General features: G+C 62.9%; 62 protein-coding genes (1 of these 62 running past the window's edge). 44 read left to right on the forward strand and 18 right to left on the reverse strand.

All coding sequences use genetic code 11. The features are described 5' to 3' along the window. Positions 1-60 precede the first annotated feature (60 nt). From metG to QMY55_RS18770, 5 genes are all read left to right on the forward strand, one after another. Positions 61-2205: a methionine--tRNA ligase gene (gene metG / locus QMY55_RS18750; protein ID WP_283485653.1), complete on the forward strand. Its 2145-nt coding sequence runs from the start codon at positions 61-63 to the stop codon at positions 2203-2205. Between the two features lie 86 nt (positions 2206-2291). Beyond that, positions 2292-2639: a hypothetical protein gene (locus tag QMY55_RS18755; RefSeq protein WP_407650538.1), complete on the forward strand. Its 348-nt coding sequence runs from the start codon at positions 2292-2294 to the stop codon at positions 2637-2639. Between the two features lie 369 nt (positions 2640-3008). Beyond that, a complete protein-coding gene (locus tag QMY55_RS18760) occupies positions 3009-3359 on the forward strand; it encodes a c-type cytochrome (RefSeq protein WP_283485654.1) in 351 nt (116 codons plus the stop codon). Further along, entirely contained in the window at positions 3360-4637 is a 1278-nt protein-coding gene (locus QMY55_RS18765) for an NAD(P)/FAD-dependent oxidoreductase (RefSeq protein ID WP_283485655.1), read from the forward strand. A gap of 183 nt (positions 4638-4820) precedes the next feature. After that, a complete protein-coding gene (locus QMY55_RS18770) occupies positions 4821-5846 on the forward strand; it encodes a YeeE/YedE family protein (RefSeq protein ID WP_283485656.1) in 1026 nt (341 codons plus the stop codon). A gap of 7 nt (positions 5847-5853) precedes the next feature. Here the strand turns inward: QMY55_RS18770 and QMY55_RS18775 are convergent, their stop codons facing one another. Together QMY55_RS18775 and QMY55_RS18780 are read right to left on the reverse strand one after the other, a co-directional pair. Further along, entirely contained in the window at positions 5854-7092 is a 1239-nt protein-coding gene (locus QMY55_RS18775) for a GGDEF domain-containing protein (protein WP_283485657.1), read from the reverse strand. 22 nt (positions 7093-7114) lie between these two features. Then, complete coding sequence (locus tag QMY55_RS18780) at positions 7115-7279, reverse strand: hypothetical protein (RefSeq protein WP_283485658.1); 165 nt, start codon at positions 7277-7279, stop codon at positions 7115-7117. 228 nt (positions 7280-7507) lie between these two features. On the opposite strand from QMY55_RS18780, the gene QMY55_RS18785 reads away from it, so the two are divergent. From QMY55_RS18785 to soxZ, 3 genes are all read left to right on the forward strand, one after another. Then, positions 7508-8839, forward strand: coding sequence for an FAD-dependent oxidoreductase (locus tag QMY55_RS18785; RefSeq protein ID WP_283485659.1), 1332 nt, complete (start codon positions 7508-7510; stop codon positions 8837-8839). 3 nt (positions 8840-8842) lie between these two features. Further along, positions 8843-9349, forward strand: a complete 507-nt coding sequence (locus QMY55_RS18790; protein ID WP_283485660.1) for a thiosulfate oxidation carrier protein SoxY — start codon at positions 8843-8845, stop codon at positions 9347-9349. A gap of 161 nt (positions 9350-9510) precedes the next feature. Beyond that, positions 9511-9840 carry a thiosulfate oxidation carrier complex protein SoxZ gene (gene soxZ / locus QMY55_RS18795; RefSeq protein ID WP_063664994.1) on the forward strand — a complete coding sequence of 110 codons (330 nt, stop codon included), beginning with the start codon at positions 9511-9513 and terminating at the stop codon, positions 9838-9840. Between the two features lie 143 nt (positions 9841-9983). Here the strand turns inward: soxZ and QMY55_RS18800 are convergent, their stop codons facing one another. Continuing rightward, positions 9984-10655: a YitT family protein gene (locus QMY55_RS18800; protein WP_407650540.1), complete on the reverse strand. Its 672-nt coding sequence runs from the start codon at positions 10653-10655 to the stop codon at positions 9984-9986. A 356-nt stretch (positions 10656-11011) separates the two neighbouring features. Then, the gene (locus QMY55_RS18805) at positions 11012-11518 is read right to left on the reverse strand and encodes an outer membrane protein assembly factor BamE (RefSeq protein WP_283485662.1); all 507 of its coding nucleotides are present in this window, start codon (positions 11516-11518) and stop codon (positions 11012-11014) included. A gap of 106 nt (positions 11519-11624) precedes the next feature. Between QMY55_RS18805 and QMY55_RS18810 the strand changes: the two genes are divergently transcribed. The 5 genes from QMY55_RS18810 to QMY55_RS18830 all read left to right on the forward strand — a co-directional run bounded on the left by QMY55_RS18810 (position 11625) and on the right by QMY55_RS18830 (position 14558). Next, positions 11625-12086 carry a hypothetical protein gene (locus tag QMY55_RS18810; RefSeq protein WP_283485663.1) on the forward strand — a complete coding sequence of 154 codons (462 nt, stop codon included), beginning with the start codon at positions 11625-11627 and terminating at the stop codon, positions 12084-12086. Positions 12087-12148: 62 nt separating this feature from the next. Next, on the forward strand, positions 12149-12355 hold the full coding sequence (locus QMY55_RS18815) for a DUF3460 family protein (RefSeq protein WP_283485664.1): 207 nt from the start codon (positions 12149-12151) through the stop codon (positions 12353-12355). A gap of 69 nt (positions 12356-12424) precedes the next feature. Beyond that, on the forward strand, positions 12425-13282 hold the full coding sequence (locus QMY55_RS18820) for a segregation and condensation protein A (protein ID WP_283485665.1): 858 nt from the start codon (positions 12425-12427) through the stop codon (positions 13280-13282). 133 nt (positions 13283-13415) lie between these two features. Next, entirely contained in the window at positions 13416-14054 is a 639-nt protein-coding gene (queE, locus tag QMY55_RS18825; protein ID WP_283485666.1) for a 7-carboxy-7-deazaguanine synthase, read from the forward strand. 138 nt (positions 14055-14192) lie between these two features. Next, positions 14193-14558, forward strand: a complete 366-nt coding sequence (locus QMY55_RS18830; protein WP_283485667.1) for a 6-pyruvoyl trahydropterin synthase family protein — start codon at positions 14193-14195, stop codon at positions 14556-14558. A gap of 143 nt (positions 14559-14701) precedes the next feature. On the opposite strand, the gene QMY55_RS18835 is transcribed toward QMY55_RS18830, so the two are convergent. Next, complete coding sequence (locus QMY55_RS18835; protein ID WP_283485668.1) at positions 14702-15733, reverse strand: porin; 1032 nt, start codon at positions 15731-15733, stop codon at positions 14702-14704. A gap of 396 nt (positions 15734-16129) precedes the next feature. Between QMY55_RS18835 and panD the strand changes: the two genes are divergently transcribed. From panD to QMY55_RS18855, 4 genes are all read left to right on the forward strand, one after another. After that, positions 16130-16510, forward strand: coding sequence for an aspartate 1-decarboxylase (gene panD, locus QMY55_RS18840; RefSeq protein ID WP_283485669.1), 381 nt, complete (start codon positions 16130-16132; stop codon positions 16508-16510). A gap of 32 nt (positions 16511-16542) precedes the next feature. After that, positions 16543-16902, forward strand: coding sequence for a 5-carboxymethyl-2-hydroxymuconate Delta-isomerase (locus QMY55_RS18845; RefSeq protein ID WP_283485670.1), 360 nt, complete (start codon positions 16543-16545; stop codon positions 16900-16902). Positions 16903-17150: 248 nt separating this feature from the next. Further along, the gene (locus QMY55_RS18850; RefSeq protein ID WP_283485671.1) at positions 17151-18371 is read left to right on the forward strand and encodes a CynX/NimT family MFS transporter; all 1221 of its coding nucleotides are present in this window, start codon (positions 17151-17153) and stop codon (positions 18369-18371) included. A 52-nt stretch (positions 18372-18423) separates the two neighbouring features. After that, entirely contained in the window at positions 18424-19065 is a 642-nt protein-coding gene (locus QMY55_RS18855) for a tRNA-uridine aminocarboxypropyltransferase (RefSeq protein ID WP_283485672.1), read from the forward strand. A 67-nt stretch (positions 19066-19132) separates the two neighbouring features. On the opposite strand, the gene yiaA is transcribed toward QMY55_RS18855, so the two are convergent. The 6 genes from yiaA to QMY55_RS18885 all read right to left on the reverse strand — a co-directional run bounded on the left by yiaA (position 19133) and on the right by QMY55_RS18885 (position 23649). Then, on the reverse strand, positions 19133-19651 hold the full coding sequence (gene yiaA / locus QMY55_RS18860) for an inner membrane protein YiaA (RefSeq protein ID WP_283485673.1): 519 nt from the start codon (positions 19649-19651) through the stop codon (positions 19133-19135). Between the two features lie 158 nt (positions 19652-19809). Continuing rightward, positions 19810-20382 carry a DUF4274 domain-containing protein gene (locus QMY55_RS18865; protein ID WP_283485674.1) on the reverse strand — a complete coding sequence of 191 codons (573 nt, stop codon included), beginning with the start codon at positions 20380-20382 and terminating at the stop codon, positions 19810-19812. A 27-nt stretch (positions 20383-20409) separates the two neighbouring features. Beyond that, positions 20410-21039 carry an aminotransferase class IV gene (locus tag QMY55_RS18870; RefSeq protein ID WP_283485675.1) on the reverse strand — a complete coding sequence of 210 codons (630 nt, stop codon included), beginning with the start codon at positions 21037-21039 and terminating at the stop codon, positions 20410-20412. Further along, positions 21036-22232 (reverse strand): aminodeoxychorismate synthase component I, encoded by a 1197-nt coding sequence (gene pabB / locus QMY55_RS18875; RefSeq protein ID WP_283485676.1) that lies wholly within the window; start codon positions 22230-22232, stop codon positions 21036-21038. Before pabB ends, QMY55_RS18870 begins: the two co-directional genes overlap by 4 nt. Before the next feature lie 249 nt (positions 22233-22481). Further along, positions 22482-22793, reverse strand: coding sequence for a DUF4148 domain-containing protein (locus QMY55_RS18880; protein WP_283485677.1), 312 nt, complete (start codon positions 22791-22793; stop codon positions 22482-22484). A gap of 121 nt (positions 22794-22914) precedes the next feature. Continuing rightward, positions 22915-23649, reverse strand: a complete 735-nt coding sequence (locus QMY55_RS18885; RefSeq protein WP_283485678.1) for a Crp/Fnr family transcriptional regulator — start codon at positions 23647-23649, stop codon at positions 22915-22917. 196 nt (positions 23650-23845) lie between these two features. Between QMY55_RS18885 and panB the strand changes: the two genes are divergently transcribed. The 3 genes from panB (at position 23846) to panC (ending at position 26221) form a co-directional block, all read left to right on the forward strand. Continuing rightward, positions 23846-24715 carry a 3-methyl-2-oxobutanoate hydroxymethyltransferase gene (gene panB / locus QMY55_RS18890; protein ID WP_283485679.1) on the forward strand — a complete coding sequence of 290 codons (870 nt, stop codon included), beginning with the start codon at positions 23846-23848 and terminating at the stop codon, positions 24713-24715. Positions 24716-24836: 121 nt separating this feature from the next. Further along, positions 24837-25361 carry a DUF2004 domain-containing protein gene (locus QMY55_RS18895; RefSeq protein WP_283485680.1) on the forward strand — a complete coding sequence of 175 codons (525 nt, stop codon included), beginning with the start codon at positions 24837-24839 and terminating at the stop codon, positions 25359-25361. An 11-nt stretch (positions 25362-25372) separates the two neighbouring features. Beyond that, a complete protein-coding gene (panC, locus tag QMY55_RS18900) occupies positions 25373-26221 on the forward strand; it encodes a pantoate--beta-alanine ligase (RefSeq protein ID WP_283485681.1) in 849 nt (282 codons plus the stop codon). A gap of 5 nt (positions 26222-26226) precedes the next feature. Here panC and QMY55_RS18905 read toward each other — a convergent pair whose 3' ends face one another. Further along, positions 26227-26616, reverse strand: a complete 390-nt coding sequence (locus QMY55_RS18905; RefSeq protein WP_283485682.1) for a hypothetical protein — start codon at positions 26614-26616, stop codon at positions 26227-26229. 191 nt (positions 26617-26807) lie between these two features. Here QMY55_RS18905 and QMY55_RS18910 point away from each other — a divergent pair, with 191 nt between their 5' ends. The 6 genes from QMY55_RS18910 (at position 26808) to QMY55_RS18935 (ending at position 32014) form a co-directional block, all read left to right on the forward strand. Then, positions 26808-27632, forward strand: coding sequence for an ABC transporter substrate-binding protein (locus QMY55_RS18910; RefSeq protein ID WP_283485683.1), 825 nt, complete (start codon positions 26808-26810; stop codon positions 27630-27632). A 91-nt stretch (positions 27633-27723) separates the two neighbouring features. Further along, the gene (locus QMY55_RS18915) at positions 27724-28479 is read left to right on the forward strand and encodes an amino acid ABC transporter permease (RefSeq protein WP_283485684.1); all 756 of its coding nucleotides are present in this window, start codon (positions 27724-27726) and stop codon (positions 28477-28479) included. Then, entirely contained in the window at positions 28476-29162 is a 687-nt protein-coding gene (locus tag QMY55_RS18920; RefSeq protein ID WP_283485685.1) for an amino acid ABC transporter permease, read from the forward strand. The genes QMY55_RS18915 and QMY55_RS18920 overlap by 4 nt, the downstream gene beginning before the upstream one ends. Positions 29163-29347: 185 nt before the next feature. After that, on the forward strand, positions 29348-29575 hold the full coding sequence (locus tag QMY55_RS18925; protein ID WP_407650541.1) for a hotdog family protein: 228 nt from the start codon (positions 29348-29350) through the stop codon (positions 29573-29575). Between the two features lie 106 nt (positions 29576-29681). Further along, positions 29682-30881, forward strand: a complete 1200-nt coding sequence (locus QMY55_RS18930; protein ID WP_003056225.1) for a tyrosine-type recombinase/integrase — start codon at positions 29682-29684, stop codon at positions 30879-30881. Further along, on the forward strand, positions 30878-32014 hold the full coding sequence (locus tag QMY55_RS18935; protein WP_003056224.1) for a PDDEXK nuclease domain-containing protein: 1137 nt from the start codon (positions 30878-30880) through the stop codon (positions 32012-32014). Before QMY55_RS18930 ends, QMY55_RS18935 begins: the two co-directional genes overlap by 4 nt. 45 nt (positions 32015-32059) lie before the next feature. Here QMY55_RS18935 and QMY55_RS18940 read toward each other — a convergent pair whose 3' ends face one another. Next, on the reverse strand, positions 32060-32848 hold the full coding sequence (locus tag QMY55_RS18940; protein ID WP_003056223.1) for a hypothetical protein: 789 nt from the start codon (positions 32846-32848) through the stop codon (positions 32060-32062). Positions 32849-32854: 6 nt separating this feature from the next. Continuing rightward, positions 32855-33757: a WYL domain-containing transcriptional regulator gene (locus tag QMY55_RS18945; protein WP_003056222.1), complete on the reverse strand. Its 903-nt coding sequence runs from the start codon at positions 33755-33757 to the stop codon at positions 32855-32857. Positions 33758-33846: 89 nt separating this feature from the next. Here QMY55_RS18945 and QMY55_RS18950 point away from each other — a divergent pair, with 89 nt between their 5' ends. The 5 genes from QMY55_RS18950 to QMY55_RS18970 all read left to right on the forward strand — a co-directional run bounded on the left by QMY55_RS18950 (position 33847) and on the right by QMY55_RS18970 (position 39477). Continuing rightward, positions 33847-35040 carry a ComEC/Rec2 family competence protein gene (locus tag QMY55_RS18950; RefSeq protein ID WP_003056221.1) on the forward strand — a complete coding sequence of 398 codons (1194 nt, stop codon included), beginning with the start codon at positions 33847-33849 and terminating at the stop codon, positions 35038-35040. Then, entirely contained in the window at positions 35037-37292 is a 2256-nt protein-coding gene (locus QMY55_RS18955; protein ID WP_011517546.1) for a Mov34/MPN/PAD-1 family protein, read from the forward strand. The genes QMY55_RS18950 and QMY55_RS18955 overlap by 4 nt, the downstream gene beginning before the upstream one ends. Positions 37293-37337: 45 nt before the next feature. After that, complete coding sequence (locus tag QMY55_RS18960; RefSeq protein WP_003056219.1) at positions 37338-38408, forward strand: ComEC/Rec2 family competence protein; 1071 nt, start codon at positions 37338-37340, stop codon at positions 38406-38408. Positions 38409-38784: 376 nt separating this feature from the next. Next, the gene (locus QMY55_RS18965) at positions 38785-39135 is read left to right on the forward strand and encodes a DUF2958 domain-containing protein (RefSeq protein ID WP_012204591.1); all 351 of its coding nucleotides are present in this window, start codon (positions 38785-38787) and stop codon (positions 39133-39135) included. Positions 39136-39198: 63 nt separating this feature from the next. After that, on the forward strand, positions 39199-39477 hold the full coding sequence (locus QMY55_RS18970) for a hypothetical protein (RefSeq protein WP_021027902.1): 279 nt from the start codon (positions 39199-39201) through the stop codon (positions 39475-39477). Positions 39478-39619: 142 nt separating this feature from the next. Here the strand turns inward: QMY55_RS18970 and QMY55_RS18975 are convergent, their stop codons facing one another. Together QMY55_RS18975 and QMY55_RS18980 are read right to left on the reverse strand one after the other, a co-directional pair. Then, positions 39620-39919 carry a hypothetical protein gene (locus QMY55_RS18975; RefSeq protein WP_003056213.1) on the reverse strand — a complete coding sequence of 100 codons (300 nt, stop codon included), beginning with the start codon at positions 39917-39919 and terminating at the stop codon, positions 39620-39622. 147 nt (positions 39920-40066) lie between these two features. Continuing rightward, positions 40067-40288, reverse strand: a complete 222-nt coding sequence (locus tag QMY55_RS18980; protein WP_049799789.1) for a hypothetical protein — start codon at positions 40286-40288, stop codon at positions 40067-40069. Positions 40289-40854: 566 nt separating this feature from the next. Between QMY55_RS18980 and QMY55_RS18985 the strand changes: the two genes are divergently transcribed. From QMY55_RS18985 to QMY55_RS18995, 3 genes are all read left to right on the forward strand, one after another. Beyond that, positions 40855-41682 (forward strand): DUF932 domain-containing protein, encoded by an 828-nt coding sequence (locus QMY55_RS18985; protein ID WP_003056211.1) that lies wholly within the window; start codon positions 40855-40857, stop codon positions 41680-41682. Positions 41683-41757: 75 nt separating this feature from the next. Next, positions 41758-43824 (forward strand): ParB/RepB/Spo0J family partition protein, encoded by a 2067-nt coding sequence (locus QMY55_RS18990; RefSeq protein ID WP_003056209.1) that lies wholly within the window; start codon positions 41758-41760, stop codon positions 43822-43824. Between the two features lie 62 nt (positions 43825-43886). Then, positions 43887-44096 carry a hypothetical protein gene (locus tag QMY55_RS18995; RefSeq protein WP_003056207.1) on the forward strand — a complete coding sequence of 70 codons (210 nt, stop codon included), beginning with the start codon at positions 43887-43889 and terminating at the stop codon, positions 44094-44096. Between the two features lie 130 nt (positions 44097-44226). Here the strand turns inward: QMY55_RS18995 and QMY55_RS19000 are convergent, their stop codons facing one another. Next, complete coding sequence (locus QMY55_RS19000) at positions 44227-44745, reverse strand: GNAT family N-acetyltransferase (protein WP_011517543.1); 519 nt, start codon at positions 44743-44745, stop codon at positions 44227-44229. 821 nt (positions 44746-45566) lie between these two features. Between QMY55_RS19000 and QMY55_RS19005 the strand changes: the two genes are divergently transcribed. After that, the gene (locus tag QMY55_RS19005) at positions 45567-45881 is read left to right on the forward strand and encodes a DUF736 domain-containing protein (protein ID WP_003056203.1); all 315 of its coding nucleotides are present in this window, start codon (positions 45567-45569) and stop codon (positions 45879-45881) included. A 353-nt stretch (positions 45882-46234) separates the two neighbouring features. Here QMY55_RS19005 and QMY55_RS19010 read toward each other — a convergent pair whose 3' ends face one another. After that, complete coding sequence (locus QMY55_RS19010; RefSeq protein ID WP_003056202.1) at positions 46235-46528, reverse strand: helix-turn-helix domain-containing protein; 294 nt, start codon at positions 46526-46528, stop codon at positions 46235-46237. 223 nt (positions 46529-46751) lie between these two features. On the opposite strand from QMY55_RS19010, the gene QMY55_RS19015 reads away from it, so the two are divergent. The 9 genes from QMY55_RS19015 to QMY55_RS19055 form a co-directional block, all read left to right on the forward strand. Next, positions 46752-47099 (forward strand): DUF2958 domain-containing protein, encoded by a 348-nt coding sequence (locus QMY55_RS19015; RefSeq protein ID WP_003056199.1) that lies wholly within the window; start codon positions 46752-46754, stop codon positions 47097-47099. Between the two features lie 341 nt (positions 47100-47440). Continuing rightward, positions 47441-48190 (forward strand): DUF2285 domain-containing protein, encoded by a 750-nt coding sequence (locus tag QMY55_RS19020; RefSeq protein WP_275053690.1) that lies wholly within the window; start codon positions 47441-47443, stop codon positions 48188-48190. Positions 48191-48273: 83 nt separating this feature from the next. After that, entirely contained in the window at positions 48274-48555 is a 282-nt protein-coding gene (locus tag QMY55_RS19025) for a helix-turn-helix transcriptional regulator (protein WP_023123353.1), read from the forward strand. 26 nt (positions 48556-48581) lie between these two features. After that, positions 48582-49439, forward strand: a complete 858-nt coding sequence (locus QMY55_RS19030; protein ID WP_011517539.1) for a replication initiator protein A — start codon at positions 48582-48584, stop codon at positions 49437-49439. Positions 49440-49692: 253 nt separating this feature from the next. Beyond that, positions 49693-50331 carry a ParA family partition ATPase gene (gene parA, locus QMY55_RS19035; RefSeq protein ID WP_003056189.1) on the forward strand — a complete coding sequence of 213 codons (639 nt, stop codon included), beginning with the start codon at positions 49693-49695 and terminating at the stop codon, positions 50329-50331. Further along, on the forward strand, positions 50328-50591 hold the full coding sequence (locus QMY55_RS19040; RefSeq protein WP_003056186.1) for a hypothetical protein: 264 nt from the start codon (positions 50328-50330) through the stop codon (positions 50589-50591). Before parA ends, QMY55_RS19040 begins: the two co-directional genes overlap by 4 nt. Continuing rightward, positions 50588-51112, forward strand: a complete 525-nt coding sequence (locus QMY55_RS19045; protein ID WP_003056183.1) for a DUF2840 domain-containing protein — start codon at positions 50588-50590, stop codon at positions 51110-51112. Before QMY55_RS19040 ends, QMY55_RS19045 begins: the two co-directional genes overlap by 4 nt. Next, positions 51109-51696 (forward strand): S26 family signal peptidase, encoded by a 588-nt coding sequence (locus QMY55_RS19050; RefSeq protein WP_011517538.1) that lies wholly within the window; start codon positions 51109-51111, stop codon positions 51694-51696. Before QMY55_RS19045 ends, QMY55_RS19050 begins: the two co-directional genes overlap by 4 nt. A gap of 448 nt (positions 51697-52144) precedes the next feature. Next, on the forward strand, positions 52145-53629 hold the 5' portion of the coding sequence (locus QMY55_RS19055; protein WP_283485686.1) for a relaxase/mobilization nuclease domain-containing protein. Its footprint extends 510 nt past the window's final position; 1485 of the gene's 1995 nt are visible here — the first part of the coding sequence; it begins with the start codon at positions 52145-52147; the stop codon falls past the right edge of the window.

Below are 53629 nucleotides of genomic sequence, written 5' to 3' on the forward strand. Positions count from 1 at the left end.
GAATTGCCCGTCGCGCGGCTGCCTGCGCGTTATCCCGTGATCAGAAAGTTCCGCAACTCTATGTCTCAACGAAAGCTCTTCGTCACCACCGCCCTGCCGTACGCCAACGGCAACTTCCACATCGGCCACATCATGGAATACATCCAGGCCGACACCTGGGTGCGTGCGCAGCGAATGCAGGGCAACGCGGTCAACTTCGTCGGTGCCGACGACGCCCACGGCGCACCCATCATGATTGCCGCCGAAAAGGCCGGCAAGACGCCCCAGCAGTTCGTGGCCGACATCGCCGCCGGCCGCAAGCAGTACCTGGACGGCTTCCATATCGCCTTCGACAACTGGAGCAATACCGACAGCGCCGAAAACCACGAGCTGTCCAAGCAGATCTATCTGGACCTGAAAAAGGCCGGCTTCATCGAGTCCCGCACCATCGAGCAGTTCTTCGACCCCGAGAAGAACATGTTCCTGCCCGACCGCTTCATCAAGGGCGAATGCCCGCGCTGCCACGCCAAGGACCAGTACGGCGACAACTGCGAAGTCTGCAGCTCGGTCTATGCGCCCACCGACCTCATCAACCCGTTCTCGGCCCTGTCGGGCGCCACGCCGGTGATGAAGTCGTCCGAGCATTTCTTCTTCAAGCTCTCGGACCCGCGTGCCGTGGAGTTCCTGACCGAGTGGACGCAGAATGGCAAGCATGTGCAGCCCGAAGTCGCGGCCAAGATCAAGGAATGGTTCGGCGTGCGCACCAACCCCGACGGCTCAACCAGCGAAGGCCTGGACGACTGGGACATCAGCCGCGACGCGCCTTACTTCGGCATCGAGATCCCCGACGCTCCAGGCAAGTACTTCTATGTCTGGCTGGATGCGCCCGTGGGCTATCTGGCATCGCTCAAGGAACTGCTCAACAAGCGCGGCGAGGACTACAACGCCTATATGGCCGACCCCGACCTGGAGCAGTACCACTTCATCGGCAAGGACATCATCACCTTCCACACGCTGTTCTGGCCCGCGATGCTGAAGTTCAGCGGCCGCAAGACGCCGACCAGGATCTGCGTGCATGGCTTCATGACCGTGAACAACGGCGAGAAGATGAGCAAGAGCCGCGGCACCGGCCTCGATCCGCTCAAGTACCTGTCGCTCAAGATGAACCCCGAGTGGCTGCGCTACTACCTGGGCGCCAAGCTCAACGGCAAGAACGAAGACATCGACTTCAATCCCGAAGACTTCATGCTGCGCGTGAACTCCGACCTGATCGGCAAGTACGTGAACATCGCCTCGCGCGCTGCAGGCTTCATCAGCAAGCGCTTTGACGGCAAGCTGGGTGTGGTCAGTGAAGACGGCCAGACCCTGCTGGCCGCGCTGCGCGAGCAGCAAACCGCCATCGTCGCCGCCTACGAGGCCCGCGACACGGCCCGTGCCGCGCGCGAGATCATGCTGCTGTGCGACAAGGTCAACAGCTATGTGGACGCCAACAAGCCCTGGGAACTGGCCAAGAAGGAAGGCATGGAGCAGCGCCTGCACGATGTCTGCAGCACCTGCATCGAAGCCTTCCGCATTCTGACCATTTACCTCAAGCCCATCCTGCCGGGCGTGGCCGCCGAAGTGGCCAACTTCCTGATCGTGCCCCCTGAAAGCTTTGGCGATGTGGCCCAGCCTCTGGGCCAGGGCCACCAGATCGGTGAATACAAGCACCTGATGCAGCGCGTGGACCCCAAGCAGCTCGAAGCCCTGTTTGAAGCCCCTACTGGCCAGACTGCTGCTGCCGAACCCGCCAAGCCCGAGAAGAAGGCTGCCAAGAAGGCCGAGCCCGTGATCGACCCCAATGCCCCCGGCGGCGAGCCGCTGGCCGAGACCATCAGCATCGACGACTTTGCCAAGGTCGATCTGCGCATTGCCAGGATTCTGGAATGCAAGAGCGTTGAAGGCTCGACCAAGCTGCTGCAGCTGACGCTGGATGTGGGCGAGAAGGACGAAAACGGCCAGCCCAGGACCCGCAATGTGTTCAGCGGCATCAGCAGCATGTACCAGCCCGAGCAGCTGCAGGGCAAGCTCACGGTGATGGTGGCCAATCTGGCACCGCGCAAGATGAAGTTCGGCCTGTCCGAAGGCATGGTGCTGGCCGCCAGCCACGCCGATGAGAAGGCCAACCCCGGCATTTATGTGCTGGAGCCCTTCCCTGGTGCAACCCCGGGTATGAGGATTCACTGATGATCCACCCTGAGTCGCCTTCGGCGCCTTCCTCCCAGAGGGGGAACGACACCCTCGCGGCGAGGCGGCGCGGCCGGCTCAGGCTCTTGTTCGGTGCCCCTGGCTTGGGACATGCCCTATCAAGCTTCTGCCGGCCCTGGCTGGCAGGGGTTTTTTGGTGTTTTGCGCTTTCGGGCTGCACAGTAGTTGCCGTTGGCGCAGCCGCCGTCAGCGTCACGGCCACGGCAGTCGGCGCGGCCGCCGATGTGGCCGTAGGTACCGCCAAGCTGGCAGGCAAAGGCGTAGGCAAGGCCTATGACGCACTGACCGACGACAAGCCGGACAACAGCGGCGTATCGGTCAAATTCCGTGAAAGCGACCCCAATCATCCCTATCAGCCAGGCCCTGGGGTCAGCAACAACCGCGAGCCTCTCGTCGAATCAGAGACTCCCTGATTTTCATAAGAAATAGCGGATAGCGCTTACCCATATTGTGTTGCCCGCTATTGTTTTTATCAGCTTCTTGAGCACATTTCGTGCAAATTGCGATGGCTGCACGCGCTGCCAAGCACATGCGGCGTGCATAAATAAATAACCAATAACAACGTGTAACAACACCGGGGTATTGGACCTTGAGAAAGCAGCTTTGCTTTCTAGAATCCGGCTCACTTGCTTGCGCCAAAGCGGTTCAAAAACATGCGTGCCTCACGCATCCAGCACAGATAACAAAATCCTTGGGCGCAGGTACTCAGGCAACAGTCCTGTCATCACCCGCGCAGACCCACGGCGATGCCGTGCCAGCCTGCGCCTCTCGGGAGGCCCCCCATGCGATCCAAACCTTTGTGCAACCCTGCACGCGCCCTGCTCTGGCTGACTCTGGCCATGGCCGCGCCATTGCCAGCGCTGGCCAACCCGGCCACCGCGGCAGCCCCGCTGCGAACACAGGACATCGCCCTGCTGGCAGCCAGCTGCGCCAACTGCCACGGCCCGGACGGTCGCTCCACGGGCGGCATCCCCACATTGCGCGGCCTGCCCGAGGCCCATCTGCTGCAGCGCCTGCAGGCCTTCAAGGCCGGCGCCGCCAAGGACGCGACCGTCATGACCCGTCTGGCCAAGGGCTACGACGATGAGCAACTCAAAGCGCTGGCCCAATGGTTCAGCAAGAAGGGCCAGTAAATGCAGATCAATCGTCGTCAAATTCTCGGCGGTGCGGCCGCCGGTGCGGCCAGCTTTGCCCTGCCCTCCATCGTGCAGGCCAAGGCCGCCTCGGCCCATGTGGTCGTCGTCGGTGGCGGCTTTGGCGGAGCCACGGCCGCGCGCTATCTGCGCCAGTTCGCGCCGCATATCCAGGTCACGCTGGTCGAGCCGGCCGAGCGCTTCTACACCTGCCCCTTCTCCAATCTGTACCTGGCCGGGCTGCGCAGCTGGGACAGCATAGGCCATGGCTATGACGGCCTGCGCAAGGCCGGCGTCAACGTGGTCCATGCGCGTGCCGACCAAGTCCTGAGCGACTCCAGGCGCGTGCTGCTGTCCAACGGCCAGGCGCTGAGCTACGACAAGCTGGTGCTCTCGCCCGGCATCGACATGCGCTGGAATGCACTGGAAGGCTATGACGAGGCAGCCGCCCAACTCGCTCCGCACGCCTGGAAGGCCGGAGCCCAGACCCAGTTGCTGAAACAGCAGCTGCAAGCCATGCCCGACGGCGGCAAGTTCGTCATGGTCATCCCGGCCAACCCTTTCCGCTGCCCTCCCGGCCCCTATGAGCGCGCGGCCATGGTGGCGCACTACCTCAAGAAGCACAAACCCAGGTCCAAGATTTTGCTGCTGGACGACAAGGATGCGTTTTCCAAGCAGGGTCTGTTCATTCAGGGCTGGAAGGCGCTGTACGGCGACATGATCGAGTGGGTCAAGCAGGCCGATGACGGCAAGGTCACGCGCGTGGATGCCAAGAACCTGGAGGTCGAAACCGCGTTCGGCACCAAACACAAGGCCGATGTGCTCAACGTCATCCCGCCCCAGAAGGCCGGCTTTATCGCCGACCGCGCCGGCGTGACCAATGCCAGCGGCTGGGTGCCCGTCAAGCCCGAGAGCTTCGAGTCCACCCAGGTCAGCAACATCTATGTGCTGGGCGATGCCACGATTGCCGCGCCCATGCCCAAGTCCGGCTTTGCGGCCAACACCCAGGGCAAGGTGGCAGCGGCTGCGATTGCGGCCGAACTCACCGGCCAGCCTTTGCCTGCTGCGGCCTACGCCAACACCTGCTACAGCCTGATCGGCAACGATTACGGCATCTCCGTGGCAGGCGTCTACAAGGCGCAGGAAGGCAAGCTGATCGAGGTGCCCGACTCCGGCGGCGTCAGCCCCTTGAACGGCGATGCGGCCTTCCGCAAGGCCGAGGCCGACTATGGCGCGGCCTGGTACAAGGCAATCAGCGCGGATATCTGGGGTGGATAACTGAAGCTCCCCCTGAGGCGCTGACGCGCCTTCCCCCTCTCTCGCCGTGCTTCGCACTGCGGGAGGGGGACGCTGGCTTTGCTGCGGGGCGGCCCTTGCTCGCCAGCCCAAGCGAAAGTGCGGGCCTCACGCACTTGTTGTGGCTTTGCCGCCTGCCTTCATCTGCTTTGTTGAGCGACTGATATGTTGTTGTGGTCTGTTTTTTTGCTGGGCGTGGCTTTCGGCGTTGCCGCGCGGCTGGGGCGCTTCTGTCTGCTGCGCGGCCTGCGCCAGCAAATGGGGCTGGACGCGGAAGTCGCGCCCGGCCAGGCACCTGCGCTGCAGGGCTTTGCCCTTGCACTGGCCGTGGCCTTGCTGACCTCGCAAGGGCTGCAGACCCTGGGTCTGGTGGATCTGGGCCAGGCCGCCATTGCGCGGCCCAGCTTTTCCATGGCTGGCGTGCTGTTTGGCGGCCTGCTGTTCGGCATCGGCATGGTGCTGGCCCGCGCCTGCGGGGCACGCTCTCTGGTGCTGCTGGCGGGCGGCAATCTGCGCTCCCTGGTGACCATCGTGTTTCTGGCGCTGGGCGCACAACTGGCCATGACCGGCGTGCTGACACCGCTGCGCCTGTGGCTGCAGGCGCTCGCGCCCATCACACTGGCTCACTCCACCCTGCCCGCCTATCTGCCTGAGATGAGCGCATGGTTGATTGCGCTGGTGCCCGCCCTGGCGCTGCTGGCTTATGCCCTGCTGCGCCCCGGCCTGCGCCAAAGCCCGCTGCAGTGGGGCAGCGCCCTGCTCATAGGTCTGCTGGTCGCTGCTGGCTGGTGGCTGAGCGCGCATATCGGCGTTGATGAGTTCGAGCCGGCCCGGCTCAGCTCGCTGAGCTTTATCGGCCCGATCGCCGAGACCCTGCTCTATCTGCAACTGTCCGTAGGCCGCGAGCCCGGCATCGGCCTGGCGCTGACGACGGGCGTGCTCGCCGGTGCCTTTCTCGCAGCCCTTGGCAGCCGCACGACGCGCTGGGAAGGTTTTGACTCCACGGGCCGCCTGGCGGCCAGCGCCGGTGGCGGCCTGCTGATGGGCTTTGGCGGCGTGCTGGCTGCGGGCTGCTCCATAGGCCAGGGGTTGACGGGGCTGTCCACCTTGTCGTTCGCCAGCCTGCCTGCAGTCGCAGGCATCTTGCTGGGCGCGATTCTGACGCTGGCCTTGTACTGCAGACGCACCTGAGCGCTAGTCACCCATTCCTGCACTGCTGCGATGTGGTGCCGGCAGCAGGACTGGGCGAAGCCATCACCTGCGCACGAGCCGCTGCAGACAGCACCACACGATCGCGGCCCGTGTTCTTGGCTTCATACAAGGCGGCATCGGCCACAGCCAGCATCTCTTCCCAGCACAAACCGGCGTGCACTTTTTGTAGGTGGGCCCCCAGGCTCACGCTGACCCTGATCCGTTCGTCATCATGTGCCACCACTTCCGCATGCACGGCATGGGCAATGCGTTGTGCCGTGCTGTACACGATATCGGACGTGGCCTGGGGCAGCAGCACGACAAATTCTTCACCGCCATAGCGGGCCGGAAAGTCCTGCTCACGAATCTGATTGCGCAGCACCCAGGCCACATGCTGGATGACGGCATCCCCCGCCACATGCCCATAGCGGTCGTTCACCTTCTTGAAGTGATCGATATCCAGCACCAGCAAGCCCAGCGACGAGCCCTCTTTCTCGGCCAGCGCCATGGCCGTGGGTACATGCTCCATCAAGGTCCGGCGACTGGGCAGCTGCGTCAGGCCATCCAGGCCGGCAGCCTTGCGCTCCGCCTCATGCTGGCGGTCCTGAAGCATGCGCAGATAGCCATAGGCGGTGATCTGCAGGTTCAGAAACATCACCATGCTCATCATCCAGGGCAGCAAAAGCTTGATACCCATATTGGCGGCAGGAACGAACTGCCGCTCGCCATAGATGACCAACGGCATCAGAGCCAGAATCTGCACCAGCAAACCCGCCACGACCAGCTTCCAGCCCAGACTGGCGCTGCCGCGTGTCGCGCGCAGCAGCACATGCAGCTGCCACAGGAGCTGGCCGATGAAGAGCACACCGCGCAAGCGCACCTGCAGCGACATATCGCTCGGTGCAGCCACCATGCCTGCGAACAGCAGCAGCAAGGGCAGGCCTAAGGTGATCGCATCTGTCAGACTCCATTGCTGGCCGCGAAAGCGTTGGTAGCCTATCGCCAGCAGCGCGATAGCCACACTGATGCACAGATGCGCTCCCGTCATCGCCCAAGCAGGCGGCAAGGATTTCTGGATGGCAAACAACCAGTACGCAACGCCAAAACAGAACGCAGCTGCCATCACGTAGGGCACGCCCTGTGCCCAGAAGCGCCGGCCCAGCAACCAAAGCACCCCAAGCAGGGTCCAGGCCGACAAAGCGACCATACCAAAGGCAGTGTAGATATCCAGAACTGGCAACAGCATGTGGCGAATGCCTTTCCCTCAATCAGCAAAGACCGGCGATAAAGACATGGTGTGAGCCATCAAAAACATGAGCTTTACCCGCCATATCTGCAATGCTTTCGCTGTGTTTTTTCTTGATTTTGCACGCAGTTATAGCGCTGACAGCTCCCTTTTTTAATGCGTTCTTGCAGCGCGACGCATGGGTCATACCTTGGCTTGCCAACGGCAATGCATCCTACAATTTGGCGGACACCCGCTGTTGCTGATGCCGCGTGACGGTTCAGAAGGCTTCTTCACTTTTTTGCATCCTCGCCGCCGCAAGCTCGGCGCAGGCATCCTGCAGGCAGGCGTTTGTTTTCATGACCACATCCCAGGCTGCACCGTGGAATCACCACCAAGCGGCCTGCCTGCTTTCATACCAAAGGAGTCTCAAGACATGCAACGCCGTCATTTTCTGGTGACCTCTCCTGCGCTGACACTGAGTGCAGCTGCCGGCCCGGTGCTGGCCGCGCCCGCCATCATCAGCAGCCAGTCGCCCATACTGCCGCGCAAGGGCAAGGGGCCACGCATCGTGATCTGCGGCGGCGGCTGGGGAGGTCTGACGGCAGCGCGCTATCTGCGCGAGCTGATCCCCAATTCCGATGTGGTGCTGCTGGAGCGCAACCCGACCTTCTGGTCCGGCCCCATGAGCAACAAGTGGCTGGTGGACATAGTTGGCACGGACTTCGTGAATCGCGACATGCTGCACCCGGCCAACCAATACGGCTACACCCTGCTGCAGACCGAAGTCACGGGCTTCGAGCGCGACAAGAAGCTGGTGCGCACGGCCCATGGCCTGATCGAGTACGACTTCCTGATTCTCTCGGGCGGCATTCGCAACGACTACGAGGCCTGGTTCGGCAACGACCAGCGCGCCATCGAGTACACGCGCACCCACTTTCCCAACGCCTATATTCCGAATCAGGAGATGCTCTCGCTCAAGAGCAAGGTCAAGAATTTCAAGGGCGGCACGCTGGTGATGACGCTGCCGCCTCCCCCCCACCGCTGCCCGCCCTCGCCCTATGAGCGCGCCTGTCTGATTGCCTGGCATATCAAGAAGAACAAGATTCCCGGCAAGATCCTGATTCTCGACCCCAAGCCCAAGATCGCCCCCATAGGCGTGGGCTACAAGCAGGCCTTCGAGGAACTGTACGCGGACATCATCACCCATGTACCCAATGCCGGCGTCAAGGAAGTGGACCCCTTCAACAAGCAGATCAAGACCGCTGCGGGCGACTTCAAGTTCGACGATGCCATCCTCATGCCGCCCCACCAGGCGGCCGACATGGTCTGGAAGGCCGATCTGATCGGCAAGGATGCCGCCACCGGCAAGCCCACGGGCTGGGCCGATATGCACAACCGCCTCTTCCACGCCAGGACCGACGACCGCGTGTATTTCGTGGGCGATCTGATGGGCGCGATCTCGCCCCAGTTCGGCCACTACCCCAAGAGCGGCCATGTGGCCAACTACGTCGGCAGGATCGTGGCCCAGAACATTGCCGAGCGCGTGGCCGGCAAGGAAGTCGTGGCCCGGCTGCCCGACAACCTCTGCTACATGATGGTCAACGGCGACCCGCAGGAAGAAATCTCGGTCAAGTTCGAATACGAGGTCGATGCCAGCGGCCAGGTCAACCAGACCCAGATCGACATGGATGTGCGCACCGCCGACCTGGTCAAGGAAGACTTTGCCTGGATCAACAGCAAGTTCCGCGACTTTCTCGCTATCTAAGACATGACGACAACCCACCACCTCACTCGCCGCCATTGGGTGGCCGGTACTGCGGCCCTGGCGCTGCCATCGGCCGTACTCGCTCAAGCCACCCAGGCCATCAATCCTGTGGCCAAGTCTGCCCTGGTCGGCCCGCTGGCCCCCAACCCTGCAGAGTTCAGAAAGCTCATGGAGCAGTTCACGGGCGGCAAGCCCGCTCAGGCCGAGGGCCTGCAGCTCGATGTACCCGTGCTGGCCGACAACCCCAGCGCCGTGCCCGTCAAGGTCAAGGTGACGCTGCCCATCACCGAGCAGGACTGGTGCGAGGAAATCATCGTGCTGGCCGAGCTCAACCCGTCGCCGCTGACCTGCCGCATGCAGTTCACGGCAGCGGCCGGCACGGCCGAGGCGGCGGTGCGCATACGCCTGTCCCAGTCGCAGACCGTTCACGCCCTGGCGCGCATGAAAAGCGGCAAGGTACTGCTCGCCAAGCAGGCAACGACGGTGGCCGCCAGCGGCTGCGGCATGTGAATCCAGGACCCCTGAGTCGCTTCGCGCCTTCCCCCACTGGGGGACAGCGCCAGTGCAGCAGGGCGGCCTTTGCGCGGCGCTTGCTGGACTCAAGCCCCCAGCTAATTCGGACATAGCAGCTTCCAGATTCACCCTGGATGCGTGAACCCAAAGGAATTTCAATGAACAAACCACCTCGTGTCTGGGTCAGCAATGCCACCCCCAAGAAAGGCGAAGTGCTGCGCGTACGCGCACAGATGGAACATGTGATGGAAAGCGGTCTGCGCACCGACCCGGCCACGGGCAAGGTCCGCCCCCGCAACATCGTCAGCCGCTTTGAAGCCAAGCTGGGCAATACCTTGCTGTTCGCCTGGGAGCCAGGTATTTCGATTGCCCAGAACCCTTATATCGAGTTCACCTTTGTGGCGCGCGAAAGCGGCGAGCTGAATATGCAGTGGAAGGACGAGCAAGGCCAGACACTGAGCGCACAGAAGACCATCAGCGTCGCCTGATGGCGAGAGCCATGAGAAATGGCTCCCCACGCTTGCCCACTACCTGTGGCCGCGGCCCCGGCGTTTTCATCCTGGGGCACCACGGCGAAGAAAAGCCCCGCCCGGTTTGCACCGAAGCGGGGCTTTTTCGGAAATAGCAGGCCTCAGTTGCCCTGATAGCGACCGGGGCGGTGGCTGATCCACAAGAACATGCTCATGATCACCGCCGCAAGCACCGAGTACGCCACGCGATCAAAAGGCACGATGGCCAGCGCCAGCAGCACCACCGTGCAGTCGATCATCATTTGCACCTTGCCCGCGCGAATGCCATAGCGGTCCTGCAGATAGAGCGAAACAATGGTGGCGCCGCCCAGGCTGGAATGGTGGCGCGCCAGGAACAGGCAACCCGAGCCCATGAGCAAGCCGCCCGCCACGGCCGCATAGAGCGGATTCAGGTAGTCGATATGGATGAAGCGCGGGCCCACGTCGGCCATCAGCGCCAGCATGGCAACCGAGACAAAGGTCTTGATCGTGAACTCTGCGCCCATGCGTTTCCAGGCAAACCAGTAGAACGGCAGGTTGATGACAAAGAAGATGGCGCCAAAAGGCAGGCCCGTCACATAGTGCAGCAAAAAGGCCACGCCCGCCGTGCTGCCCGTGAGCAGCCCGGCCTGCGCAAACAGCATCATGGTGATGGAGACAAACAGCGAGCCCGTGAACAGGGCCTGGGCGTCCTCGAAGCGGCCATGGCGCAAACCCAGGCTGGCGGGCGCAGAAGCAGCGTCAATGCTGCGAACCAGACCGGAGCTGGCAGAAGAAGATAGCGGTGTGGACATGTCGGGTAAGACAGCAGAATGGGTGCCCAGGGTCTCGATAAAGACCGGAGGCAAGCCGGCGCGGATAACACCGGGAAATCCCTTAATTTTACGGATGAACTCATGCCATATGCGCATTATTTGCTGCAACGCAACAAATATTGAAGGGCAATTACGAAGCCCCGCTCATCAAAAACCTCAAGCTTTTCAGCCATAGAACGCTTGCTGGGAAATCGCCGGCAGCTATCAATTCAAAAGCAATCCGGCGACGCATTGAGAATGCAGCGCCCTCCACTTCACCATTCCCCATGCAAAAAAGCCCTGTCTACGCCTTCGCAGACAGGGCTTGCAACAAGGTCCGGCCTCCTGGCGGACGATCAGCCGCGCGGCTCGTCGGGCAGGCGTTCGCGGTTCAGCGTGCGCAGCACCCGACCCGAAGAATCAAAAGTCACGGTGAACTGCATCTCTCGCGTGGGTGGGTCGATATAGTTCCAGTCCCAATCGGTTTCCTGCTTGAGCTTGTAGGTCATCATCTTGGCGGGCTTGCCCAGCATGCGGCGCACTTCGCCCTCCTCCATGCCCGGCACGATCCTGGCGAACACATGAGGCGCCAGCACCTGGCGCAGCGCACTCATCTTGCCGTCAGGGCCTATGGTGATCATGTAGTTCTTGGCACCTGCAGGCTGGCGGTTGTACTCCAGCGTGTGGGAACCATCGGCCTCCTGCCAGATGCGCTCGGGTTCGCCGAACTTGGCGCGCACATCGAACTCCGTGGAAAGGCCTTCTTCCAGCTCCTTGATCTTCTGCTCGTCGCAGCCCACCAGGGTCAGTGCACCAATGGCCACAGCTGCCAGGGCGCTGGTCACACGGGAAAAAATATTCATGGGCTTGAATCACAATGCTTGCCAGACAGAATATGGATTCTGACACCAAGCCACTCGCGCAAGCGCGCCACTTTTGCAAACGCTTGTCAAAACGGAGCCATCCCTCGTGAGCACAACCATTGAGCAACTGTTTTCCCAATTCACCAGCGCCGCACAGGCGGCCCAGGATCAGCAGGACAAATGGCTGATCATCGATCCCGTCTACGAGCACCTGGAGACACTGCAGGCCGCCGCACTGGAGCAGGTCCTGCCCCATATCCTGACGCTGATTGAGACCTACCCCGAACTGGACTACGGCGGCCCGGGCCCATTTGGCAGTCTGATCGAAGAGCACCCCATGGCTGCCTACACCCCGGCTTTGCTGGCTTCTCTGGAGCGCCAGCCCAGCGTGCAGGTCATAGGCTGGCTGGACCGCACCATGGGCGTGGACGAGGACTTTCAGCGCGGCGACCCGAACCCGGTCGGAGCCGCCGAATTTGCCGCCGTGCTGGAGAAGATCATTGTTTCGCCACGGGCCTCGGGCGACTGCAAGCAGTTCGCACAGACCTGTCTCAAAGACCTGAAATAGCCCGCAGCGGGCCTGACGCCCGCGACGGGCTAAAATCCGCTGTTCTGAGAGGTTTTACGCATATGTCCTTCTTCCGCCGCCCTGACTACCGTTCCGACACCACCAACTTCATCAATGACCTGAAGAAGCAAAAGCCCGAGCTGGATCAGCAACAGATCGCTGGCCGTGCCCTGCTGTGGGACAAGGATGTGAACGCCGAAGTCTGGGAAGACCTGCGCGCTGGCCGTGTGGAGCAACAGCCCTACGTGTACCAGACCAACCACTCCTGATTTTTCAATGAAATCAGCCTTTAGCGCTTACCTGTCAAGCGTTCTCAGCTCTGTATTGCATAGCAATCCATGAGCGAGGCTGATAGCAAGACCCTGTTGCCGGGCCAAAGCCCGGATGCCCCTGAAAGCTCACCCGAGGTGATCGATCAGGTGGCTCTGGCGCGCCTGTATGGCGAGCCTCTGTTTGCGCTGCCCCAGGATCTCTACATCCCGCCCGACGCGCTGGAAGTCTTCCTCGAAGCCTTTGAAGGCCCGCTGGACTTGCTGCTCTATCTGATCCGCAAGCAGAACTTCAACATCCTCGACATCCCCATGCTGGACGTGACGCGCCAGTACATGGCCTATGTGGACGAGGTACGCAGCCGCAATCTGGAGCTGGCCGCCGAATACCTGCTGATGGCGGCCATGCTCATCGAGATCAAGTCGCGCATGCTGCTGCCGCCCAAGAAGCAGGAAGACGGCGAGGAAGCCGAGGATCCGCGCGCCGAGCTGGTGCGCCGCCTGCTCGAATACGAGCAGATGAAGCTGGCCGCCCAGCAGTTGGGACAGCTGCCCACCTACGGGCGCGATTTCCTCAAGGCCACGGTCTATATCGAGCAAAGCCTGCAGCCACGCTTTCCCGACGTGGAGGTCAGCGAACTGCAGGCCGCCTGGCGCGACATCCTCAAGCGCGCCAAGCTGGTGCAAAGCCACAAGATCACGCGCGAAGAACTGTCGGTGCGCGAATACATGAGCCAGATCCTCAAGCAGCTGCAAGGCCAGCGATTTGTGGAGTTCGAGCGCATCTTCAACCCCGAAAAAGGTTCGACCGTGCTGGTCGTGACCTTTATCGCCATGCTGGAACTGGCCAAGGAAACGCTGATCGAGATCACCCAGGCCGAAGCCTACGCCCCCATCTATGTGCGCCTGGCCTATACCCCGGTCTGAGACCCCGGCACCCGTCAAAGCAGCTCGCAGTTAACCCCAGGGTTCACCCGAGGTTCAGCAAGGGCTTACATTCGCTTGCCCGGCTGCAACTTGGGCGGCCCTTGTTTCTGCACGTCTCGGCGTGCCACTCCAGATGACATACAGCGTCAAAGAAATTTTCTACACCTTGCAAGGCGAAGGCGGCCAGGCCGGCACGCCCGCCGTGTTCTGCCGTTTTGCAGGTTGCAATCTGTGGACGGGGCGCGAGCAGGATCGGCCCAATGCCATCTGCCAATTCTGCGATACCGACTTTGTCGGCACCGACGGTACATTGGGCGGCAAATTCTCCACGGCCGATGAGCTGGCCGAGCGCATTCTGAGCCAATGGCCGGCCGGTGACAGCCAGCACCGCATGGTGGTGCTGACAGGCGGCGAGCCTTTGCTGCAGGTCGATCAGGCCCTGATCGCCGCCCTGCATGCACGCGGCTTTCGCATCTCGGTGGAAAGCAACGGCACGGTGGCCGCGCCCGAAGGAATCGACTGGCTGTGCATCAGCCCCAAGGCCGGAGCCGACTGGATCCAACGCAGCGGACAGGAGCTCAAGCTGGTCTGGCCTCAGCCCGGCTTCGACCTCGCGGCCATAGAAGCCGACACCAAGTTCCTGCATTATTTTCTGCAGCCCATGGACAACGCCCAGCAGAGCAGCAATATTGCGGCCTGTATCGAGCAATGCATGCAGCGCCCTGGCTGGCGCCTGAGTCTGCAAACCCACAAGCTCACTGGAATTAGATGACCCCCCTGAGTCGCTTCGCGCCTTCCCCCCTGGGGGACGACGGCCTTTGCTGCGGGGCGGCCCTTGCTGGCCATCCGCCATGGGGTCCGTTCCCAACTCAAAGGCCGAAGGCAATGCTCAGCGTCACCGATCACTGATATGCAGTTCACCGTTCACCAGCGTTTTTTCTTCGATGCCGCCCATACGCTTGAGCGCGCTATCGAAACCGAGAGCAGCCGCCGCATTCACGGCCACACCTATTGGGCGGAAGTCAGCGTGACTGGCCCGCGCAATCCCGACAATGGCATGGTAATCGACCTCGGCCATCTGCGCGCACGGCTTGAGCAATTGCGCGACCGACTCGACCATCACTTTCTCGATGAAGTGCCGGGTCTTGGCAAACCTACGCTGGAGAATCTCAGCCTGTTCATTGCCAACGCCCTCGCCGACCTGCAGCCGCCCCCCAGCCGCATCCGCGTCTGGCGCGACAGCATTGGCGATGGTTGTGTGCTCGATCTGAGCTGATCGCAACGCTGGCCTCGATGCCTATTCAATGACAAGCCCCGCTTTCGTGGGGCTTGTCGGTTTGCAAGGACTCAAAGGCTTCCCCACCCGAGGCCTGACCTTGCAACAACATGCGGCGTGAGAGCGGGCTCACGCCCGGCTAATCAGAAGTTGTGGCGCATGCCGATTTCGTAACCGGTCATGCTCTTGCCCAGGTTGGGCGTGGGAGCCAGCGAGGAACCCAGCTTGCGCGCCGCCTTGTCATCGTTGCTCATGCGTGCCACGGCTGCGTACAGCTCGGTGCGCTTGGACAGCTTGTAGCCATAACCCAGGGCCAGACGCTCGGAGTCGGCGTTGTCGCTCTTCTTGTCCTTGTACCAGGTGTAGGCCGCGCGCAACTCGCCCGCGCCCAGCGGCACCTTCACGCCCACGCTGTACAGGTCCACACGCTTGTTGTTGCCGCGGTCCGACGCCACCAGCACCATGGGTGTGACCACACCGAAGTTGTAGGATGCGCCCAGATTCATGGTCTTGTAGTCCACGCCGCTGTTGGCGACGCCGCCACGGGCCACGCCATAGGCTGCGGCCACATCCAGCGGGCCATTGGCATAGCCCAGACGCAGGCCGGTGGAGCTGGCCAGGCTGTGGTCGGCGGCTTGCTCGCCAAAACTGTGGCTGATCTGGCCATAGACACCGCCCAGCTTGGGCAGCAGATAGCTGACCATATTGGAGTTGCGCTTGGGGTTGGAGCCTTCGGAGGTACCGACAGCCGAGCCGCTGATCAGGTTGTGGCCGTTGATGGCGCCCATGCCTGTGTCGCCAAAGGCGTGGAAGTTTTCCAGATTCTGGTAGGCAGGCGTCTTGTCACGGCCCAGGCGCAGCTCGCCGAAATTGCCCAGCAGGCTGATGGTGCTGCGGCGGTCGAACTTGAAGCCAGAGGCCGTACCGTCGTCAACGCCAATGCTGCCTTCCAGCCAGAAGCCAGCTTTCAGGCCGCCACCCAGGTCTTCCACGCCGCGAAAGCCCAGACGGCTGCTGGAATTGCCACCATTGGCCAGGCCGGTCACGCTCTTGCCCGAAGTGGAAATATGCGCAATCGAGGCGTCTGCCACGCCGAACAGGGTGACGTTGGAGCTCTGGGCGGAAGCCGCTGCCGCAAAAGTCATGGCGGCCAGGGCGATCAATGTGTGTTTCATGCTGTTCAATCGAAATATCGGTATGGGACAGACCTCGATAAAAAGAGCAGCTCAGCCAGACACCATGCGGGCTGCAAGCCTGCTGTAGCTGTTGGCGCTCATGAATCGAGGACGGGTCCGATTAAACGGATCAGGCATGACAAATTAGTGAAAACCCCAATATTTGTAACCAAATAAAAATACAGGTCTTGATCATTTTCTTCACCCATCCGGACTAACTGATCTGCAGGTTTTGCCAGGCAATGTGTGGGCATCCGTCCCTGTCACACCCGCATCCCATATAGACTTGGCGCTTTCCTCATCCAAGCCAGCTCTGCCAGACAGTCACCTTCAAGGCTGCCGGACTGACCGTGGTGTCGAGGTTAGTTATTCCATTCCGAGAGCGAAGAGACAAACATGTTCCGCACCCTGCTGAAGTCCAAAATCCACCGCGTCAAGACCACCCAGTGCGAGCTGCACTACGAAGGCTCCTGCGCCATTGATGAAGACCTGTTGGACGCCGCCAATATTGCTGAAAACGAACAGGTCCATATCTGGAACATCGACAACGGCGAGCGTTTTGTGACCTACGCCATCAAGGGCGAACGCGGCAGCGGCATGATTTCCGTCAACGGTTCCGCTGCGCGCCGCGCCAGCGTGGGCGATCTGCTCATCATTGCGGCCTTTGCCCAGGTTCATGAAACAGACGTGGCCGAGCACCAGCCCCAGTTGGTGTTTGTGAACGAGCAGAACCAGCAAGTCGAGCTGCGCCACAAAGTACCTACCCAGATGCTGTAAAACCCTGCATCCGTCTTTAGCGAAAGAGCGCCATGCCCCATCTGCACATTGAATACACCGAAAACCTGACCGGCCTGAACGAGCGCGAGCTGATGCGCGAACTCAATGCCGTGATCTGCGCCCACCCCACCGTGACCGACGAAGCCGATGTCAAGGCCCGCATCGCACGCCTGTCCTCCTTCTACATCGGCAATCACCCCGACAACCGTGGCTTCGTCCATGTGCAGCTGCAACTGATGGCCGGCCGCAGCGAGCAGGCCAAAAAGGAAATGTCCGACGGCCTGGCCGCCGTGCTGCGCCGCGCCGTGCCTCAGCACGAGGGCATCATGGTGCAGCTGAGCGTGGATGTGGCCGATATGGACAAGGCCACTTACTTCAAGGGCCGCCTGTAATCGCATCGCCCTCGGCTCCAGTTCCCAACTGCTGCAAACCCGTCATGGCAAACCCTGGCGGGTTTTCTTTTGGCTGTGCGCAAGAGCAGACTCGGATTTTCCTGGGCCGGCAGGCCCGGCCTCGCTACCAGCAATCGTATGCAGGACTGACCTGGGCCGCCGCAGCGGATGCGCGAGGGCAGCTTCCTTGAAGCAAGACTCCTGTCTGAACCTGATTTGCGCAAGTGCTGGTATACAGTCGGCGGGCTATGAGCCCGCCTGACAAAACACCCACCACAAAAGCGCAGACAAGCAACCCCAGCAGCCACTCCTGGCTGCTGGCATTGAGCCTGATCCTCATCGCCTGCAATCTACGCCCCGTGTTCGGCAGTCTCTCCGTCGTGCTGCCCGAAATCATGCGCGACACGGGCCTTTCGTCCACCGGCGCCAGCATGCTGACCACGCTGCCGATTCTGTGCCTTGGTCTCTTTTCCTTGCCGACGCCTGCCCTGGCCCGTCGCTTTGGCGCGGAACGTATTCTGCTGCTGGCCTTGCTGCTGATCGCGGGCGGCACCTTGCTTCGCGCCATGGGCAGCCTGCCCATGCTGTTTGTCTCGGCCGTGCTCGCAGGGGCAGGCATTGCCATGGGCAATGTGCTGCTGCCCGGCCTCATCAAGCGCAGCTTTGCCTCCCGGGTTGCGCTGATGATGGGGCTGTACACCCTGGCCGTCTGTGCGGGGGCCTCTTCTGCCGCCGCTTTCACCGTGCCCATGGAAATGCACTGGTTTGACGGGGCCTGGCCCAAGGCTCTGGCCGTCTGGTCGGCCTTGGCTTTTTTTGCCTTGCTGATCTGGGCGCCGCAGGCACTGCGCGCACGCCCCATGGCCACCGATGCAGCTGCACACGCAGGCAGCCTGATACGTTCGCCCCTGGCCTGGCAAGTCACTTTCTTCATGGGCCTGCAATCGGCGCTGGCCTATATCGTCATGGGCTGGCTGGCCCCCATCCTGCGGGAGCGCAATATCGACAGCGCCATGGCCGGCTATCTGGTGGCAACCTCCATCCTCATGCAGCTGATTGCCAGCCTGCTGACGCCGCCGCTGGCCGCCCGTCTCAAGGATCAGCGCGGCTTTGCTCTGATTCTGGCAATGATGATTCTGGCGGCCTTTCTGGGCCTGCTCTGGGGCCCTCTGGGCCTGCCCATGTGGGGTTGGGCCGTGCTTCTGGGTCTGGGCCAGGGGGGTGCCTTTGCGCTGGCGCTGAGCCTGATCGTCATGCGCAGCGGCAATATGCAGGTGACGGCCCAGCTATCGGCCATGGCTCAGGGCTGGGGCTATGTACTGGCCGCCTGGGGGCCGCTGCTGGTGGGCCTGCTGCGCGGCATGACGGGCAGCTACGTCCCCACCGCCTGGCTGGTCATCGCACTGTGCGTGGCAACGGCTATTGCAGGCTGGGGTGCAGGGCGCAACCAGCTGGTACAGCATTCCTGAAGGAAAATCGGCCTCTATCCTTTGCTGATCAAGCGCCAATAGCTCCTGATTCATGAGTAGAGAACGCTGCCCCCATTGCCACCGCGCAAGCACCACCTGTATCTGCGCGCTGGTGCAGACCATTCCCCACAAGGCCGAGGTCTTGATCCTCATGCACCCCATGGAAGTGCACGAGGCCAAAGGCACCGGACACCTGCTGCACCTATGCCTGCCCCGCAGCCGGTTGCTGGTGGGGGAACAATGGCCTGCCGAAACGCTCAATACCTGGCTTGACGACGACTGGGTACGGCCCAGGCAACCCGGTCAGCGCCATAGCCTGCTGCTCTACCCCGACACCGAGGCTCAGGATGCGTGTCTGGGCCTGCAGGCTCCAGCGCCTTCGCCCCAGCCCTGGCCGCTACCACCCGAGCAGTTGCGCCTGGTCATCATCGACGGCACCTGGCGCAAAAGCCGCAAAATGCTTTTTCTCAACCCGGCACTGCAAGGTCTGCCGCGCCTGGCGCTGCAGCAAGTGCCTCATTCCCGCTATGTGATTCGCAAGGCCCACCAGAGCGGCCAGCTCTCCAGCTTCGAAGCCACGGCCGTGGCTCTGGCCCAGCTCGAATCCTGGCCCGCCGACAGCCCGCAGGTTCAGGCACTGGATCAGGTGTTCTCCCGCTTTATGGCGGCGCAGATGCAATATCGCCAAGGCTAAAAAGCCAAAGACCTGCCGCTTGCCTGGCAGGTCTTTGTTGGGGAGGAGAAATCCAGATTGGCGGCGATCAGCGGCTGTTCGCTACAGCTTCCTGGGCAGACTCGGGCTTGATACCGTCGGCACTGACCAAAGTGGGCGAGGGACGCTCACCCTTGTCACGCTTGCGCTCCTGAGGTTCGTTCATGCCGGAGAGATTGTCCCGAGTGTTCTTTTGCACGGCAATCGCACCAAACAGGGCCAGCGCAAAGGCCATGGCGTAAAAGCCTTTTTCGCTCAGTTGCAGCGTGGCATTGAACAGCCCCACGCCCAGCAGACCCACCGCAATCAGCAGTGCCACCCAGCTGATGCCGTAATAGATGCTCGTGACGGGAATACCTTCCAGACGGTCACGCACCGACTTCTGCAGCGAAATGGCCGAATACAGACCCAGCACCAGCACGGCAAAATAGTAGCCCTTTTCGTTGAGCTGCATGCCTGCATTCCACAAACCCACCATGAAAGCCACCACGCCCAGCAGCAATGCAGCCCAGGAAGCTCCGACAAACGCGGAAGATGGCTTGTTGCTGAAAGCAGCTTGGTTGTTCATGACTCGCTCCTGAAGTTTTGGTGAAGCGAATAGTACGAACCCTCCGCCCAGAAGCCAAGAACATTCCGAACAGGTATTACCAAGTGATACCCGCAGAAGCTTGACTATGTTTGCACCACCCAAATACCAGTACGGTGCGCACCCTGGCTGCAAAGGCCTCAGTCTTCGTTGTCCAGCTCGTCCTCTTCCATGGCCTCGTCCAGCGCTTGCCGCACATGGGGTGGCATGCCTTCTTCCCAGCCCTGATCGTCCACATAGGCATAGATATCGGGCTGTGTGCCGGGGACGGCAGTCAACATGAAGGCGGGAATCTGCCACTTGGCCTCGCTGGCTTGGACGGCCTCGCTGGTCCAGTCATAACCCGGATGGGCGTCATTGCCCGTGGGTGAGGATAGATCGTTGGCCGGATCCCAGCCTATGGTGGCTGCAGCCAGCTTGCCGCCTTCCACACGCTGTGCCAATGCATGGATGCGTGCCCAGCCGGCGCGGTTGATGCTGGGTACCTTGGCTTCCTCTGCGTAGTGCTGAAAGTAACCGGGCTGCTGGTACCAGTACAGGGCCTTGGCCACTGCAGGCTCCAGCTTCGGATGCTTGCCCATCCAGTCGAGCAGCGCGTTGGCGCCGTCGTAGTTCATGGTGGTCGCAACAGCCAGCCACTGCGTGGGCGTGGCGTCCGCCAGGAACTCCTTCATCAGGTCCAGATACAGGGCATCAAAGTCGTCGTCATCCATGCTCGTCTCTCCTGTGCTTGAGCAGCTTCAGCGTACCAGCCTTGCCTCCAGCCAGCCGCGCAAGCTGTTGATGAACGCCCAGCGCGTTACCTGTGACACATCGTCCACATGTACCACCTGCTCTGTCAACTGCGATTTCGATAGTGCCAGCGCACGGCCCACGCCTGGCAGCAATCCGCAGGACAGCGGCGGTGTAACCCAGCGGCCACCGATCTCCATGGCGACATTGCCGCGCGTGCACTCGGTGATTTCTCCGTTTTCATTGTGCAGCACCACATCGAACACGGCTTCGCTGCGCGGGCTGAACATCTCGTAATGCCCGCGCACCGAGGTCTTGAAGCGCACGGCATCGCCGTGAGCCACGGCATTGGCCAGCGGCTGGCGGGCCAGCTGCAGCTGCACCGGCTCCGGCGTGGGCAGCAAAGGCTCGGCCGTGATGACGACGGCGCCGCTGACCTGCAATGCCAGCCTGACCCGCCAGTCGCCTCGCTCATGGCTTTGCGCCAGGCGTGCCATATCGCTTTCCAGCTGCATCTGCATCAGCGGGTAGCGGAAATGCTGGGCCGTGATCTGCAGCCGTGCCCAGTGCAACGGCCAGTTCTGCCAATGCCCGCTCTTGAGCGCCAGGGTTTCCAGGATTTCAAAATTTGTATTCATGCCGATTCACCTCGGGTCAGCGACCTGGCAAAAACCTGCTTGTGCTGCCACTCCATCCATTCCCCCTGTGCCGTGGCGCTGGACGTGATGCCGCTGCCGATGCCGCAGCTCAAGCGTCCCTCATGCTGCACCACGGTGCGTATGGGCACATTGAATGTAGCGTGAATGCGCCCCGGCACAAGCCCCGGGCGAACCACACCCAGCGCACCGCAGTACACGCCGCGCGGCTGCGGCTCCAGCTCGCGAATCAGGCGCATGGCCTGGCGTTTGGGCGCGCCGGTAATCGAGCCGCAGGGGAACAGGGCCGCAAACACATCGACCAGCCGCAAACCCTCGCGCGTCCTAGCCACCACATCGGAGGTCATCTGCCAGACCGCCGGCAGGGCCTGCAGCTGAAACAGCCGTGGCACCCTGACGCTATGGGGCTCGGCAATGCGCGAGAGGTCGTTGCGCAGCAGGTCCACGATCATCACGTTCTCGGCCCGCTCCTTGGCAGAGCTGCGCAGCTCCTGCGCCGCCTCGGCGTCCGCCTCGGGCGTTGCGCCCCGCGCTGCCGTGCCTTTCATGGGGCGGGTCAGGATCTGCGTGCCATCCCAGTCGAAGAACAACTCGGGCGAGACAGACATCACCTGCATGTCCCCACTGTCAATCAAGGCCGCATAGCCGCCGGGCTGGGCCTGCTGCAGCCTGGCGAACCAGGCCTGCGCCAGCGCGGATTCCGATGCCTGCACCGCATCACCGACTACCGCCTGCAAGGCCGCCGTGTAGTTGATCTGATAGCATTCACCTGCCGCAATGGCGTCGTGGATACGCGCGACACCGGTCTCGAACTGCTCGCGCTGCAGCGGGCTGTGCCACTGCACATCGGGCGCAGTCAGCACAGGAGCCATGTTTTCCTGCACAAGGGCCGATGCCGAAGGCGCCTGATGCGCACCGAACCAGGCCAGCGGCTGGCCGGGCTGAGGTGGGTGGACCGCGTCCGCATAAGCGGGGTCAAAAGCGCTGGCCGCTTCATAAGCCAGCCAGCCCACGCACCACAGGCCTTGCTCGGCAGCCTGTTGCACCGCCTCCAGCACTGCAGCAACCTCATCGGGGCTATGGGCCGCCCAAGATTGCAAAGGCTGGCCAAACACCTGACGCAGGCGCGCGGACTCAGGCTGGTGCGGGTTGGAAAAATCGAGAATAGTTTTCAAGTCAAACAGCCTGCTGACGCAGCATTGGTATACGTCAGATGCTATCAAACTTGCTATCCACGAGTGTCAGTAGTTGCTTTCAAATAAAGAACCCCACGCTTGCCCACTTCGTGTGGCCACTGCCCCCCAAGGGGACCACTTATTGCCTTGGGGCGGCCCGGCGGCAATAAAAAAACGCGCTGCAGGTCAAACCTTCAGCGCGCATTCCACCAATGTGACTGCCTCTGGCGGGCAGCTAAGAGAGATCGCTTACTTGGCAGCCAGACGGGCAGCAGCAGCACCGTCGTACTTGGCCACGGCAGCCGCATAGGCGGGGCTGCTCAGCAGACGCTGGTATTCGGCATAGGCCTTGCGGTATTCGGCGCTGTGCTCGGAATCGGTATAGCCCGTGGGCGCAGGCAGATAGCCCAGACCGGCGCGCTGGAACATCTCCAGATCGGCCAGCACTTCGGCACGGCTCTTGCCAGCGGCGCTAGGGGCTTGAGGAACATCCTGAGCCATGGCAGCGGCGGCGCTGGCAGTCAGGACAACAGCGGCAAACAGACGGGTAACGGAGCGCATTTTTCAATCCTTTCAGTCATGAGGCCTGTGCCTCACATCGGTATGACTGAACTATGCGCCCGTGGCCGCTGCCAGGTCTGTGCGTTTTCTCACGCAAAAAGTCATTTCGCAATGTGGAAAATTAGCGTGTTTCTTCCAGCAGCACACGCAGACCATCCACATGACAGATGCGCAGATTGCGCCCCTCGCGGCGCAGCAGACCCAGGCGGGTCAGGCGCGACATCTCGCGCGCCACCTCCTCCCGGCTGGTGCCCAGCATGCGGGCCAGATCGTTCTGCCGTGGCGCCGGCGACAGCAGGGCCTGATCGCCCTCCACACCCACCTGCTCGGCCTGCTCCAGCAACTGGGCCTGCAAACGCCCTCTTACCGACAAGGTGCCCATGTTCACCACACGTTTGGCCAGTTTGGAAGACAGCTCCACCAAGTGCTCTATCACAGCCCAAACCACCTGTACGTCACTGACAATCAGCGCTTCCAGCTCTTCCTTTGATAGCGAGGCAACCAGACTGGGCTCCACGGCCTGCACCTCCACGCTCAACTGGCTGCCGCACTCCAGTGGCGCCATGGGGCCAAAGAAGCGGCCAGCCGTGATCATTCCTATGATCAGCTCACGCCCGTTGACGCCATAGCTGCTGACGCTGAGCGATCCGCTGCTGAGCATGTAGAGACGCTGATCCAGGTATGGCCCGTGCAACACCTGTCCCGCTTCCAGCCTGTGCCAATGGCAACGGGTCGCCAGATCGGCCAGCTTTTGATCCGACAGCGAATCCAGCAGCCGCACGCTGCGCAGCCCCTGCCAGGCTACTGCGGGGGCGGCAGGCGATTCGACGATGGTCGGTGTGGCGGCAATGGTCATGGATGGCCAATCAAGAAGGTATCGACACAGCAATCATGGTCAGCATAGTGCCAGCCTGGGCCAAGAACATGGTCTGTTTGCAGTTGTTGTGCAGGCGCAGCATCGCATAGACTCGCGAACAATTTGCCCAAAGCCTCAAAGGCCGCCAGGCATGGCATAAGCAGACCCTATAGAAGACCCAGACAGGAGACCCCTCATGACCGCCACCGGCACCCCTTACGGAACCATTCCCCCCTCGTCGCCCCAGCCTCAGCGTCGCCCCATCAGCCTGCCACGTCTGGCACAGATGCGCGCCGCAGGTGAAAAGATCACCATGCTGACCGCCTACGACGCCACCTTTGCCGCCGTGGCAGATGCGGCTGGCGTGGAATGCATTCTGGTGGGCGACTCGCTGGGCATGGTCTGCCAGGGCCTGCACAGCACCGTGGGCGTGACGCTTCAGGATATGGCCTATCACACGGCCAGCGTCACGCGCGGCCTGCACCGAGCCCAGGCCACGGCCTGGGTGATTGCCGACATGCCCTATGGCAGCTATGCCGAAAGCCCCGAGCAAGCCATGCGCAACGCCTGCGAGCTGATGCAGGCGGGTGCGCACATGGTCAAGCTCGAAGGCGGCGGCTGGACCGCGCCTACGGTGCGCTTTCTGGTGGACCGGGGCGTGCCCGTCTGCGCCCACCTGGGCCTGACGCCCCAGACCGTCCACGCCCTGGGCGGCTACCGCGTGCAGGGCAAGGACGAGCAAGCCGCGGCCACCCTGCGTCAACACGCGCTGGAGCTGCAGGACGCCGGTGCCGGCATGCTGGTGCTGGAAATGGTGCCCGCAGCCCTGTCTGCCCAGCTGACCAAAGAGCTGCCGCTGTGCCACACCATAGGCATAGGCGCGGGCAATGGCACGGCCGGCCAGGTTCTGGTGCTGCACGACATGCTGGGGGTAAATCTGGGCAAGATGGCCAAGTTCGTGCACAACTTCATGGCCGACGCAGGCAGCGTCAAGGGCGCCATGGAGGCCTATGTGCAGGCCGTCAAAAACGGCAGCTTCCCCGACAACGCGCTGCACGCCTGGTAAAAAATACGGCATTGCTTGCTGAAAGGCACGACGGACGCCAACCAGACTCAAGCAAGCGCTTTGCCTCAAAGGAAACCACCTTGATGCATTCTTGTTGGCACAAGTTCTCAAAGGATTTTTCTTGAACACCATCACCCACCCCTACTTCGGCCTTCTGTCCACCACCAAACTGCAGGACACCGATGTGATCTGGGAAGTCCCGCAGGACCTGAATGGCAAAGCCATTGAAACCTGGCTCTGGGCCGACCCCGCCACCTCGCTCGATGCGGCGCTGCTCGATACGTTCGCGAGCACCCTGGGCACGCTGGCGCAGCTGGATCAGAAGGCACGCGAGGCCCTGGCCCTGCATCTGCAAACCGAAAGCGACTTTATCGACAACCTGGCCGAAGCTGCCAGCGAAGAAGGCACCCAAGGCCTGCCCACCGTGCAGACCCTGCTTCAGCAAGCGCGCGCGGCAGGGCGGGAAAAGATCAGGGCCAGCGACTTTGTGGCCGCCCTGCAACTGGAAAACATCAGCCTCTGGTGCAGCCATGACGATGCACCCGTGGTGCTTGACTACCGCCTGGACCCCGAAGGCAACGACCAGATCCTGGCCGTGAAGTGCGATGCACAGGGGAACATCACTGAAATCGCCTGGGAAAGCTGAAAATCCCGATCATGCAAGTCGTTCATACCATCACCGATCTGCGCGCCGCCCTGGCTGGCGTGCAGCGTCCAGCCTTTGTGCCCACCATGGGCAATCTGCACGAAGGCCATCTCTCCCTGGTACGCCTGGCGCGCCAGAGGGCCGACGTCACCGTGGCCAGCATCTTTGTGAACCGCCTGCAGTTTCTGCCGCACGAAGATTTTGATAGCTACCCGCGCACGTTTGACGCCGATTGCGCCAAGCTGGAGGCCGAAGGCTGCAGCATCGTCTTCGCCCCCGGGGAAAAAGATCTCTACCCCGAAGCACAGACCTTCAAGGTCCAGCCCGATCCGGCGCTGGCCGATATTCTGGAAGGTCATTTCCGTCCCGGCTTCTTCACCGGCGTCTGCACCGTGGTCATGAAGCTGTTCCAGGCCGTGTTTGCCACCACGGGCGGCGGCGTGGCCGTTTTCGGGCAAAAGGACTACCAGCAGCTGATGGTGATTCGCCGCATGGTGCAGCAGTTTGCACTGCCCATAGACATTGTTGCCGCCAGCACCGCCCGCGCGGACAGCGGCCTGGCTCTGAGCTCGCGCAACGGCTACCTCAGCGACGAGCAGCGCGTGCAGGCCATGGCCTTGTCGCAGGCCCTGAAAACACTGGCTGCTGCTGCACGCCAGGGCGGCAATCTGGCCGAGCTTGAAGCCCGGGCCATGGCCGATCTTCGCGCCAGGGGCTGGGAACCTGACTATCTGACCGTGCGCCAGCGCAGCGATCTGCTGGCACCGACCGATGCCAGCCAGGGCGATCTGGTGGCTCTGGGCGCGGCACGCCTGGGCGGCAGCAATGGCACGCGCCTGATCGACAATCTGGAGTTCTAAGCTCCTCAGCACTGAAAAGAGTCGGTGGTGCATTGCGCTGCCACCGGCCGGAGCTGCAGTGCCCGGCCCTGCACCCGGCAATGCGCACCACTGGCAAAGTCCAGCTCCAGCACCAGTGGCTGACGGATTTCATGAGGCAACGGCAGCGAACGCAGACGCTGGCCATCCAGCAGAACCTGCCCGCCTTCAAGCCTTCCAGAGACATCCAACCCTTTATCCATTTGCGTATCCAGCTCGCAAATCAGGAGCAATCGCATCCACCGGCCTTCACCGCTGCCGGTGCGTCCCGCCTCTTCCACCACGCGTGCAGCCGAAAAGCGCACGGTCAGCCTATGCGGAGCATCGGCGCTGACCTGCAGCCCGGCAACCTCTGAATCTTCAAAGACAAATTGCATGAACGCGAGCATACGTGTTCAGATTTCCGGCCAGCAGCCATCTGCAGTTTGCAAAGACGTTTTTCAAATAACGAAGCTGGATTTTCTTCTTTCACTTCATAAGAGAGATTTTTCACAATGGTTTTCCCGGATGCAGCCCAGCCGTTTTGCTGACCTGCCACCTTGCCAACCATTGAAAGAGATTTCCAACCATGCAACTGAAGAAGTGGATCCCCGTTGTGGCTGCCGGTGCAGCCGTGCTGGCCTCCGGCTCCGCCTGGGCCGACCGCCTGGAAGACATCAAGAAAGCAGGCGTGCTGCGCGTGGCGGCCTTTGATGCCAACCCACCTTTCGGTTTTATCGACCCCAAGACACGCAAGATCGTCGGACTGGATGCCGACTACGCCGAGGAATTTGCCAAGCGTCTGGGCGTCAAACTGCAATTGGTGCCCACCAATCCGGCCAATCGCGTGCCATTGCTGGTATCGGGCAAGGTCGATCTGGTGCTGGCCAACTTCACCATCACCGATGAACGCGCCAAGCAGGTGAACTTCAGTCTGCCGTATTTCTCCTCCGGCACCCAGTTCATTGCCCCCAAGGGCAAGCTCAGTTCGGCCGAGCAGCTCAGCAGCCTGCGCATCGCCGTGGACAAGGGCACAACCAACGAGATCGTGCTGCGCGAGAAATATCCACAGGCTACCCTGGTCGCTTTTGACGACACGCCGTTTGCCTTCACCGCACTGCGCAACGGCAATGTGCAGGCCCTGGCACAAGACGGTCCCAAGCTGGTGGGGTTGCTGGCCACCATCAAGGACGCCAAGGAGCGCGGCAAATGGGAGGTTCCTGCCTTCACCATCTCCAACGATTACATAGGCGTTGGCATCCCCAAGGGCGAGGTGGCGCTGACCGACTGGGTCAACACCACTCTCAGGGACCTGGAAAGCAAGGGACAGGCCGCAAAAATCTATGGCGACTGGTTCGGCCCGCAGAGCGCCACGCCGCTGACGCGCAACTTCAAGATCGGCGACAAGACCTGAACCAGCACCACAGCCAGCCACCACCCCACGGCTGACCACCTGTCATCCGGGCAGAGCGCCACAAGCACTCTGCGCCCGGGGCTTGAATCTCATGACCTCTTTTTCCCATTGGCCTGACGCCACGCTGGCCTTCAAGTACTGGCAATGGCTTTTCGAGGGGTGGTCGATCACCATCTTCGCGTCCTTGCTGGTCGTGATCCTCTCGACCTTGCTGGGCATGCTGTTTGCACTGGCCCGCAATGCTGCGGCCAAACCACTGCGCTGGGCAGCAGTCCTTTATCTCTCGGTATTTCGCAACACGCCGCTGCTGGTGCAGCTTTTCTTCTGGTACTTCGGCGTGCCCGGCCTGCTGCCCACCGAATGGATGAGCTGGCTCAACACGGCACATTCACTGGGCCCGGAGGTCTTTCAGCTGCGCTGGCCTTCGTTCGAATTTCTCTCGGCCTGCCTGGGTCTGGTGCTTTATTCCACGGCCTATGTGGGCGAGGAAATCCGCGCCGGCATCCAGCATGTGCCGCGCAGCCAGGTGCAAGCTGCTCAAAGCCTGGGCATGACGCACTGGCAGTTGCTGCGCTTTATCGTGCTGCCTCAGGCCCTGGCCCGGGTGGTGTCGCCGCTTTTCGGGCAGTACATGAATATCGTCAAGAACACCTCGCTGGGCATGGCCATAGGCATGGCCGAACTGTCCTACCGGGCGCGGCAGGCCGAAGCCGAGACCTTTCAATCCTTTCAGGTCTACGGCATCACGACGGCGCTCTATATCCTCCTCATCATCGGGCTTGAGTTGCTGAGCCAGCATCTCCAGCAACGCCGCAGGTGGGGACAGTTGCAGCTGAGGCGGGCATGAATTTCTCTGCACTGGCCGATGACTGGGTCTATCTGCTGCTGGGTACCTTTCCCGAAGGGCCACCGGGCGGCGCCCTGCTCACACTGATACTGAGTGCCACGTCAGGCATCGCCTCCGCCTTGCTGGGCCTGGTGCTCGGCATTGCGCTGGTGGTGAGTCGCGGCTGGGCCAGCCAGTTGCTGCATGGCGTGCTGGGCTTTCTGCGCGCCATTCCCGTGCTGATGCTGATCTTCTGGATCTACTTTCTGCTGCCCATGCTGCTGGGCATGGATGTACCTGGCACTGTCTCCGTGGTCTGTGCACTGTCGCTGATCGGCGGTGCCTATCTGGCACATGGCGTGGCTGCAGGCATACGTGCCATTGCGCAGGGGCAGTGGGATGCGGGCTCGGCCCTGGGCATGAGCCGCTGGCAGGTGCTGCGCTGGGTGGTGCTGCCGCAGGCGCTGTCGGCCATGCTGCCCTCCTTCGTGAACCAGTGGGTGACGCTGATCAAGGACAGTTCCCTGGCCTATATCGTGGGCGTGGGAGAGCTTTCCTTTCTCTCCACCCAGGTCAATGCCAGGCTGATGGTTCACCCTGCCGAGGTTTTTCTGCTGGTCGGAGCCGTCTACTGGCTGCTGTGCTCGGTGCTCAACCTGCTGGCCTGGGCCATGACGCAGAAGCTACAACCGAGTCCGCTCTGATGCACTGCCGCCAAGGCTACAGCCTGCATGGCTTACCTGCATGCATACTGTGCGGCACCTCAACAAGGACACGACTTACGCAAATCCTGTTCAAGCAGGTGCTTGACCTCAAGGCAGCAGTCCTTGTGCATCCGCATCCGCCTCGGCGGCCCGGCTTGTTTGCGTAAGTCCTAAAGGAGACTGGCATGAGTGAGAAGCTGTATCTGGAAGATCTTTATGTGGGCCAGAAATTCGTCAGCGGCGGCTACCCGCTCGATGAAGCCCAGATCATTGCCTACGCCAGGCAGTTCGACCCGCAGGTCTTTCACCTCGACCCCGAGGCGGCCAAGCACACGTTTTTTCATTTCACCATGACTCCAGCACCGAACTTTGCTGGACTACGCCGAAGCCCGATACAGCAGGTTTATCAATAACTTAGGCGAGTCCAACATATGCCGGTGCTTTCCGAAACCTGACCCGGCTTCCCCTCTGATGGCCCCTACATGGCTCTTGGGAATCGGGTCTTTCCGAGGAGTCATCGTGGCAAAACTCAAGCTCACCAAGTCCGCAGTCGATGCGGCACAACCCCAGGCGCAGGCCGTCGAACTCCGGGACACGCTGGTGCCCGGCTTCCTGTGCAAGGTTACACCAGCGGGCCGCAAGGTGTTCATGCTCCAGTACCGCACGAACGCTGGCGAGCGGCGCAAGCCCGCCCTGGGCCTGTACGGGGAACTGACCGTCGAGCAGGCCCGCTCGCTGGCCCAGGAATGGCTGGCCGAGGTGCGCCGGGGCGGCGACCCCAGCGCGGCCAAGGCCGCCGCCCGTTCAGCCCCCACGGTCAAGGAGCTGTGTACCAAGTTCATGGAGGATTACTCCAAGCAGCGCAACAAGCCCAGCACCCAGCGCGGGTATCAGGCCGTCATCGACCGCTGCATCGTTCCGATGCTGGGCCGTTTGAAGGTCCAGGACGTGAAGCGCCCGGACGTGGCCACGGCGATGAAGAAGATGGCGCACAAGCCGGCCGAGGCCAACCGTGCTTTCAGCGTGATGCGCAAGATGTTCAACCTGGCCGAGGTGTGGGGCCACCGGCCTGACGGCACCAACCCCTGCCGCCACGTCCCGATGTACCCCAACGGCAAGGCCACCCACCTCATCAGCGACGAGGACATGGGCAAGCTGTTTCGGCGACTGGAGCACATCGAAGCCGAGGGTCTGGAGAACTACGTCATCCCGCTGGCGATCCGCCTTCAATTCGAGTTCGCCGGCCGCCGCTCCGAAATCGTGACGCTCCGATGGGATTGGGTGGACCTGGACAATCGCCGCGTGGTCTGGCCGGACAGCAAGACGGGCGGCATGTCCAAGCCCATGAGCGAGGAAGCCTATCGACTGCTCTCGACGGCGCCACGGCAGGAAGGCACTCCCTATGTGCTGCCGTCTCCAAGCCATCCCGGCAAGCACCTGACCACGGGCGAGTATTACGGCGGCTGGAGCCGCGCCCTCAAGGCGGCGGGCGCCACGCACGTCGGCACGCATGGCATCCGCCACCGCTCCGCGACCGACATTGCCAACTCGGGCATCCCGGTCAAGGTCGGCATGGCGCTGACGGCGCACAAGACCGTGGCGATGTTCATGCGCTACGTCCACACCGAGGACGATCCGGTGCGCAAGGCGGCCGAGCTGGTGGCGAACCGGCGCAAGACGATCACCGAGGCGCAGCGGCCTGCGGAGGTGGCTGCATGACCAAGAAGGCGCCTGCGATGGCGGGAGTCGCACCCGCCGCCGTGCCTGCCGGCTACGCCGGCATCCACGGCGGCATCGTGGATCTGCTCGATGCCGCGCGCCAGACGGCAGCGCGCAGCGTCAATGCGCTGATGACGGCCAGCTACTGGGAGATTGGCCGCCGCATCGTGGAGGCCGAGCAACAGGGCAAGCGGCGCGCGGGTTATGGCGAGCAGTTGATCGAGCGGCTGGCAAGCGACCTCACCCAGCAGTTCGGCCGTGGCTTCAGCCGTCAGAACCTGCAGCAGATGCGGTCGTTTTTTCTGACCCGGCCAATTCGCCAGACAGTGTCTGGCGAATCTTCCCCGGAGCCAGTGCGGCCTTGGCGGCTGGACGAGCTGGCGCAGGTCTTCACGCTGCCGTGGTCGGCCTATGTGCGGCTGTTGTCGGTCAAGGACGAGCATGCGCGCCAGTTCTATGAAGCCGAGGCCTTGCGCGGCGGCTGGAGCGTGCGCCAGTTGGATCGGCAGATCGGCAGCCAGTTCTACGAGCGCACGGCGCTGTCGAAAAACAAGGCGGCGATGCTGGCCAAGGGCGCGGTGGCCAAGCCCGAAGATGCCGTCGCGCCCGGCGATGCCATCAAAGACCCCTATGTGCTGGAGTTCCTCGACCTCAAGGACGAGTATTCGGAGTCCGATCTGGAGGCCGCCTTGATCCGGCGGCTGGAAGACTTCCTGCTCGAATTGGGTGAAGGGTTCACCTTCATTGGACGGCAGCGGCGCTTGCGCATCGACCAGACCTGGTATCGGGTGGACTTGCTGCTGTTCCATCGCAAGTTACGCTGCCTGGTCATCATCGACCTGAAGCTGGGGAGTCTGACGCATGCGGACGTGGGCCAGATGCACATGTACTGCAACTATGCCAAGGAACACTGGGCCTATCCCGAGGAGAACCCGCCGGTGGGGCTGATTCTTTGTGCCGACAAGGGGCTCGCCCTGGCGCGGTATGCGCTGGAGGGCTTACCCACCAAGGTCATGGCGGCGAACTACCGGATGGTTCTGCCGGATACCGATGTGCTGCAAAAGGAACTGGAAAGCACGCGGCTCTTGCTGGAGTCTCGCGGAACGATTCGTCCCAAGACGTGGAAGCGGTAGACACACCTGCGGAGCTATACGCCTGTTTGGAGATTGGGCAGAACCTCAGTCTGTAGTCGGTTTTACGGCTTTCTTCCGTGAGGAGGAAGAAGGCAACGACGGCAAACATTCAAACAAACGTTCCGCATAGACGAATCCCATCCGCCTTACTGCGTCCTGATCGAAATACAGTAGCCATGCGGCAAGTAGCGCCAGCGAAATGAGCAATGTCAAGCCTGCGGCAAGCCCTGGATCGGCAAGGTGCACCAAGTCAAATTGGAGAGGTGCTACCTGCAAAATCTTTGCAATCAACAATCCGTAGACGACGCCCATGAGGCACGACAGGATACCGACAGGCTTCATCGCCAGCATGTTGCGATGAAATCCATAGGCGATGTTCTCTTTCAGCAAGAGCTGCTTGTTGGAACGCGTGAGTTCGCGAAGCCGCTTAGTGGCACCGATGTAGATGTCGTCTGCCTTGTCTGGGTTTGCTGATTCTTCTTCTGCCGTTGGCATGGCGATACCCAACTTGGCAGTGATCGCCGTGTGATAACGCTGCTTGCTGACACCATCAAGGAACTTGTCGCGGTGGCGTAGTGCGATGGTCGTGGGCATGCCACCCCATTTTGAGACCAGCATCTCTTCAAGTTTTTTACCACGTCCGCGCGCTACGCTCGCGAGTGCATAGATAGCGCCGCAGCCGCCCAGCAGGCCGATCACACCTGTAAGCACAGGGTGCCGAGCCCCGTAGACGCACAACAGCGGCACCAGCACGGGTAAGGCCACAAGAAGGCCAGGGATAACACGTGCCTTGCGCTCGTAGGGGTCTTTGACCAGTTCAAAAATTGTTGTCATGTGAAGTCAGGCCTGTGCCGCCAAGGCGTCGATATAGGGTTGGATTTCATCGCGGTTTTTTAGCGTGATCTGCTGTGCGAGGGGGTCTGGTGCTTCCTTGGTATGCAAACCCAAACGTCTCAGCGTGTAGTACAGAAACGCTTGGCGGCATGGAAGTTTGACCTCTCCATCTTCCATGCCGTAGTCCAACTCTAAGACTCGTTTCTTGGCTGCAGGCAAATCGGGATGCGGTGCAAGTACCAGCGTCAATACAGTTTGCCAATGCGAATCTTGGTTGGAGTCCACTTGGGTCGCCTCGAAGCCATCGATGCGCAGGATTCGAGCAAGGACGAAATCGCTGAAGCGCTGGCGCTTGTGGCAAAACGCGCGCATGTGCCAGCGAAAACCGTCATTGCCAAGGGCGTGGGGAGACAGCAAGCGAACCGATTCATCCAACGACGTCATGGACTGGTAGCTCACCAGAATGGATTCCTGCTGGCGGATTGCGCGCACCACTGCTTCGACGGTCTGCTCATTGATCGTGCGCCAAGGGGACGGGGCCCAATCTGTCTCCGGCGCGGAGCCGATGAAGCTGGCCGTCGGCTCGACAATTCCCATCTTTGTCGCTAGCAGTTCTGCTAGATAGCGTTGCGCCGAGCTTCGTTGGTAAAGCGGGTGAAAACTCTGCGCTGCCGTGTAGGTCTTGGAGCTGCGGTCGTAAGTCAGGTTGCTCGGCGCCAACTCCATGTACTTGGAAATGTCCAGCGATGCCTGCGGGACCGAAATACCAAAGTGCTCGGTGAGATCCATCCGGTTGATGCGCCGCTCCCAGCGCAGACGGAAATCGATGAATTGAAGTCTGCTCTCCAGCCCCCAACTTAGCCCCTTAGGCTCAGCAGGTTCGGCGGCAGGAACGGAAGGTTTTTGCATCAGTCACGCCTAAAAAGTAGACGGATATAAAAAATCGTCGTACATTAACTATACGCGATCATCCTTCGGTCGTCTACCCGGAGACCCCAGTGCCTACAACCATCACGTTTTTTCCCGTCGACAACGGGGACATGACCCTCATCAAGTTCGGCGATCTCGACGCGACGACTCTGCTGATCGACGTAAACATCAGGCAAGACGCCGACGACCCTGACGGGGAGGCGCGCGATGTCGCCAAGGATTTGCGCGAACGACTGAAGAAGGATGAGAACGGCAGGCCGTATGTCGATGCGTTCCTGCTGAGCCACCCGGATCAAGACCATTGCCGAGGGTTGAAGCGACACTTCTACCTAGGGCCACTCGACAAGTACCCGGACGACAAGAAGGACGACAAGGACAAGAAAATCGTGATCCGCGAGATGTGGTCGTCCCCGATCGTGTTTCGACGCGCCAGCAAGACGCACACCTTGAGCGACGACGCCAAGGCATTCAACACGGAGGCGCGTCGGCGCGTGCAACTGAACCGTGACAAGAATTTCGCCGTCGGGAACGGTGACCGCATTCAGATCATGGGCGAGGACATCGACGGAAAAACCGATGATCTCACTTCGATTGTGCGGAAGGTGGACACGCGCTTTTCAACGATCAATGGCAAGAGTTCCGCATTCTTTTCTGCGTTTCTTTTGGCTCCACTGGACGCCCAGGATGACGAGGAAGAGGAAGAGTGCCTGGTCAAGAACCAGTCCAGCGTTATTCTGAACATCACGTTGGCGGCTGACGCGCAGACGCCGGATGGTGCGAAATTCCTTACTGGTGGCGATGCTGAGGTGTTCATCTGGAACCGCCAGTGGCAACGCCACAAGGCTGAAGCAGATGTGCTTGAGTACGACATCATGCAGGCGCCTCATCATTGTTCCTGGCATTCGCTGTCCTATGACAGCTGGTCCGACTACCGTGAAAAAGCCAAGCTCGATGCTGATGCTCGCAAGGCGCTTTCGCAGACCCGTGACGGCGCCGTCATCGTCGCCAGCTGCAAGCCGATTGCAGATGATGACAGCGATCCGCCCTGCATCCGTGCGAAGCGTGAGTACGTGACGATCGTGGACGAAGCAAAAGGCGAGTTCTACTGCACAGGCGAGTACCCCAGCGAAAAGTCCGTGGAACCGCTCGTTTTCACCGTAACCGCTCAGGGTGTGCAACCTCCCTCGAAGAAGGAGTCCGGATCGAAGGCCGCTGCCGTGGTGACCTCTGCGCGCACCCCCATGCCGCACGGAGCATCATGACGGGCACCATCGCAGACGCACTGCATCAACTTCAGCGGCATCGAGGCCTTATCCGCGTTGGCGAGCCAAGGACAACTGGTGCATCGACGGAGATTGAAGTCGATGTTGCGGTCCAACTGCCGAACAGGTCTCGGCGCAATGGTATCTCTGAGACCGGAGTGCGCACCGTCGAGACGTGCGTGCTGGTATTCGGTAGTGACTGGCCCCTGTCTGCACCCGAGCCCTTCTTACGTGCGGACTTCCCGCTCAACTTGCCGCACATCAACCCCCATCGCCAAGGCGAGTTAGTCTCGCCGTGCCTATTCGAAGGGTCGTTGAACGAGCTGCTGCATCGGTTTGGCCTGGACGCCGTTGTCGATCAGTTGATCGACTGGCTGCACAAGGCCGCGGCCGGAACACTCCTGGACCTGGAGCAGGGGTGGGAACCAACGCGCCGAGACAGCTGTCCTTCGACCGTTGTATTCAGTGCCGAGAAGGTCGCGGCCGCCGCTCCCGCTGACGGCACGATTCTGGTGGTTCCCGCAGGCTACGTGACGATCGATGGCGGTCTGTACGCCATCATCAACGCCGAACTGACCGCACAAGTCGATCCTGTGTTTTATCAGGATGTTCACAACGACAAGCTGGGCAAATGGGGGAACGGCCATGCCGCGGCCTTCATCGCGCGCGCTCCGATGACCGACGGCCTCCCGCATGTGATCGGACGCTATCAACCAGAGACAGTTGTCGATCTCGCGACGCTGCTCGATCGAGCAGCGGAGCTTGGTATTGATCGCGACGCTTTGGCCCAGGAAGTGGACGGTTATTTCGGACGCTCAATCCTGGATATGCGACAGGACTCGCATGGCTGGGTGCATGGTTTGTACGCGATTGTGATTCTGGCTGTGCAAAGGCCAGCGTCGCTTGTGGGCTCGCCAGGGAGGAGTGTCGAGGTATTGCCCTATGTGGTGCGCTATGAACTCAACGCTCAATCGCTCCTGGAGCGTAACGCCACGGTTCACCCGGCCTTTCACGCGCATGCGTTGTCTCCTGAACTGCTGGCAAGGACGTCCGGCATTCCATACGCAGCCACATCACAGCCGCTGGTCGTGCTCGGCTGCGGAAGCGTGGGATCGAAAGTCGCGATGCAACTGGGGCGAGCGGGCTTTGGTTCGATGACTTTCGTCGACAACGAACCCATGTCGCCTCACAACGCCGCGCGGCATGCACTCATTGAGCGGGCATCAGTTCTGGTTCCGCCTCGGAAGTCGGCGCTGATGAAGACAGCCTTTGAATCGCTGTCGCATCTTCAATCGCGAGCGTTCGACACCGACGCAGTGACTCTTTTGGTCGATCCGGAACAGTTTGCGGCAACCGTTCCGCAGGATGCGGCCCTCATCGTGGATGCGACGGCGTCACTTCAGGTGCTGGCTGCAGAAACACAATCGGCAGCGTTGGATCAATCCCCAGCCCGATTGGCACGGATCGCGATGTATGGTCAGGGGCGCTGTGTGGCGGTATTGCTCGAAGGAGCTGGCCGTGCCGGCCGAGTTGACGACCTCACGGCGTTCTTGTTCGAGTGCTGCCGGTTTGCACCGGAACTGCGTGCGTCGATTGCCGGCGAGACGTCTGAGCCGACTCGGATTTTCGTGGGTGACAACTGTCATTCGCTGACGATGCCTATGTCTGACGCCGTTGTTTCGCGGTCGACGTCACTGGCCGGCCTGCAACTGGAACGATGGCTCGTTGATGGGCTTCCGAAGGAAGCGACGCTTTGCGCCGGAATCTCAGATGCCGAAGGCCTTGGAATGGCATGGACCCGCGCCAGCCTTGGCCCGACCACTGCGCTTGAAGTCGCAGACGATGGTGGCTGGAACATTCGGGTCCTGTCCCCAGTTGCGCAAGCAATCCATGCTGATGCGCTGCGCTGGGGTGCTCTGGAAACAGGCGGCGCCTTGATCGGCCGCATCTCGTTTGAAAATCGAACCATCACCATTGCAGGCCTTGTTGAGGCACCGCCTGACAGTGTTCGAGAGGCCGCCCGCTTCGTCCTCGGAACCAACGGGCTTGTTCAAAATTTGCGCGCCGCAAACGCGGCCTCTTTGGGGTATCTCGCCTTTATAGGAACGTGGCACAGCCACCCGAAAGGCGGCGCACATTCGGGTATCGACCGAAATACATTGCGCGGCATCGCCGAGGATGCTGGCGGCCTTCCGGCCGTGTCGTTGGTATGGACTCCGACAGGACTCACGTGTGCGGTGGATCGCTGGTAGGTGCAAAGCCACCGGCACTTTGTTGGCATAAAACAAGAGGGATGTATGGCTGACTACTTCGAGATCGACTTTCTTGGCGTCGAAACAGCGAAAAGCGGGGACGCGATCACGCTGCGCTACTCGGTGAATGGCACCGAGGGCGTGCACGTTGTTGACGGTGGGTATCTGGATACGGGTGATCAGATAGTCGAGCATCTGAAGACGTACTATGGAACAACAGTCATCGACCATGTGATCCTCACGCACCCAGATCGCGATCACGCCAACGGACTACGAAAAGTCCTGGAGCAATGCACGGTCAGGAATCTTTGGATCAACCGGCCGTGGATATACGCGGACCAGTTGATCGATCGCTTTGAGACCTATGAATCGGTTGAAGCCCTGCGACGGAAGTTGCGCTCAATCTACGATGCCACGGCAATTCTTGAGGATATTGCGGTGGAGAAGGGAATTCCAATCCATGCCCCCCTTCAGGGGCAGAGCATCGGTCCGTTCGCGGTCATGGCACCTACCCTGGGGCGCTACTTGGACCTGATCGTGGACTCCGCGAAGACACCGGAAGCTGTCGAAGAAAGTGCTTTTGATAGCGCGCTGAGCAGCATATTCCGGGCAGTGAAGGCCGCGACCGCCTACATCAAGTCCCTGTGGGGCGAGGAATATTTCCCGCCTGAGCCGACCAGTCGTGAGAATGAAATGAGTGTGGTGCAGTCGGCTGTCTTGAACGGTCATCGCGTCATGCTTACTGGCGATGCCGGGCGTGAAGCACTGCAGGAGGTGATCGACTACGCACCTTTCGTGGGACTCGCGCTGCCAGGTATTCGGTATTTCCAAGTGCCCCATCACGGCGGGCGACACAACGTTTCGACCGAAGTCTTGGATCAACTGCTCGGCCCACGGTTGAACAGTATGCCGGACAAGCACCATTGGAATGCCATATGCAGTTCTGCCAAGGCGGATGAGGATCATCCGCGGAAGTCGGTGATTCGCGCCGTATTGCACCGGGGTGGGCACTGGGCGGCAACTGAAAGCCAGAACATACGCATCGGGGCAGGCATCACCCGCGATGGCTGGGTGCCGATTCCCCAGGCGGCGTATCCGGAAGATCAAGAAAATTGACAGCGCCTGAAGGCCAGCACCACTTTTCAACTGCCTGCTGACAACTTGGCCTGCATCCCGACGTTCCTTCGTCGGGCTCATGGGCTGCGCCCCGAGCTTCGTGCCGAATCGCAGTCATCCGGCTTCAAGCCCGGACGCTCTGATCTGGACTGACGCTTCGGACCTGCGCGCTACGCTTGTCAATACCGGGGTGGCTGCGTGGTGAGGTGTGGCGGCTTGCTGTTCCCTTCATCGTGCCACGGCGTGCTCGCCGTCAATGACTGCGCACCTTCGGCGCTTGCGGCCTGGCGGCCGTCTTCGATCTTTGACTGCTTGCGCTGCGCCGTGCCCTGCAAGGGCTGGGCAATTCCGCCCGGTAACCTTACAGGAGTTCACCATGAACCACGCATTCATCACGGACGAGCAGCGCATCGTGCTGCTGGCCAACGGCCGCGAATCCTTGGAGAACCCGGACTTCGATCCGGCCCCAGTGGTCAAGCTGTTCACGCCGGATGCCGGCGCGACCTGGCTGCTGACCGAGATTGATCCCGATGACCACGATCACGCCTTCGGTCTTTGCGACCTGGGCCTAGGGATGCCGGAAATCGGCTGGGTCAGTTTTTCCGAACTGGCGACCGTGCGCGGGCGGCTGGGCTTGCCGGTAGAGCGGGATCTGCACTTTCGTGCCGAGAAGCGGCTGAGCGCCTATGCGCGCGATGCGCGGCTGGCGGGGCGTGTCGTTGTCTGACCTGGTTCTGGGGCGCCGCAAGGCGCTCCTGAGCGTTCTCAATCATTTCAGGAGGTCAAGGCCATGAGCAGCCACCACGACTACATCCTCGAAATCACGGCAGAGCATGATGCGTTCAAGCCGTTCCCACCGGAGAACGGCCAGCCCTTGCGCTTTGCGCTCGGCGACGCGGTGATCTATACCAACGGGTTTGGCGCACAGTTCCGGTGCCGCGTCACCGGGTTTTATCGTCCCAGCGGACTTTCGGGCCTGTACGCGCGCGGTGCGCGCTACCTGCTGGACTCGTCATCGCCGTGGATGCCGGTGTCGGAAGCCAGCCTGCGCCCCGACGACCCGGCCTGATGCCTTCGCGCCCCTGGCGGGGCGCTACGCGCTGCGCTTGCCTCCAGGGGAAAGCCCTGCGGGCTATCCCCGCCGCGCAGGCTTGGCGCCCCTCTCGCGCAGCGAACCGGCTGGTGCCGGATCGCTCCCTTCATGCCGGACATTACGATGGCACTTCGGGCGTGGGTGTGTCGGGTTCGTAGTCGCCCAGCCACTCGAAGAGACGTTCGATATCGCAGTCCAGCTGGTTCAGCGTGGCCTGGGCCATTGCGTACCAGGTGGTGCCGTCGTCCGTTTCTTCGGAGGCGGACAGCAGGACGTTGAGCTGTGCGCGCCGTCCCAGCAGGCGCTGCATCTCGTTGCCTACCGTCTTGCGGTCGGTGGTCCAGATGAGGGTCGGCAGAAAGATGCCAGGCCCTTCTGCTCCAGGCGCAGGCGTTCCGGGTTGCATGGGATCGCTCATGGTGGTTCTCCAGAAGGTGGAGATTCCACGGTAGGCATTGGCCCGTGACCGGGCCACTCGAAATTCGCGCTATTTCGGGGGGATTTCGGGATCAGCGCCGATCGGCCGTGGCGCAGTCATGCGGGCGGGCTGCCTTTGAGCCGGTGCTTACCAGGGCTTCCAGCGCCGCTGGGGTGTTTGCGGCACGGCGCCGAGCAATTGGATCGGCGGCAGTGCATGGGGCGCATTGTTCCTGGGGAAGCGCCGGCGCACTTCGCATTCCAGTTCGTGCGCGAGGCCGCGTGCGTCCTTCTCGCCGCGCAGTGCCCGTTGCCGCCAGTCTCGGGCCTGGGCCATCAGTTCATCGTCTTGTAGGGCTCGTATGTCCATGCCATTGCCATTTTGCCGATGGCTGGGTGGGTAGCTGTCCACGGGGATTTCATTGAAGTCATGTGGGCGTCCCCGGCCACCTGGGAGATGGCCGGTCGCGCTCTCGTGCTAGCGCATCGAGCCGCCTGCGGCGTCTCGCCCCCTTCGGGCTTCGATCGTTCCCTCACTCCGTTCGGCTGACGCCTCCGGCCCGGCTTCCAGCTTCGAGCCTGCGCGCTTCGCTTGCCGTGCGGTCGGCTTGTGGGATGGCCGTTGCCATGTCCAGTCCTCTTCCCTGACTTCATCACCTTGTCCGCGACTGTAGCCCGCGGCCGTGTGCCGTCAAGGCGCGCAGGGCCGTGTCCTCGGCTGCGCCTGCGGGCCGCCCCACCCTGCGCTTGTTTCCTTGACGGCCCCCGTCCGCGCGCTCCCTTTCGTCGCGGGCGATGAACTCAGGAAAGACGGTGGCAACAGGGCCAACCGGGTTCCTCGCGCCGACCGCACCGAACAGCCGAAAGGCTGGGCTTCGAATCTTGGAATCCGGTGTGCGGTTTTCTTCAACAGCCTTTTTGTTCAGGAGAAAGACCATGCAACTCGCATCCCGCTTCGCTTCCCATTCCCCCGCATTGCGCAGCGACTCCCCGCTGTCCGATGACCAGATCCGCCGCGTGGCCCCGTCCATCTTCGCGGATGCCCCCCATGAAAGCCGTTCCGAGCGGTACAGCTACATCCCCACCGCCGCCGTGCTGACCGAGCTTCGCAAAGAGGGGTTTCAGCCCTTCATGGTGTGCCAGACCCGCGTTCGCAACGAGGGCCGGCGCGAGCACACGAAACACATGCTGCGCCTGCGCCACGCCAACCAGATCAACGCCCGCGAAGCCAATGAAATCATCCTGCTGAACTCGCACGACGGCACGAGCAGCTATCAATTACTGGGTGGCATGTTCCGCTTCGTTTGCAGCAATGGCCTTGTCTGCGGCGACACCGTGGGCGATGTGCGCGTGCCCCACAAGGGCGACGTGGCGGGCCATGTCATCGAGGGCGCCTATCAGGTGCTGAGCGGCTTCGAGCATGCGCAGGAATCGCGCGAATCCATGCAGGCCATCACGCTGGATGCCGGGGAATCGGAAGTGTTCGCCCGCGCCGCGCTGGCCCTCAAGTACGACGACCCAACCAAGCCCGCGCCCGTCACGGAATCGCAAATCCTGATGCCGCGCCGCTTCGACGACCGCCGCCCCGACCTGTGGAGCGTGTTCAACCGCACGCAGGAGAACCTGACCAAGGGCGGATTGCATGGCCGCGCCGCCAATGGCCGCAGACAGCAGACCCGCCCCGTGCAGGGCATTGATTCGGACATTCGCCTGAACCGCGCCCTGTGGCTGCTGGCCGATGGCATGCGCGCCCTCAAGGCCTGACCCCCTCTGACGTGTTCCCCGCCGGAGGGGCGGTTTCCCCTCCATTCCCTTGTTTCACTTGATTGGAGATTCACCATGAACGCCGTTACTTACACCGAAGCTCAAGCCCTCGACAGCCGCGCAAACGTGCTGCAAGCCGCCGACCCGAGCAAGCACATGATTCTGGTTCCGCTGTCGCGGCTGGTGCTGCGCCCCACGGGCCGCAACGTGCGCAAGACCGTCCCGCGCATGTCCATCCCCGAGCTGGCCGCGAGCATTCAGCGCGTGGGCCTGCTGCAAAACCTGATCGTGATTCCCGCCGCCGATGACCTGCATTACGAGGTGGTGGCAGGTGGCCGACGCTTTGCGGCCCTCAAGCTGCTGGCAAAGAAGCACCGTATCGCCAAGGATTGGGACGTGCCTTGCCTGCAGGTGGCCGATGGCACGGCCCGCACCGCCAGCCTGACCGAGAACGTGCAGCGCGAAGCCATGCACCCAGCAGACCAGTTTGAAGCCTTCGCCGCGCTGGTGGCCGAAGGCCGACCGATTGAGGACATTGCGGCGGATTTCTCCGTTACGCCGCTGGTGGTGCAGCGCCGCTTGAAGCTCGCCAATGTCTCGCCGCGTTTGATGGAGGACTACCGGGCCGATGCCGTGAGCCTCGATCAGCTGATGGCGCTCTCCATCACCGACGACCACGCCGCGCAGGAATGCGCGTTCTACGATGCGCCGCAATGGCAGCGCCAACCCTCGCACTTGCGCGAACGTCTGACGGAGCGCGAGATTGACGCCTACCGGCATCCGCTGGTGCGCTTCGTCGGGCTGGACACCTACGAGCAGGCGGGCGGCGGCATCCGCCGCGACCTGTTCGCGGAGGGCGATGCAGGCGTGTACCTGACCGACGCCGCGCTGCTGGAACGACTGGCGCAAGACAAGCTGGCGGGCATCGCCGCAGAGGTGAAGGCCGAGGGCTGGGCTTGGGCTGATGCCACGCCGGGCGTGACCCATGCCGATCTGCACGCCTTCCAGCGTGCGCCGAGGGAGCGCCGCGAGCCGAACAAGCGCGAAGCACAGCGCATCGAGAGGCTGCAAGCCAAGATGCAGGAGGTGGCCGAAGCCATTGATGCCGCGACGGACGCCGACGACGAGGACAAGGCCGATGCGCTGCAAGAGGAAGGCGAGCGGCTGGGCGAGCAGTTGCAGGCGCTGGAAGACGGCTTGCAGGGGTACGGCGCGAACGTGAAGGCCGCAGCCGGGGCCATCGTCACCATCGGCCGCAACGGCGAGGTGGTGATTCATCGCGGACTGCTGCGCGAGGCCGAGGCCAAGGCACTGCGCACACTGGAGAAGCTGCGCCAAGGGTTCAGCGACCCAGATGCCGCGAACGATGACGAAGGCGAGGACGACGAGCCGCCCAAGGCAGCAGCGATTTCCGACCGACTGGCCCAGCGCCTGAGCGCCCATCGCACCGCCGCGCTGCAAATCGAGGTGGCCCGGCATCCGCAGGTGGCGGTGGCCGCGCTGGTGCATGGCATGGTGCAGACCGTCTTGCAGGGCCGCTACTACGGGCGCGACCTGCCGCTGGGCGTGAGCCTGAAAGTCCAAGACCGGCTGGACGGCATGGCCCCGGACTGGCCCGAGTCACCCGCCGCTGTGGCGCTGCGTGAATTGCAGCAGGCGTGGAGCGGCAAGCTGCCCGAGGACAGCGCCGAACTGTTTGCCGCGCTGCTGGCGATGGAGCAAGGCGAACTGGTCAAGCTGCTGGCCGTGTGCGTGGCTTCCACGGTGGACGTGGTGACGCCTCGCGCCACACCGCACCAGCCCGGCGAGGAACTGGCGCAGGCCGTGGGCCTCGACATGGCCGCATGGTGGCAGCCGACCGCCGAGGGGTATTTCAAGCACGTTCCGAAGGCGGCAGTTCTGCAAGCCGTGGGCGAGTACGCGCCCGATCAGGTTTCCCGGCTGGCGAAGCTGAAGAAGGCCGACATTGCCAGCGAAGCCGAGCGGCTGGCCGATGGCGCGGGTTGGATGCCTGCCATCTTTAAGGTCGAAGGCCCGCAGCAGGCAGTGAAGGAAAGCGCGCAGGAGGCAGGCCCGGAGCAGGACGCCCCGGAGGATGCCGAGGCAATGGCGGATGAACCCGCCGAGGCGCTGGCCGCTTGACCCACGCCGAAGGCAAGCGCCCCGGCTTCGACCGGGGCGCTTCGCTGCAAGGAGAAGCCCCCATGACCCGCACCACCACCAACCGCCCGCGCATGGCGGCGGTCTATGCACCCGGCACGGTGCGCGCCCGCCGCTGGCACGGCGATGGCGACGTGCGCGGCTACCGACCGCCCTCGGGCTGGTCGGCCCGCGCTGACCTCACCGACATACATCCCATCACGGGCCGCGCCTTGCCGCGTGCCGTGTGGTGGATCATCGAAACGAAGGAATGATCATCGTCAGCACCGCGCCCAGGCCGTTCCGCCCTGGGCGCGGTGAAACGCATAATCCGGGCGCGGCGGTGGCCGCGCCCGGTGTTGAAGCCGAATAGCCGGGGCATTACGCCGCCGCCTTCACTGGCACTCAGGCGGCGGCGTTGAAGGCATCGCTGTACTGCGCGATGCCTTCGGGCACTGGCCCATGGAAGGCCAGTGCGAGAAAATAGCCGGGCGGCACGCCCGGCAGTTGCAGGCCCGCATGGGCCTGGAAGCCAAAGCGCCCGTAGTACGCGGGCTCTCCGAGCAGCACACAGCCTTCGGCCTGCATGGCCCGCAGTTCAGACAGCGCCTGTTCCATCAGGCGCGAGCCGATGCCGTGCCCCTGCCTCTGCGGCAGGACGGAGATCGGCCCCAGGCCGCACCAGCCTTTGGCCTTGTGGCCGTGGTCGTTGGTGATAGTCACCGGCGACAGAGCCACATGGCCGACGACCTGGCCGTGTTCTTCGGCCACGATGGAAAGCGTCAGTTCGCTAGCGTCGCGCAATGCACGCACGATGAATTGCTCCGTGTGGCTGGTGTGCGGCGCATCGGCGAAGGCGGCAATGGTCACGGCCTCGATAGCGGCAATGTCGTTCGTGGTTTCGTGTCGTAGCTGGATGGTCATGGTGTTCTGCGTTCCCTGCTCAAAATATAGAACGGCCTGGGCGTGTCGGCGCGTAGCGCCGCCGGGCTTTCGGGCTGCGCCCCGTGCCGACTTCGCTGTCACGGCCATTCGGCTTCAATCCACTCACGCCTTCGCGCCTGCGGCGCTGCGCGCTGCGCTTGCCTCCGGGGGATCGGCGCAAGGCCCATCCCCGCCGCGCGAGCTTGGCGCCCCTCGATGCCGCCGAACCGTCGATGCCGGATCGGCCCGGCCAGCGCCCCGCCGCAATGGACGGAGCTGGCGAACACGCTGGTGCTTGCTGCGGCAGGTTGTGCGAATGCGTGCCGTCCTCAACGCTGGCGGTTCTCGCCCATCACGTCACGAAGGACGGTTCACGGACATCCCGCCCGGCATCGCTATGGAGCTTCCACGCCACGCCTCAAGACCGGCGCCGCAAGGTGCGGCCGGGGCGTTCTCGCTTGTCGTCGGATGGTTGACCTGGCCCGCGTCAGTGGGCGAGCCGGTGCTGCCTTCGTGCGGGGATGCCGAGCCGGCCCTGCCTCCTTTCGATGCGGTTCGGCCCAAGGCGTCCTTGTGTTGTTGTGAATCCTAGCGGTGGCGCGGCTGCGCCTCGGGCTTCATGGCTGCAACCGTCCGGCGAAAACAATTTCCCCTGCTTTGTCACTGCGTTCGGCGCATTCCTCGCGGGACAAATTCTTTTCGCCTCCCGGCTCTCCACTGCGTTGCGACCGCAAGCGGTGCAGCCCGCCCGTCCCCCGCCGGCCGGATCACAACAAGGACGCGATGGGCGCGAACCTTGTTCCACCAAAAGGAGTTTCATCATGGCCAACATCGGCACCTTCACCGCAGACAAAGACGGCTTCACCGGCACGCTTCGCACCCTGACGCTCAACGTCAAGGTCAAGCTGGTGCCCAACGACAAGGGGGACAACGAGAAGGCCCCGGACTTCCGCCTGCAGGCCGCCAGCCACGACATCGGCGCGGCGTGGAAGAAGACCAGCGAGGCCGGGCGGGAGTACATCTCCGTGACCCTCGACGATCCTTCGTTCCCGGCCACGGTCTATGCCCGCCTGATCGAAGGAGAGAACGGCACGCACGACCTGATCTGGTCGCGCAGCAAGCCCCAGGCGGCCTGACGGCCGCCAGCGCCCCGCCCACTGCGGCGGGGCGCTGTACTGCTTGGATCAGCAGACTGGAAGGCTTGGCTCTCCCAGCTTCGTGATGGTGGTGGTCGGGCAGCATCACCATGACTTCGTGTTGCCAGGGCGAATGCAGGGCGATTCGGCGCACTGCGCCGACCGGGCTTTGCGGGCTGCGCCCCATGCCGACTTCGCCGTCATGGCCATTCGGCTTCAATCCCTATCGCAGCTGCGCGCTTCGCTTGCCTCCGGGGGAAAACCCTGCGGCCTCTCCCCGCCGCGCGATGCTTGGCGCCCCTGAAGTCCCCGAACCGGCTGCACCGGATCGGCCACGCCAGCGCGGTCGCACGCTATGGCGTGTCACTCTTCTTCGCCACAGTCTCCAACTCCTGGCGCACCTGCGCCAGCAGCTGATCGACCTGCTGCAGGTCGTCGCCGGCATAGGCCAGCGTCAGCAGCGTGAGCGGGTGCACCTCCATGACCTCGCACAGCTCGGCCAGCTTGTTCAAGGTGGGGCTTTTGAGGTCGCGTTCCAGCGTGCTCATGTAGGTGCGGCTGGACACGTCCGAGAACGCTTCCTGGCTCAAACCACGTGCTTTCCTGATGGTCTTTAGTGCCTCCGACAATGTATGTTTCGCTGCCAACCCTGGATCTCCGCAAAATCCAAGATGACATCCGATTGAGCCCTATAGGGCTACAATCTATAGTGTTCAACTATGTCCGCCTGCCGCTTTCGTGCTTTTGCGGAAATCCGTATCTGCAGCTTCTCACAGAAGCACAAAACCGCATCCGTGCCTTTCCACAAACCCGCCGATGCGGTTTTGCGCTTTCACGCTTCGGCGGTTTTGTGCGAATGAGGTAACGCCCATGAACCAACTCATGACCGAGGACGAGCGCAAGCAACTGCTGGAACACGGCCGGGTCCGGGCCGCTGGCCGGGCCATCGACCCGCTGCCCGTGGTGCGGTTGTTCACGCCGGACGCACACGCCACTTGGCTGCTGGTGTCGCTTGACCCCGCTGACGGCGATACGGCCCATGGCCTGATCGACTTGGGGATCAGCATGCCTGAGCTGGGCGAGATCAAGCTGTCCGACCTCGCATCCATCGTCGGGCCGAGCAAACAGCCCGTGATGCGAGATCGGTATTTCCGGGCGGTGCGCCCGTTGTCGGAGTACCTGCGGCTGGCCCAGGAGAACGGTTCCGTCCTCGATTGAGCCGTTCGCGCCACGGCCAAGCCGGGCGCATTGAGGCTATTTCGGTCTTGCTCCAGACCCGTCAGGTCTTAATCCGCACTGTTGCACCAAACCAGTGCCACCCTGACGCAAACGGTCATGACGCCAGCCGTGCCATCGGGCACGGTGGATAGCGCAGGAGGCCGCATTTCCTCGCGCGCCACCGTCGCATTCAGACGATCCGCGCAATCCATCGGATGCTTTTCGTCTTGACACGCAAGTTACTAATCTACCAGCTTATTCACGATTGGATGCTAGTTCGATGCGGTGACGTTGGCGTGTGAAACCAGTGACGGCCGTCCTGCTCTACGGGAGCTTGCGTCATGGCCGAACCGCACCACCTCGCGCACTGGTATCCGACTGCCGCCTACCTCTATGTCCTGTGCCTGGACACGCTTGCACTGGCCTGGGAGTACCTGCGCCGTCATCCCGACTACCACCTTGACTGGCTGCGCCGTGCGCGCCGCCCCGATGCTGCGCATCGCTGGGGCTTGCGTCTGCTGGAAGACCCGGCCCTGGATGCGCGTGACGCGCATCCAGCCTGGCTCCCCGGCCATGAGGCCGTGGTGCAGCTTCACCCGGATGTCGATCCGCCGCCGGATGCCGAGTCGTTCGCTTTTTGGCGAATCCCCGGCCACAAGCAACTGCTGCACGACGGCAAGGGCCTGGCGTTGATCGCGCGCAGCCCTGGCCGCTGCCTGCGCTTCGCACTGGCGCCTGGCCTGGAGGACGGCATGGCCGTGGCCCATGCCTACCGTGGCCGTGGGGCCACCCACGTGCCTGACACGCCAGCGCCGATGGCTCGTCCCCGACCGCCCCCTGCAGCGCTGCTGGAACTGCACACCCTGCAGGCGCTCGACGCCACCCTCGCGGGCGCGTCCTTGCGCGACGTGGCCGAAGGCTTGTTCGGCGTGGACGCCGCAGCTGGTTGGTACAGCGATGGCGGCTTGCGCTCCAAGGTGCGCCGCCTTGCGCGGCGCGGCGATGCGCTGATGCGCGGCGGCTATCGCCGCCTAGCACAGCTCCCTCCGCTTGAGAAGGGTCGTTTTGAAGGCGACGCAAAACGACCCTGAGCAAGAGGGCTTCGTTTTCTGAGACTGCCTCCATCCGGTTGCGCTGTGTGGCCGGAGCCCTGCAACCGATGGAGGTTCTCACCATGCGTCCTGCTCCCTTGCGGCCTGCCGCTACTGTCTCGACCGCTGCCGCGCAGCCCCAACGCTATCTCACCAACGACGAAGCCGCCGAGTACCTGCGCCTGTCGCCGCGCACGCTGGAAAAGCAGCGCGTGCTGGGAGGCGGTCCCAAGTTCCGCAAGTTCGGCCGCCGCGTGATGTACGCCGTGGTCGACCTCGATGCCTGGGCCGCCGAGCGCAGCTTCGAGAGCACGTCCGAGCCCGAGTACGCCGAGCAGCATTCGGCGGACAGCCGTGCGCGCTGATCGCTGGCGCGCGGGTGGCCTTCGCCATGTCCAGCCCCGCGCTGCCCATGCGGCAGCGACCGATGCAAGAGCGCGAACAGCTCGATCTGTTCCGCGCCTTGCCGGGCGACATGGCGCCGCGCGACAGCCAGGACTTGATGGCCTTTCCGTTCTTCTCGCTGGCGAAGTCGCGGCGCACGGCGCCGATCGACTTCCGCGCCAGCGGCATCACGATCCGCGTGGAGGGCACGCAGGAGCATGGCATCGCCACGATTTGGGATGCGGACATCCTGATCTGGGCTGCAAGCCAGATTGTGGAAGCCCGCGATGCGGGCTTGCGCCCGTCGCGGCTGATGCAGGCCACGCCCTACGAGATCCTGCGCTTCATCGGGCGCGGTACGTCGCTGCGCGACTACCAGCGCCTCAAGGCGGCCTTGGATCGGCTGCAGTCCACGACCGTGGCCACGTCGATCCGCGAGACGACCGGGCGGCGCCTGCATCGCTTCTCATGGATCAACGAGTGGAAGGAACTGGCCGATGCCAAGGGCACCCCCTTGGGGCTGGAACTGATCCTGCCGGACTGGTTCTATGCGGGCGTGCTCGATGCTGCCCTCGTGTTGACCATCGACCCGGCGTATTTCCGGCTGACGGGCGGGATCGAGCGATGGCTGTACCGCCTGGTGCGCAAGCACGGCGGGCGACAGCCTGGCGGCTGGCAGTTCGACTTCCAGCACCTGTACCGCAAGTCGGGCAGCGTGGCGCGGTACTACGACTTCGCCGCCGACCTGCGCGCACTGGTGGTGCGGCAAGCCTTGCCTGGCTACCAGTTGGGCATCGAGTACGTCTCGGGCATTGCCTCGCCGCTGCTGACGTTCCGGCCCGTGCCGTCCACGGCACGGGGATAACTGCTGCGCAGCCTGTGGACGGACTCGTGCTATCAGGCAACAGAGGTATCGTGCTATCAGGCAACGAATCCTCGTGCTATCAGGCAACAAAACCGGCCGCAAAGCTAATACTGGCGCGGGTTTCGGCCTCTCCTAACTTCCCTAACTTAAATACTCTAACTGGTAGTAGCAGCGCCGCGCCTCGGTGGACAACCGCCACAGGACGCGAAGCGCAGCGGCAACAGGCGGGCTTTCCGACACGGAGGGTCCGGTCATGATCGTCGCGCTGCTCAACCAGAAAGGCGGCGTGGGCAAGACCACGCTCGCCACCCACATCGCCGGCGAGCTGGCGATGCGCGGGCAGTCGGTCATCCTGCTGGATGCCGATCCACAGGGCTCCGCGCTGGACTGGACACAGCGCCGCAGCCAGCAAGGTTTGCCAAGGCTATTTAGCGCCGTGGGCCTCGCACGCGAAACGCTGCACCAGGAAGCGCCAGAACTCGCCAGGCGGGCCGATCACGTCGTCATCGACGGGCCACCCAGGATCGCTGCCTTGGCGCGCTCCGCGCTGCTGGCGGCCGAGCGGGTGCTGATCCCGGTGCAGCCCAGCCCCTACGACCTGTGGGCCAGCGCCGAGATGGTGGCGCTGATCCGTGAGGCGCAGGTGTTCCGGCCTGCGCTGCGCGCGGCCTTCGTCATCAACCGGCGCGTGAGCACCACCGTGATCGGACGCGAGGCCCGCGGCGCGCTGGCCGAGCAGCCGCTTCCTGCGCTGCGCGCGGAAGTGCATCAGCGCATCGTGTTTGCCGACAGCGTGGCCGCCGGCCGGCTTGCACGCGAGACGGCGCCAGACAGCGCCGCCGCGCGCGAAATCACCGCGCTGGTCGATGAACTGCTGCGGTGGCCGTCATGAGCACTCCTGCCAGCAAGCGCACGGGCAAGCGCATCGGCATCGGCGCTCGCCCGCCCGCGAATCCGCACGCCGAGGCGTGGATTCGCCAGGGCAGTGCCGATGACCTCCAGAAAGGCGACCTCTACACGGCCCGCCTGACCCTCGACATCACGCCCGCCATGCGGGCGCGCATCAAGGTATCGGCCTTCACGCAAGGCGTGACGGTGGCCGATCTGTTGCGCGCGCTGCTGGAGCGGGAATTCCCGGAGAAGTCCTCATGAACACACCCGCCTCGACGGCTTCGGCACCGCCGTCCATCCCGCCTGTCGGCGTGGCCGACGGCGTACCGCTGACGCGCGTTGCGCTCGCATACATCGACCAACGCTTCGACCTCTACCTGCGCTTCGGTGATCCTGCCCGCATCATCCGGTTCGACCGCTGGCGCCGCTGCGCGGTGTTCACGCCGAATGCGGTTCTCTGCCGCATCCGCTGGCAGGCCAACGACTACGGCACGATCCGCTGGCAGCTCATGGTGATGCAGGCGTGCATGCCGATGGATGGCGCGCAGCGCATCTCCGGCGTGCAACCTGGCGCGCGCCTCTTGCTGCACGCCGAGGGTGAGCAATCGGTGCGTGCCGTGCTGGCGCGCATCGACGCCATCGAGGCGCTGGGCATCACGCCTGTCGGCGTCTCGCCCGCGTACTGGCGCACGCTCGCCAACCGGCTCGCAGCGCACTTGCCGCTGCCCGAATACACCGCCGAGCGGCACGCCGCCTGGCTGGCCGGGAGGGCGCTGCCATGACCGCAGTTTCCACTTCCGGCACCGCGCCGCACCCTCGCTTGCGCGTGCGCGCTCGCCTCGTGCTGGCGGGCCTGTCCGCCTGCGGCCTCGCTGCGCTGGCCTGGGCGTCCTTCGTGCATCCGCTGCCACGCCTGACCTACAACCCGTCCGACAGCGTGGAGGTCGGCTGGTATCGCATCGATCCGCTCGACCATCGCACCAGCTCGCCACCACGTCCGTTGTCGGTAGGCAGCATCGTGCTGGTGCCGCTGCCTGCCGAGGCTGCCGCGCTCGCTGCGCAGCGCGGCTACCTGCCGACGCGCATTCCTCTGCTCAAGCGCGTGGGCGCGGTGGCGCCGCAAGAGGTGTGCATCGCTGACGGCAAAGTCCGCATCGACGGCGTGCCTTCAGCCGCCGTGCTGTCTGCCGATCGCTGGGGCCGGCCGCTGCCATCCCGGCAGCAATGCCACCGCTTGCGGCATGGCGAGCTGTTCCTCCTCAGTGTGACCAATCCGGCGTCGTTCGATAGCCGGTATTTCGGGCCGGTCAGCGCAGCTTCCGTGATCGGCGTTGCGCGCCCCGTCTGGCTGGAGTCGCGCCCATGATGGCCACCGATTCGCTGCGCATCATCGTGCTATCGGGCGTGTCGTTCTGCTGGCCGTTGTCATGTCGTCGCGCGTGCAGTGCGAGCGCATCCGCGCTGCACTTCGCGCTGCCTCCGGCGCAGCCGTCCCACGTGCAGGCGTCTTGCCTCGAACACGGCTGGCCTGCGGCCATTGCCGTGTTCGCCGGTGCGCTGGCTGCTGGTGCAGCCTTGCCACCGGGCCGCAGTTGCCGGGATCGAGAACCTGGGGGACAGGGGGAGGCAAATGCGGAAGGCAAGACAAAAGGACGCGGCACCGGGCCGCGTCGAAAGCCAGTCCGCACGTGGGGTTGGCGCGGCACGGAGCGGCTTCGCCGCCGTGCCGCTTGTGGTGCGAGGCCCGCGCCAATGCAGGCATGTCCGCGTGCTTCGCACGACAGGACACGCCAGAGCTTGCAGGGAGAACGGCCATGAGCGACCGCCGCGATGACGATTTCCGCGTGCGCCCGAATCCTCCAAAGGCCCCGAAGAACCGGGGCAAGGGCCAGGGGCAGAGCTTCGTTTCCAAGGTGCTCAAGCAGACCGGCAAGGCCAGCAGCGGCAAGTCCACGGTGCGCCGTCCTGGCGCGGCGCGTGGCACCCGCCAGCGGCCCGGATCGCGCCTGGGGCGCGGCCACACGGCAGCGCGCTTCGCCGGGGCGAAGCTGACGCCCATGTCGCGGCGCGTGACCATCAAGACGCTGCTGGTGAACCACCAGCGGGCCAGCCCGCAATCGCTCGCCAAGCACCTGCGCTACATCGAGCGTGACGGCGTAGGCCGCGACGGCGAGGCGGGCCAAGCCTACGGGCCGCAGACCGACTCTGCCGACCTTGATGCCTTCAAGGAACGCTGCGCCGACGACCGGCACCATTTCCGCTTCATCCTCTCGCCCGAGGATGGCGCGGAGCTGGAAGACTTGCGCACCTACACGCGGCACCTCATGGGCCGCATGGAGGCCGACCTGGGTACGGGCCTCGATTGGGTGGCCGTCAACCACTGGAACACCGACAACCCGCACACGCACATCGTCGTGCGTGGGCGCGACGACACCGACAAAGACCTCATCATCGCGGGCGACTACATCGCCGACGGCTTCCGGCACCGCGCCGCCGAGCTGGCGACCGAATGGCTGGGGCCGCGCACCGAGCTAGAGATCCAGCAGACCTTGCAGCGCGAAGTGGATCAGGAGCGGTGGACGAGCCTGGATCGCACCTTGAAGCGCGAGGCCGGCGACGATGGCCGGGTGCATGTCGAACGGCTCAACGAACCCCGCTTGCAACGCCAGCGCCTGCTGCTGATCGGCCGCCTGCAACGCTTGCAGCGCCTGGGCCTGGCCGATGAGACGCAGCCGGGCACCTGGGCCGTCCATGCCGATGCGGAAAAGACCCTGCGCGCCCTGGGCGAGCGTGGCGACATCATCCGCACCATGCAGCGGGCCATGCGCGGCGAGCCGCGCGAGCTGGCGGTGTTCGAGCCGGGCGACGACGGCCGAACCATCCTCGGCCGAGTGGCCGCGAAGGGGCTGGCCGACGAGCTGCGTGACCGGGGCTATCTGGTCATCGACGGTGTGGACGGCAAGACCCACTACGTTGCGCTGGGCGCCCGCGACGAGTTGGCGAACTACCCGACCGGGGCCGTGGTGGAGGTGAAGGGATCGGCCGACGTGCGCGCAGCCGACAGGAACATCGCCGCGCTGGCGAGCGATGGCCTGTACCGCACCGACCATCACCTGGCCCTGCGCCACGGCCAGGCCGTACCGGGCCGCGACCCGCAGGAGGTCGTGGCGGCCCATGTGCGCAGGCTGGAAGCCCTGCGCCGGGCTGGCATCGTGGAGCGCGTGGCCGAAGGGCTATGGAATGTGCCGGGCGACCTGCCCGAGCAGGGCCGCCAGTACGACGCGCAGCGCCTGGGCGGC

This window comes from Comamonas resistens (assembly GCF_030064165.1).
Classification (GTDB): Bacteria; Pseudomonadota; Gammaproteobacteria; order Burkholderiales; family Burkholderiaceae_C; genus Comamonas; species Comamonas resistens.

What these genes read in the sequence shown, in the direction of transcription:
- QMY55_RS18865 (WP_283485674.1), bottom strand. Translation starts at nt 20,382, where the DNA reads ATGGATGACGACGACTTTGATGCCCTGTATCTGGACCTGATGAAGGAG.
- QMY55_RS19050 (WP_011517538.1), top strand. Translation starts at nt 51,109, where the DNA reads ATGACCGCAGTTTCCACTTCCGGCACCGCGCCGCACCCTCGCTTGCGC.
- QMY55_RS18780 (WP_283485658.1), bottom strand. Translation starts at nt 7,279, where the DNA reads ATGACCCATGCGTCGCGCTGCAAGAACGCATTAAAAAAGGGAGCTGTC.
- QMY55_RS18995 (WP_003056207.1), top strand. Translation starts at nt 43,887, where the DNA reads ATGACCCGCACCACCACCAACCGCCCGCGCATGGCGGCGGTCTATGCA.
- QMY55_RS18925 (WP_407650541.1), top strand. Translation starts at nt 29,348, where the DNA reads ATGAGTGAGAAGCTGTATCTGGAAGATCTTTATGTGGGCCAGAAATTC.
- QMY55_RS18885 (WP_283485678.1), bottom strand. Translation starts at nt 23,649, where the DNA reads ATGACCATTGCCGCCACACCGACCATCGTCGAATCGCCTGCCGCCCCC.
- QMY55_RS18880 (WP_283485677.1), bottom strand. Translation starts at nt 22,793, where the DNA reads ATGCGCTCCGTTACCCGTCTGTTTGCCGCTGTTGTCCTGACTGCCAGC.
- QMY55_RS18760 (WP_283485654.1), top strand. Translation starts at nt 3,009, where the DNA reads ATGCGATCCAAACCTTTGTGCAACCCTGCACGCGCCCTGCTCTGGCTG.
- QMY55_RS18985 (WP_003056211.1), top strand. Translation starts at nt 40,855, where the DNA reads ATGCAACTCGCATCCCGCTTCGCTTCCCATTCCCCCGCATTGCGCAGC.
- QMY55_RS18845 (WP_283485670.1), top strand. Translation starts at nt 16,543, where the DNA reads ATGCCCCATCTGCACATTGAATACACCGAAAACCTGACCGGCCTGAAC.
- QMY55_RS19025 (WP_023123353.1), top strand. Translation starts at nt 48,274, where the DNA reads ATGCGTCCTGCTCCCTTGCGGCCTGCCGCTACTGTCTCGACCGCTGCC.
- QMY55_RS18805 (WP_283485662.1), bottom strand. Translation starts at nt 11,518, where the DNA reads ATGAATATTTTTTCCCGTGTGACCAGCGCCCTGGCAGCTGTGGCCATT.
- metG (WP_283485653.1), top strand. Translation starts at nt 61, where the DNA reads ATGTCTCAACGAAAGCTCTTCGTCACCACCGCCCTGCCGTACGCCAAC.
- QMY55_RS18935 (WP_003056224.1), top strand. Translation starts at nt 30,878, where the DNA reads ATGACCAAGAAGGCGCCTGCGATGGCGGGAGTCGCACCCGCCGCCGTG.
- QMY55_RS18945 (WP_003056222.1), bottom strand. Translation starts at nt 33,757, where the DNA reads ATGCAAAAACCTTCCGTTCCTGCCGCCGAACCTGCTGAGCCTAAGGGG.
- QMY55_RS18820 (WP_283485665.1), top strand. Translation starts at nt 12,425, where the DNA reads ATGAGCGAGGCTGATAGCAAGACCCTGTTGCCGGGCCAAAGCCCGGAT.
- QMY55_RS18970 (WP_021027902.1), top strand. Translation starts at nt 39,199, where the DNA reads ATGAGCAGCCACCACGACTACATCCTCGAAATCACGGCAGAGCATGAT.
- QMY55_RS18990 (WP_003056209.1), top strand. Translation starts at nt 41,758, where the DNA reads ATGAACGCCGTTACTTACACCGAAGCTCAAGCCCTCGACAGCCGCGCA.
- QMY55_RS18800 (WP_407650540.1), bottom strand. Translation starts at nt 10,655, where the DNA reads ATGTCCACACCGCTATCTTCTTCTGCCAGCTCCGGTCTGGTTCGCAGC.
- QMY55_RS19020 (WP_275053690.1), top strand. Translation starts at nt 47,441, where the DNA reads ATGGCCGAACCGCACCACCTCGCGCACTGGTATCCGACTGCCGCCTAC.
- QMY55_RS18940 (WP_003056223.1), bottom strand. Translation starts at nt 32,848, where the DNA reads ATGACAACAATTTTTGAACTGGTCAAAGACCCCTACGAGCGCAAGGCA.
- QMY55_RS18765 (WP_283485655.1), top strand. Translation starts at nt 3,360, where the DNA reads ATGCAGATCAATCGTCGTCAAATTCTCGGCGGTGCGGCCGCCGGTGCG.
- soxZ (WP_063664994.1), top strand. Translation starts at nt 9,511, where the DNA reads ATGAACAAACCACCTCGTGTCTGGGTCAGCAATGCCACCCCCAAGAAA.
- QMY55_RS18830 (WP_283485667.1), top strand. Translation starts at nt 14,193, where the DNA reads ATGCAGTTCACCGTTCACCAGCGTTTTTTCTTCGATGCCGCCCATACG.
- QMY55_RS18910 (WP_283485683.1), top strand. Translation starts at nt 26,808, where the DNA reads ATGCAACTGAAGAAGTGGATCCCCGTTGTGGCTGCCGGTGCAGCCGTG.
- QMY55_RS18965 (WP_012204591.1), top strand. Translation starts at nt 38,785, where the DNA reads ATGAACCACGCATTCATCACGGACGAGCAGCGCATCGTGCTGCTGGCC.
- QMY55_RS19015 (WP_003056199.1), top strand. Translation starts at nt 46,752, where the DNA reads ATGAACCAACTCATGACCGAGGACGAGCGCAAGCAACTGCTGGAACAC.
- QMY55_RS19000 (WP_011517543.1), bottom strand. Translation starts at nt 44,745, where the DNA reads ATGACCATCCAGCTACGACACGAAACCACGAACGACATTGCCGCTATC.
- QMY55_RS18835 (WP_283485668.1), bottom strand. Translation starts at nt 15,733, where the DNA reads ATGAAACACACATTGATCGCCCTGGCCGCCATGACTTTTGCGGCAGCG.
- QMY55_RS18870 (WP_283485675.1), bottom strand. Translation starts at nt 21,039, where the DNA reads ATGAATACAAATTTTGAAATCCTGGAAACCCTGGCGCTCAAGAGCGGG.
- QMY55_RS18850 (WP_283485671.1), top strand. Translation starts at nt 17,151, where the DNA reads ATGAGCCCGCCTGACAAAACACCCACCACAAAAGCGCAGACAAGCAAC.
- QMY55_RS18975 (WP_003056213.1), bottom strand. Translation starts at nt 39,919, where the DNA reads ATGAGCGATCCCATGCAACCCGGAACGCCTGCGCCTGGAGCAGAAGGG.
- QMY55_RS18920 (WP_283485685.1), top strand. Translation starts at nt 28,476, where the DNA reads ATGAATTTCTCTGCACTGGCCGATGACTGGGTCTATCTGCTGCTGGGT.
- queE (WP_283485666.1), top strand. Translation starts at nt 13,416, where the DNA reads ATGACATACAGCGTCAAAGAAATTTTCTACACCTTGCAAGGCGAAGGC.
- QMY55_RS18770 (WP_283485656.1), top strand. Translation starts at nt 4,821, where the DNA reads ATGTTGTTGTGGTCTGTTTTTTTGCTGGGCGTGGCTTTCGGCGTTGCC.
- QMY55_RS18915 (WP_283485684.1), top strand. Translation starts at nt 27,724, where the DNA reads ATGACCTCTTTTTCCCATTGGCCTGACGCCACGCTGGCCTTCAAGTAC.
- QMY55_RS19005 (WP_003056203.1), top strand. Translation starts at nt 45,567, where the DNA reads ATGGCCAACATCGGCACCTTCACCGCAGACAAAGACGGCTTCACCGGC.
- QMY55_RS18815 (WP_283485664.1), top strand. Translation starts at nt 12,149, where the DNA reads ATGTCCTTCTTCCGCCGCCCTGACTACCGTTCCGACACCACCAACTTC.
- QMY55_RS18775 (WP_283485657.1), bottom strand. Translation starts at nt 7,092, where the DNA reads ATGCTGTTGCCAGTTCTGGATATCTACACTGCCTTTGGTATGGTCGCT.
- QMY55_RS18785 (WP_283485659.1), top strand. Translation starts at nt 7,508, where the DNA reads ATGCAACGCCGTCATTTTCTGGTGACCTCTCCTGCGCTGACACTGAGT.
- QMY55_RS19040 (WP_003056186.1), top strand. Translation starts at nt 50,328, where the DNA reads ATGAGCACTCCTGCCAGCAAGCGCACGGGCAAGCGCATCGGCATCGGC.
- QMY55_RS19045 (WP_003056183.1), top strand. Translation starts at nt 50,588, where the DNA reads ATGAACACACCCGCCTCGACGGCTTCGGCACCGCCGTCCATCCCGCCT.
- QMY55_RS18980 (WP_049799789.1), bottom strand. Translation starts at nt 40,288, where the DNA reads ATGGACATACGAGCCCTACAAGACGATGAACTGATGGCCCAGGCCCGA.
- panB (WP_283485679.1), top strand. Translation starts at nt 23,846, where the DNA reads ATGACCGCCACCGGCACCCCTTACGGAACCATTCCCCCCTCGTCGCCC.
- panC (WP_283485681.1), top strand. Translation starts at nt 25,373, where the DNA reads ATGCAAGTCGTTCATACCATCACCGATCTGCGCGCCGCCCTGGCTGGC.
- yiaA (WP_283485673.1), bottom strand. Translation starts at nt 19,651, where the DNA reads ATGAACAACCAAGCTGCTTTCAGCAACAAGCCATCTTCCGCGTTTGTC.
- panD (WP_283485669.1), top strand. Translation starts at nt 16,130, where the DNA reads ATGTTCCGCACCCTGCTGAAGTCCAAAATCCACCGCGTCAAGACCACC.
- parA (WP_003056189.1), top strand. Translation starts at nt 49,693, where the DNA reads ATGATCGTCGCGCTGCTCAACCAGAAAGGCGGCGTGGGCAAGACCACG.
- QMY55_RS19030 (WP_011517539.1), top strand. Translation starts at nt 48,582, where the DNA reads ATGTCCAGCCCCGCGCTGCCCATGCGGCAGCGACCGATGCAAGAGCGC.
- QMY55_RS18905 (WP_283485682.1), bottom strand. Translation starts at nt 26,616, where the DNA reads ATGCAATTTGTCTTTGAAGATTCAGAGGTTGCCGGGCTGCAGGTCAGC.
- QMY55_RS18955 (WP_011517546.1), top strand. Translation starts at nt 35,037, where the DNA reads ATGACGGGCACCATCGCAGACGCACTGCATCAACTTCAGCGGCATCGA.
- QMY55_RS18790 (WP_283485660.1), top strand. Translation starts at nt 8,843, where the DNA reads ATGACGACAACCCACCACCTCACTCGCCGCCATTGGGTGGCCGGTACT.
- QMY55_RS18855 (WP_283485672.1), top strand. Translation starts at nt 18,424, where the DNA reads ATGAGTAGAGAACGCTGCCCCCATTGCCACCGCGCAAGCACCACCTGT.
- QMY55_RS18960 (WP_003056219.1), top strand. Translation starts at nt 37,338, where the DNA reads ATGGCTGACTACTTCGAGATCGACTTTCTTGGCGTCGAAACAGCGAAA.